General features: G+C 44.7%; 48 protein-coding genes and 1 rRNA gene (1 of these 49 running past the window's edge). 39 read left to right on the plus strand and 10 right to left on the minus strand.

Features of this window, described 5'->3' with window-relative positions; translation table 11 throughout:
• Window positions 1-589: the 3' portion of a protease modulator HflC gene (hflC, locus tag CWO08_RS08655; protein WP_102478974.1), read on the plus strand. Its footprint begins 389 nt before the window's first position; 589 of the gene's 978 nt are visible here — the last part of the coding sequence; its start codon lies off the left edge, out of view; its stop codon occupies window positions 587-589.
• A 158-nt stretch (window positions 590-747) separates the two neighbouring features.
• Here hflC and CWO08_RS08660 read toward each other — a convergent pair whose 3' ends face one another.
• A complete protein-coding gene (locus CWO08_RS08660; RefSeq protein ID WP_010434105.1) occupies window positions 748-936 on the minus strand; it encodes a DUF2065 domain-containing protein in 189 nt (62 codons plus the stop codon).
• A 172-nt stretch (window positions 937-1108) separates the two neighbouring features.
• Here CWO08_RS08660 and CWO08_RS08665 point away from each other — a divergent pair, with 172 nt between their 5' ends.
• On the plus strand, window positions 1109-2425 hold the full coding sequence (locus tag CWO08_RS08665; protein WP_010434108.1) for an adenylosuccinate synthase: 1317 nt from the start codon (window positions 1109-1111) through the stop codon (window positions 2423-2425).
• A 298-nt stretch (window positions 2426-2723) separates the two neighbouring features.
• The gene (locus tag CWO08_RS08670) at window positions 2724-3359 is read left to right on the plus strand and encodes a tetratricopeptide repeat protein (protein ID WP_048661600.1); all 636 of its coding nucleotides are present in this window, start codon (window positions 2724-2726) and stop codon (window positions 3357-3359) included.
• A 128-nt stretch (window positions 3360-3487) separates the two neighbouring features.
• On the opposite strand, the gene CWO08_RS08675 is transcribed toward CWO08_RS08670, so the two are convergent.
• Complete coding sequence (locus CWO08_RS08675) at window positions 3488-4897, minus strand: amidohydrolase (protein ID WP_102478973.1); 1410 nt, start codon at window positions 4895-4897, stop codon at window positions 3488-3490.
• 247 nt (window positions 4898-5144) lie between these two features.
• On the opposite strand from CWO08_RS08675, the gene rnr reads away from it, so the two are divergent.
• From rnr to rplI, 5 genes are all read left to right on the plus strand, one after another.
• On the plus strand, window positions 5145-7646 hold the full coding sequence (gene rnr / locus CWO08_RS08680) for a ribonuclease R (RefSeq protein WP_050647227.1): 2502 nt from the start codon (window positions 5145-5147) through the stop codon (window positions 7644-7646).
• 188 nt (window positions 7647-7834) lie between these two features.
• Window positions 7835-8575: a 23S rRNA (guanosine(2251)-2'-O)-methyltransferase RlmB gene (gene rlmB, locus CWO08_RS08685; RefSeq protein WP_017063180.1), complete on the plus strand. Its 741-nt coding sequence runs from the start codon at window positions 7835-7837 to the stop codon at window positions 8573-8575.
• Between the two features lie 558 nt (window positions 8576-9133).
• Window positions 9134-9523: a 30S ribosomal protein S6 gene (gene rpsF / locus CWO08_RS08695; RefSeq protein WP_004741278.1), complete on the plus strand. Its 390-nt coding sequence runs from the start codon at window positions 9134-9136 to the stop codon at window positions 9521-9523.
• Between the two features lie 112 nt (window positions 9524-9635).
• Window positions 9636-9863: a 30S ribosomal protein S18 gene (rpsR, locus tag CWO08_RS08700; protein ID WP_000090472.1), complete on the plus strand. Its 228-nt coding sequence runs from the start codon at window positions 9636-9638 to the stop codon at window positions 9861-9863.
• Window positions 9864-9901: 38 nt separating this feature from the next.
• Complete coding sequence (rplI, locus tag CWO08_RS08705) at window positions 9902-10354, plus strand: 50S ribosomal protein L9 (protein ID WP_010434182.1); 453 nt, start codon at window positions 9902-9904, stop codon at window positions 10352-10354.
• Window positions 10355-10535: 181 nt separating this feature from the next.
• Here rplI and CWO08_RS08710 read toward each other — a convergent pair whose 3' ends face one another.
• Complete coding sequence (locus tag CWO08_RS08710; protein WP_108020281.1) at window positions 10536-11420, minus strand: DUF481 domain-containing protein; 885 nt, start codon at window positions 11418-11420, stop codon at window positions 10536-10538.
• Window positions 11421-11596: 176 nt separating this feature from the next.
• Here CWO08_RS08710 and CWO08_RS08715 point away from each other — a divergent pair, with 176 nt between their 5' ends.
• From CWO08_RS08715 to CWO08_RS08725, 3 genes are read left to right on the plus strand one after another with little or no spacing between them, the layout of a single operon-like run.
• On the plus strand, window positions 11597-12988 hold the full coding sequence (locus CWO08_RS08715) for a replicative DNA helicase (protein WP_016767560.1): 1392 nt from the start codon (window positions 11597-11599) through the stop codon (window positions 12986-12988).
• 6 nt (window positions 12989-12994) lie between these two features.
• The gene (alr, locus tag CWO08_RS08720; protein ID WP_108020282.1) at window positions 12995-14080 is read left to right on the plus strand and encodes an alanine racemase; all 1086 of its coding nucleotides are present in this window, start codon (window positions 12995-12997) and stop codon (window positions 14078-14080) included.
• 23 nt (window positions 14081-14103) lie between these two features.
• Entirely contained in the window at window positions 14104-15309 is a 1206-nt protein-coding gene (locus CWO08_RS08725) for a BamA/TamA family outer membrane protein (RefSeq protein ID WP_108020299.1), read from the plus strand.
• 117 nt (window positions 15310-15426) lie between these two features.
• Here CWO08_RS08725 and CWO08_RS08730 read toward each other — a convergent pair whose 3' ends face one another.
• Entirely contained in the window at window positions 15427-15846 is a 420-nt protein-coding gene (locus CWO08_RS08730; RefSeq protein ID WP_108020283.1) for a secondary thiamine-phosphate synthase enzyme YjbQ, read from the minus strand.
• Window positions 15847-16172: 326 nt separating this feature from the next.
• Between CWO08_RS08730 and pgi the strand changes: the two genes are divergently transcribed.
• The gene (gene pgi / locus CWO08_RS08735) at window positions 16173-17825 is read left to right on the plus strand and encodes a glucose-6-phosphate isomerase (RefSeq protein WP_102478972.1); all 1653 of its coding nucleotides are present in this window, start codon (window positions 16173-16175) and stop codon (window positions 17823-17825) included.
• Window positions 17826-17973: 148 nt separating this feature from the next.
• On the opposite strand, the gene CWO08_RS08740 is transcribed toward pgi, so the two are convergent.
• From CWO08_RS08740 to CWO08_RS08760, 4 genes are all read right to left on the minus strand, one after another.
• Window positions 17974-18435 carry a chemotaxis protein CheX gene (locus CWO08_RS08740; protein ID WP_017059940.1) on the minus strand — a complete coding sequence of 154 codons (462 nt, stop codon included), beginning with the start codon at window positions 18433-18435 and terminating at the stop codon, window positions 17974-17976.
• A 17-nt stretch (window positions 18436-18452) separates the two neighbouring features.
• Window positions 18453-18911, minus strand: a complete 459-nt coding sequence (zur, locus tag CWO08_RS08745; protein ID WP_017059941.1) for a zinc uptake transcriptional repressor Zur — start codon at window positions 18909-18911, stop codon at window positions 18453-18455.
• A 614-nt stretch (window positions 18912-19525) separates the two neighbouring features.
• Window positions 19526-20167 carry a hypothetical protein gene (locus CWO08_RS08755; protein ID WP_108020284.1) on the minus strand — a complete coding sequence of 214 codons (642 nt, stop codon included), beginning with the start codon at window positions 20165-20167 and terminating at the stop codon, window positions 19526-19528.
• A 40-nt stretch (window positions 20168-20207) separates the two neighbouring features.
• Window positions 20208-20813 (minus strand): S24 family peptidase, encoded by a 606-nt coding sequence (locus tag CWO08_RS08760; protein WP_048667338.1) that lies wholly within the window; start codon window positions 20811-20813, stop codon window positions 20208-20210.
• Window positions 20814-20946: 133 nt separating this feature from the next.
• Here CWO08_RS08760 and CWO08_RS08765 point away from each other — a divergent pair, with 133 nt between their 5' ends.
• The 19 genes from CWO08_RS08765 to CWO08_RS23960 all read left to right on the plus strand — a co-directional run bounded on the left by CWO08_RS08765 (window position 20947) and on the right by CWO08_RS23960 (window position 30399).
• Window positions 20947-21201, plus strand: coding sequence for a pyocin activator PrtN family protein (locus CWO08_RS08765; RefSeq protein WP_016783608.1), 255 nt, complete (start codon window positions 20947-20949; stop codon window positions 21199-21201).
• A gap of 10 nt (window positions 21202-21211) precedes the next feature.
• Window positions 21212-21406 carry a hypothetical protein gene (locus tag CWO08_RS08770; RefSeq protein ID WP_048662770.1) on the plus strand — a complete coding sequence of 65 codons (195 nt, stop codon included), beginning with the start codon at window positions 21212-21214 and terminating at the stop codon, window positions 21404-21406.
• 2 nt (window positions 21407-21408) lie between these two features.
• Window positions 21409-21603, plus strand: a complete 195-nt coding sequence (locus tag CWO08_RS24200; RefSeq protein ID WP_048662771.1) for a hypothetical protein — start codon at window positions 21409-21411, stop codon at window positions 21601-21603.
• Window positions 21603-23432 carry a replication endonuclease gene (locus CWO08_RS08780; protein ID WP_108020285.1) on the plus strand — a complete coding sequence of 610 codons (1830 nt, stop codon included), beginning with the start codon at window positions 21603-21605 and terminating at the stop codon, window positions 23430-23432. The genes CWO08_RS24200 and CWO08_RS08780 overlap by 1 nt, the downstream gene beginning before the upstream one ends.
• Window positions 23433-23496: 64 nt before the next feature.
• Window positions 23497-23814, plus strand: coding sequence for a hypothetical protein (locus CWO08_RS08785; RefSeq protein WP_054542928.1), 318 nt, complete (start codon window positions 23497-23499; stop codon window positions 23812-23814).
• Window positions 23807-24346, plus strand: a complete 540-nt coding sequence (locus tag CWO08_RS08790; protein ID WP_108020286.1) for a hypothetical protein — start codon at window positions 23807-23809, stop codon at window positions 24344-24346. Before CWO08_RS08785 ends, CWO08_RS08790 begins: the two co-directional genes overlap by 8 nt.
• Window positions 24333-24800, plus strand: coding sequence for a hypothetical protein (locus tag CWO08_RS08795; RefSeq protein ID WP_108020287.1), 468 nt, complete (start codon window positions 24333-24335; stop codon window positions 24798-24800). Before CWO08_RS08790 ends, CWO08_RS08795 begins: the two co-directional genes overlap by 14 nt.
• Window positions 24709-25524, plus strand: coding sequence for a hypothetical protein (locus CWO08_RS08800; protein ID WP_372227472.1), 816 nt, complete (start codon window positions 24709-24711; stop codon window positions 25522-25524). The genes CWO08_RS08795 and CWO08_RS08800 overlap by 92 nt, the downstream gene beginning before the upstream one ends.
• A 131-nt stretch (window positions 25525-25655) precedes the next feature.
• Window positions 25656-25784, plus strand: coding sequence for a hypothetical protein (locus CWO08_RS24205; protein ID WP_258185233.1), 129 nt, complete (start codon window positions 25656-25658; stop codon window positions 25782-25784).
• Between the two features lie 12 nt (window positions 25785-25796).
• Window positions 25797-26612 carry a major capsid protein P2 gene (locus tag CWO08_RS08805; protein ID WP_004735827.1) on the plus strand — a complete coding sequence of 272 codons (816 nt, stop codon included), beginning with the start codon at window positions 25797-25799 and terminating at the stop codon, window positions 26610-26612.
• Between the two features lie 9 nt (window positions 26613-26621).
• Window positions 26622-26894 carry a hypothetical protein gene (locus CWO08_RS08810; RefSeq protein ID WP_004735826.1) on the plus strand — a complete coding sequence of 91 codons (273 nt, stop codon included), beginning with the start codon at window positions 26622-26624 and terminating at the stop codon, window positions 26892-26894.
• A gap of 2 nt (window positions 26895-26896) precedes the next feature.
• A complete protein-coding gene (locus CWO08_RS23955; RefSeq protein ID WP_170960258.1) occupies window positions 26897-27043 on the plus strand; it encodes a hypothetical protein in 147 nt (48 codons plus the stop codon).
• A complete protein-coding gene (locus CWO08_RS08815) occupies window positions 27043-27249 on the plus strand; it encodes a hypothetical protein (RefSeq protein WP_004735824.1) in 207 nt (68 codons plus the stop codon). The genes CWO08_RS23955 and CWO08_RS08815 overlap by 1 nt, the downstream gene beginning before the upstream one ends.
• Complete coding sequence (locus tag CWO08_RS08820) at window positions 27230-28153, plus strand: hypothetical protein (RefSeq protein WP_108020288.1); 924 nt, start codon at window positions 27230-27232, stop codon at window positions 28151-28153. Before CWO08_RS08815 ends, CWO08_RS08820 begins: the two co-directional genes overlap by 20 nt.
• On the plus strand, window positions 28150-28800 hold the full coding sequence (locus tag CWO08_RS08825; protein ID WP_108020289.1) for a hypothetical protein: 651 nt from the start codon (window positions 28150-28152) through the stop codon (window positions 28798-28800). Before CWO08_RS08820 ends, CWO08_RS08825 begins: the two co-directional genes overlap by 4 nt.
• On the plus strand, window positions 28800-29483 hold the full coding sequence (locus CWO08_RS08830; protein WP_108020290.1) for a hypothetical protein: 684 nt from the start codon (window positions 28800-28802) through the stop codon (window positions 29481-29483). The genes CWO08_RS08825 and CWO08_RS08830 overlap by 1 nt, the downstream gene beginning before the upstream one ends.
• Before the next feature lie 73 nt (window positions 29484-29556).
• Window positions 29557-29985 carry a M15 family metallopeptidase gene (locus tag CWO08_RS08835; RefSeq protein ID WP_050621050.1) on the plus strand — a complete coding sequence of 143 codons (429 nt, stop codon included), beginning with the start codon at window positions 29557-29559 and terminating at the stop codon, window positions 29983-29985.
• A 36-nt stretch (window positions 29986-30021) separates the two neighbouring features.
• On the plus strand, window positions 30022-30240 hold the full coding sequence (locus tag CWO08_RS08840; RefSeq protein ID WP_059021649.1) for a hypothetical protein: 219 nt from the start codon (window positions 30022-30024) through the stop codon (window positions 30238-30240).
• Complete coding sequence (locus tag CWO08_RS23960) at window positions 30241-30399, plus strand: hypothetical protein (protein ID WP_181360043.1); 159 nt, start codon at window positions 30241-30243, stop codon at window positions 30397-30399.
• Between the two features lie 34 nt (window positions 30400-30433).
• Here the strand turns inward: CWO08_RS23960 and CWO08_RS08845 are convergent, their stop codons facing one another.
• Window positions 30434-31495, minus strand: a complete 1062-nt coding sequence (locus tag CWO08_RS08845; RefSeq protein WP_108020291.1) for a DUF4062 domain-containing protein — start codon at window positions 31493-31495, stop codon at window positions 30434-30436.
• A gap of 74 nt (window positions 31496-31569) precedes the next feature.
• A complete protein-coding gene (locus tag CWO08_RS08850; protein ID WP_108020292.1) occupies window positions 31570-32652 on the minus strand; it encodes a site-specific integrase in 1083 nt (360 codons plus the stop codon).
• 104 nt (window positions 32653-32756) lie between these two features.
• On the opposite strand from CWO08_RS08850, the gene dusA reads away from it, so the two are divergent.
• The 8 genes from dusA to CWO08_RS08895 form a co-directional block, all read left to right on the plus strand.
• The gene (gene dusA / locus CWO08_RS08855) at window positions 32757-33761 is read left to right on the plus strand and encodes a tRNA dihydrouridine(20/20a) synthase DusA (protein ID WP_019822275.1); all 1005 of its coding nucleotides are present in this window, start codon (window positions 32757-32759) and stop codon (window positions 33759-33761) included.
• 206 nt (window positions 33762-33967) lie between these two features.
• The gene (gene pspG, locus CWO08_RS08860; RefSeq protein ID WP_017059950.1) at window positions 33968-34189 is read left to right on the plus strand and encodes an envelope stress response protein PspG; all 222 of its coding nucleotides are present in this window, start codon (window positions 33968-33970) and stop codon (window positions 34187-34189) included.
• A 135-nt stretch (window positions 34190-34324) separates the two neighbouring features.
• A complete protein-coding gene (locus CWO08_RS08865; protein ID WP_108020293.1) occupies window positions 34325-34996 on the plus strand; it encodes a TIGR04219 family outer membrane beta-barrel protein in 672 nt (223 codons plus the stop codon).
• A gap of 192 nt (window positions 34997-35188) precedes the next feature.
• Complete coding sequence (locus tag CWO08_RS08870; RefSeq protein ID WP_004735813.1) at window positions 35189-35419, plus strand: hypothetical protein; 231 nt, start codon at window positions 35189-35191, stop codon at window positions 35417-35419.
• 123 nt (window positions 35420-35542) lie between these two features.
• A complete protein-coding gene (locus CWO08_RS08875; protein ID WP_108020294.1) occupies window positions 35543-37408 on the plus strand; it encodes an assimilatory sulfite reductase (NADPH) flavoprotein subunit in 1866 nt (621 codons plus the stop codon).
• Window positions 37408-39135 (plus strand): assimilatory sulfite reductase (NADPH) hemoprotein subunit, encoded by a 1728-nt coding sequence (gene cysI, locus CWO08_RS08880; protein ID WP_050621048.1) that lies wholly within the window; start codon window positions 37408-37410, stop codon window positions 39133-39135. Before CWO08_RS08875 ends, cysI begins: the two co-directional genes overlap by 1 nt.
• Entirely contained in the window at window positions 39128-39904 is a 777-nt protein-coding gene (locus tag CWO08_RS08885) for a phosphoadenylyl-sulfate reductase (RefSeq protein WP_108020295.1), read from the plus strand. Before cysI ends, CWO08_RS08885 begins: the two co-directional genes overlap by 8 nt.
• Window positions 39905-40567: 663 nt before the next feature.
• Window positions 40568-41825, plus strand: a 16S ribosomal RNA gene (locus CWO08_RS08895); the annotation flags it as partial.

Here is a 41825-nt window from a genome sequence, read left to right on the forward strand (position 1 = left end):
TGGTTCTCGTGAAATTAAGCAGATCGTGTCAGGTCCTCGTAATAAGGACATCCTGCCAGACTCTGCTGATAGCGAAGTCGTCACAACGGTAGCGGCTGCAGAAGCTCTAGAAGTTGATGGCGAACGCGATAAGATCATGGAAAACGTTTTGTCTGGAACGGCAGAAAGTGCGATGGCTGATTTAGGTGTTGAAGTTGTTGATTTCCGAATGAAGAAGATTAACCTTCCTGATGAAATCAGTGAATCTATCTACCGCCGTATGCGTGCAGAACGTGAGTCGGTTGCTCGTAGACACCGTTCACAAGGTCGTGAGAAAGCGGAAGTTATCCGTGCTCAAGCTGAGCTAGAAGTGGCAACAGTTCTTGCTGAAGCTGACCGTACAGCTCGAATCACTCGTGGTGATGCTGATGCAGAAGCTGCGAAGATCTACTCTGATGCGTTCAGCAAAGATCCTGAGTTCTACGGCTTCATGCGTTCATTGCAAGCTTATGAGACATCATTTAGCGATAAGAGCGACATTCTAGTACTGGATCCGAAGACTGACTTCTTCCAATACATGAATCAAGCAAGCGGCGCTCCAGCGAAATAAGCTGATGCGTTAGCGAATGCTTAGCTCAATAAGCAAAATGCGTTAAAACTTAAAAGGCTCCCATTATGGGAGCCTTTTTGTTTTCTATTGTTTTCAGGTCTACGATTGGGGGCGCGAGGGAAGGCGCTCAATAGCGTTCTACTTATAGAAACCTAAACCTAGCGGTAGGTCATGAAAGCGATAACCGCTCCTGCCACCACAAGACAGCCGCCAATGCGACGCAGTTGTGTGTCTGGTTGTTCGCTCAGTTGCGCGACCATGTTTCTCCAGCCATTGGGTGCAATTAAGGGGCCGAGCCCTTCAACAATAAGTACGAGCCCAATAGCGAGCCAAATTGATTGAGACATGGTTCTGCCTTTTGTCTGTAAAAAAGCAATGATATCAGTATCTTCATACATTCGCCCTCAGTTATCACTGGTTTATTTTTGTACAGCGTTAACGTTTATGGACAAAAAGTGACTGCAAGAAGTGTGATTCAGTGCTAGAATCCATTTTTAATTAGCAACAGAAATTGGAAAGATGGGAAATAACGTAGTCGTTCTAGGCACCCAATGGGGTGATGAAGGTAAAGGTAAAATCGTTGACCTTTTAACTGAAGATGCAAAATACGTGGTTCGCTACCAAGGCGGTCACAATGCAGGTCACACACTTGTAATTGACGGTGAAAAAACCGTTCTTCACTTAATTCCATCAGGTATCCTACGCAATAACGTTAAATGTGTTATTGGTAACGGTGTAGTATTATCGCCTGACGCACTTCTAAAAGAAATGAAGCCTCTTGAAGATCGCGGTATCCCAGTACGTGAGCGTCTTTTCATCTCTGAAGCTTGTCCTCTAATTCTTCCGTACCACATTGCAATCGACAACGCGCGTGAAATCGCTCGTGGCGCTAAAGCTATCGGTACAACGGGTCGTGGTATCGGTCCAGCTTACGAAGATAAAGTTGCTCGTCGCGGTCTACGCGTTGGCGACCTTTTCGATAAAGAAGCATTTGCTGAGAAGCTAAAAGAAGTTATGGAATTCCACAACTTCCAACTAGAGCACTTCTACAAAGCTGAAACAGTAAGCTACGAAGAAGTTCTTGAGCAAGCGATGAGCTACGCAGACATGTTAACTGCGATGGTTATCGACGTAACTGACGAACTAGACGCAGCACGTAAGCGCGGCGACAAGATCATGTTCGAAGGTGCTCAAGGTACGCTACTAGATATCGACCACGGTACTTACCCATACGTAACGTCTTCTAACACTACTGCTGGTGGTGTTGCTGCAGGTTCAGGTTTCGGTCCTCGTCACATCGGTTACATCCTTGGTATTACTAAGGCTTACTGTACTCGTGTTGGTTCAGGTCCATTCCCTACTGAGCTATACGATGGCCTTGAGAAGCAAGACCCAGTTGGTAAGCACCTAGGCGATGTTGGTCACGAGTTTGGCGCAACAACTGGTCGTCTACGTCGTACTGGTTGGTTCGATGCTGTTGCTATGCGTCGTGCAATCCAAATCAACTCTCTATCTGGTATGTGTCTAACTAAACTAGACGTTCTAGATGGCCTAGAAGAACTAAAAATCTGTACTGGTTACAAGATGAAAGATGGTTCTATCCTAGAAGTTTCTCCAATGGCTGCTGAGTCATTTGAAGAAGCGACGCCAATCTACGAAACAATGCCTGGTTGGTCTGAAAACACATTTGGTGCTAAATCTATCGACGCGCTTCCACAAGCTGCTCTAGATTACATCAAGCGTATCGAAGACCTAACTGGCGTTCCAATTGATATCGTATCAACTGGCCCAGATCGTAACGAAACTATCATCAAGGTTCACCCATACGGCGCGTAATGCCCGCTGAGTGATTACCACAGCACATAAAGTGCTTTGATAATTAAATCGTTTCTAAAAGCCGACTTTATTAAGTCGGCTTTTTTGTACCTGTAATTTGAAAACGAAGCCGTCTTTGGTGATCTTTTGAACGCCATCTGGCAAAATATTGCCCATTAGCGGCAAGTTTTGTCTAAAGCCATCAGGGTTATTGCCGATACAGATATCATGGAAAGTGAAGTTCACCCTGTTTTGTGCGTGTAGAAATCCTCTGCACCCCTCAATAGATAACTTTAGCGACAGATAATAGAGTGCAGGTATGAAGCTACGAATTGTAGCAGCTTCATTGATAATGGCGCTGAGCTCATCCTTGAGTCATGCTAATTTGGCTGATGTGGGAGAGCCCGTTCCAATATATACAGAAGCTGAACTGATTAATTTAATCGAAAATAATCAACATCTAGAGCGAGTGAAAGCTGATAAGTGCCAGTTAGTTGAAGATATCGTTGCTCGTGCAACGCGTATTAGCTTGCCTTCTTATGAGTTTTTATACGGCGATATGTTGGCTTGGGGTGTGTGTGTTCCACAAGATGTAGAGCTTGGCCTTTACTATATGGAAAACGCGGCACATCAAGGTTTACCCGCTGCATTAGAGCAGTTAGGTCGTTATTACTCTCGTGGTACTTTGGTACAACAAGACAAAGAGCGTGCGATTCCGTATCTACGTGAAGCGGCTTCGATGGGGAATCTAAGTGCGAGTATTCACTTAGCTGAACTCTTGTTACGTGACTACGGTAGTCCATTGGATTATGAAGATGCTTACCGTTGGTTGTATAACTCGGTAACGGCAGACCAAAGACAACACAGACGTATCACTGTGCTTCGTAGTGGTCTGGAACAGAGAATGCCAGACAATATTATTGCTCGAGCAAAACGTCGAGACGTGTTCTGGTAATACCGAGCAAAAAAACTGTAATGATCCCTGCACTCATTGTTACAGGAAATAAGATTTAAAAAGCCCCGCCTAATTGAATTAGTGCGGGGCTTTTTACGTTTAGATGGTCATGCTATTCGATAGCGAGCTTATTGAACAACCTCACCAGACTCAATGACCGTTTCACGAACAACCTTGGTGAAATCGAGTGCTTCTTGACGAATCTTGTCTTCGTCTACCGTTAGCATGTCGCGGTCTTGCATGATGATCTTGCCATCAACGATGGTGTGGCGAACGTTACCCGAGTTAGCAGAGTAAACTAATGCTGAGTATGGGTTGTACACTGGAACCATGTTTGGTGCCTTGGTATCGATCACTATGATGTCGGCGAGTTTGCCTGCTTCAAGAGAGCCAATCTTATCTTCCATGTGTAGCGCTTTTGCTGCGCCCATGGTCGCCATGTCGATCACTTTGATCGGCGGCATCGCAGCACGATCTTTATTAACTAGCTTGTGAACCTTAGCGACTTGGTTGAACTCATCAATCGTGCTCAGTGTGTTACCAGACATTGGGCCATCGGTACCTAAACCGATACGCACGTTCTCGTCATACATCTTAAGCGCAGGTGATACGCCTTTTGCTGACTTGATGTTAGCACTCATGTTGTGAGCTACGCCCATATCCGATTTCTTCACCAGTTCGATATCATGATCGTCTACTAGGATCATGTGTGCACCCACCAAGTTTTTGTTGAGTGCGCCAATGCTGTCCATGTATTGAACTGGAGATAAGCCACCTGAGCGTTCTGCAATTTTCTCTTCTTCACGGTGTGACTCTGCAAGGTGAATCATTACTGGAACATCTAACTCTAGAGAGAGCTTAGATATTTTCTGCAGGATCTCTGTGGTGTTGGTGTAAGGAGCATGCGGTGCAAACGCTGGTGTGATGCGTGGGTGATCTTTATATTCTTCAATGAAGTTCAACGCGTACTTAATACCTTCTTCGGCGTTAGCCGCATCGGCTACAGGGAACTTAATCACCGTTTCACCTAGGATGGCACGCATACCAATCTTATCGACGGTTTTTGCGACTTCATCTTCGAAGTAGTACATGTCGGCGTAAGTGGTCACACCGCCTTTTACCATTTCAACGTTACCTAGGTTCGCCCCAATACGTACCATGTCTCGCGATACTAGCTTTTTCTCTAGTGGGAAGATGTAGCGGTGCAGGCGATCTGGCACATCATCGGCCAACGAACGGAAAACCGTCATTGATACATGAGTATGAGTATTGATAAGACCCGGCATAACGATATCGCCATCAACGTCTAACACTTGCTTAGCTTGGTACTGCTTCTCTAGTGAAGCATCACCCACCGCAATGATTTTGTTGTCTTTGACGACAACAGTACCGCTTTCATAAACCGTTTTGTCTTGGTTCATGGTCAGAACCATGGCATCGGTAATCATCAGGTCAGCTTTTTCCATTGCCGAACTCGCAAATGGAAATAGAGCGAGGCTTGCCATTGCTGAAGCCAATAAAGTGCGTTTTAGTTTCATATCATACTCAGAACAGGAGTTGGTAAAGTGCGTGGATAATAGTGTATTTCATTCATGGCGCAAACGTTTGTTTTATCGTTTGCTTGAAATTTTGATGATAGTCCACGTCTATGAAGCGATGTTTCACAAAGTGAAAATACGTATCAATCTGAGGTTATTTGAGTGTTTTCCAAAGCATATCTGTAGCTTACCCCTAGCATCAGATATACTAGGGGTATATACCTTCCTTGCTTAAGCAGGCCCGCCTATGTCAAAAAACACACCAACGTCAGAAAACACGACAGCGACAACCACTGTTGATCCTTTTGCCGACCGAGAGTCGAAAAATTACGATAACCCAGTACCAAGCCGAGAGTTCATTATTTCGTTTCTAACAGACGCGAATATTCCGATGAACCGCAACGATCTATTCGAAGCTTTGGGTCTTGCTGGAGAGGAACAATATGAAGGGCTGCGTCGTCGTTTACGTGCAATGGAGCGTGATGGACAGCTTATCTTTACTCGTCGTCAGTGCTACGCATTGCCTGAGAAGATGGAACTGATCAAAGGCTATGTGATTGGTCATAAAGACGGTCATGGTTGGGTTCGCCCAGATGGCAGTGTGGGTAAAGACAATGATATCGTGCTGCCACATCACCAGATGAAAACCATCATGCATGGTGATTACGTATTGGTTCAGCCTACTGATAACAGTAAGCGTGGCCGTCGTGAAGGTCGCTTGGTTCGTGTGCTTGAAGAGCGTAAAACGCCACTTGTTGGTCGCTTCTTCCTAGAATACGGCCATTCTTACGTTGTTGCTGATGATTCGCGTATTAGTCACGACATCCAGATCCCAACTGAGCATAAAGGCGGTGCTCGAATGGGTAATGTGGTTGTGATTGAGATTACGGATCGCGGTGGTCGTTCTCGTAACATGATGGGTAAAGTAACCGAAGTTCTTGGTGAAAATATGGCGCCGGGTATGGAAACGCAGATTGCGATCCGTACTCATCAGATCCCACAAGAGTGGCCTGAAGCGGTAGATAAGCAAATCGAAAACCTCGGTGAGCATGTTCCTGAAGAAGCAAAAGAAGGACGTGTAGACCTGCGTAAACTGCCATTGGTTACCATTGATGGTGAAGATGCGCGTGACTTCGATGATGCGGTTTACTGTGAAGCGAAGAAAGGCGGCGGCTGGCGTCTATGGGTAGCGATTGCTGACGTAAGTTACTACGTTCGCCCAGATACCGCGCTAGACAAAGAAGCGATTAACCGTGGTAACTCGGTATACTTCCCGTCACAAGTTGTACCAATGCTGCCAGAAGTACTTTCAAATGGCTTATGTTCATTGAACCCACAAGTAGACCGTTTATGTATGGTGTGTGAGATGACTATCTCAGACAAAGGTAAGCTGTCGGGTTACAAGCACTATGAAGCAGTCATGAACTCTCATGCTCGTCTTACTTACAATAAAGTAGGCGCGATCTTAGATGGCAATGAAGAACTTCGTGAGCGTTACGAGCCAGAAGTACCGCATCTAGAAGAACTGCACAAGATGTACAAAGTTCTGAAGAAAACGCGTGATGAGCGTGGTGCGATTGAGTTTGAAACGGTAGAAACCAAATTTATCTTCAATGCGGATCGTAAGATCGACCGCATTGAACCGGTAATCCGTAACGATGCACACAAGATCATCGAAGAGTGTATGATTCTGGCGAACATCGCATCGGCATCTTACGTAGAGAAAGCGAAAGAGCCTGCTCTGTACCGTGTTCACGAAACTCCGGGCGAAGAGCGCCTAATGGGCTTCAAGAGCTTCTTAAGTGAATTAGGTTTAACACTGGAAGGTGGTCTGTCGCCATCACCTGTAGACTATGCACAATTGATGCAACAGATTAACGAACGTGAAGACCGTGAATTAATCCAAACCATGCTACTTCGTTCAATGAAGCAAGCGGTCTACAACGCGGATAACGCGGGTCACTTTGGCTTAGCCCTTAAACGCTATGCTCACTTTACCTCGCCGATTCGTCGTTACCCTGACTTGCTATTGCACCGTGCGATTAAGTACCTTATTGCGAAAGAAGGCGGTCGTAACAGCGAACGTTGGACGCCAACCGGTGGTTACCACTACACTTTCGATGATATGGACTTCTACGGCGAGCAGTGTTCAATGACTGAGCGTCGTGCTGATGACGCAACGCGTGAAGTAAACGACTGGTTGAAGTGTGAATACATGCAAGACCATGTCGGTGAAGTGATGGATGGTGTAATTGCCAACGTGACTGGCTTCGGCTTCTTTGTTCGTCTAACTGAACTGCACATCGATGGCTTGGTACATATCTCAGCGCTAGCGAACGATTACTACCAATTTGATGCTGTTGGTCAGCGTCTCGTGGGTGAAAGCTCTGGTAATATCTACCGCTTGGGTGATTCGGTTAAAGTGAAAGTTTCTGCGGTTAACTTAGAAACTCGCCAAATCGACTTTGACTTAGAAGACACTGATCGTCAGCCGCGTGGTAAAGGCAAAACAGCCAAGAAGCGTGCAGCCGAAGCGATGAAAAAGGCGAAAAGCAAGAAGCGCTCAGCAGTGAAGAGTAATAAGCCAGGTGTATCAGCGAAGCCTATGGTTGAGCCAACTAAGCGACCTGACGGAAGCAGCGAAGGCCCGGCTAAGAAGAAAAAGCCAGCGAATAAAACCGGTGCTGCTAAAGCTCGCGCTAAGAAAAAGCGTGCTGCAAGCCGTAAGCCAAAGGCTGATAAGTCTTAAGACTGATAAATCTTAAGATTAATAAGGCGCTCTGCTAATCAGGTTTAGCGCCTAACTGATTTAATACGAAATGACTTTAATGCGAGAGTATCAGGCGCAAGACGCATACTCTCGAAATAAACAATACAGAGATGAATGCGTCGGGTTTGATGTCATTCTTCTCTGAGCAATAAGAGTAAGTTGAGACAATGAGTAACGAATTTATTTACGGTATTCACGCGGTGAAAGCCGTACTAGAAAAAGATCCTGCACGTTTTATCGAAGCGTATGTACTGAAAGGTCGTCAAGACGAGCGTCTTCTTCCATTACTGAACCAACTGCAACAGTTTGGTGTGTCGATTCAACAGATGGGTCGTAAGCCGCTGGATGAAAAAGCACAAGGTGCGAATCACCAAGGCCTTATTGCTAAGGTGAAGCCTGCTAAGCAGCTTAATGAAACTCACCTAGACGATATTCTAGCGCAGCATGAACAGCCTTTGCTGTTGGTTCTAGACGGCGTAACAGATCCTCACAACCTAGGCGCTTGTCTACGTAACGCGGATGCCGCAGGTGTCGCTGCGGTTATCGTACCGAAAGATCGCTCTTCACCGTTAACAGCAACGGTAAGCAAGGTAGCGTGTGGTGCGGCTGAAACAGTTCCTCTCGTGCGTGTAACCAACCTAGCTCGCACAATGCGTGCACTGCAAGAGCAGGGCGTATGGTTTGTGGGTACGGCAGGTGAAGCAACGCATGATATCTACCAAGCGAAACTAACAGGCCCTCTTGCGGTAGTTATGGGTGCAGAAGGTGACGGTATGCGTCGTCTAACGCGTGAAACCTGTGATGATCTGATTAAGATCCCAATGGCAGGTAGCGTGTCGAGCTTAAACGTTTCTGTAGCATCCGGTATCTGTTTATTTGAAGCGGTACGTCAGCGCTTAGCTCAATAGCGTTAAGCTGAGTCAAAAGGAAAAACGACTTTAAGTCTATGAATTTATTAACGCCTACCACTTGCTGGTGGGCGTTTGTTTTTAGGCTGCTACGAAAGAACGGGTTGGTTTGTCAGATGGCAAGGGGTTGTTGCTCTTTCGTGGTTGAATTTTGTTCGAGATAAAATCGTTTTAGGCGCGGCGAAGAGTATGTAGCCTAGTCATTCTAAGCAAATATTCTTCAACAAAGCATAAAACGATTTTAGCCGAACCCTTCGGGCAGCCTTTGTGGTTCATTTCTACTGCGTTATCGGCTTTTTATGTAGGCTAGCTACACGTCAAAGCCTCTGTCTTGTATAAATTTCCCACAAAGAGCTGCAAAAGCCAGCTCGAAAGATTAACAGCCCCTAAATGGCGAAAGAAAAACTGTTTCATTATTCGCCAAATATCACTTGCCAATACAGGGTTCTTTCTATAATATTTGCCGTCCTTAAAACTCGGTCATTTATCTTTAGTTCCTTGCTTCCTCTGGACGACCGGGCCACTCGTGGAAGCTAATAATCCGTAAGGAGCAACCAAATGCGTCATTACGAAATCGTATTCATGGTTCACCCTGATCAAAGCGAGCAAGTTGCTGGCATGATCGAGCGTTACACTGGTTCTATCACTGAAGCTGGCGGTACTATCCACCGTCTAGAAGACTGGGGTCGTCGTCAAATGGCTTACCCAATCAACAAGCTTCACAAAGCTCACTACGTTCTTATGAACGTTGAAGCTGGTCAAGAAGTGATTGACGAGCTAGAAACTGCTTTCCGTTTCAACGATGCAGTTCTACGTAACATGATCATGCGCACTAAAGGCGCTGTGACTGAGCAATCTATTATGCTTAAGCAAAAAGAAGAGCGTGCAGAGCGTGCTCCTCGTCGCGAAGAGCGTACAGAAGCTAAACCAGAAGCAGCTGCTGAGTAATTCTTTTTTGGCTTAACGCCTTAAAAAATTCTCAACTTGTTTTAGGTCGTTGATAGTTATTTCGATAATTGTGAAAGACCGCTTTACTAAATTTAAGATCAGGAGATAGCCCATGGCTCGTTTCTTCCGTCGTCGTAAATTCTGCCGTTTCACTGCAGAAGGCGTACAAGAGATTGACTACAAAGACGTAGCAACTCTTAAAAACTACATCACTGAAGCTGGTAAAATCGTACCTAGCCGTATCACTGGTACAAGCGCTAAGTACCAGCGTCAACTAGCTCGCGCTATCAAGCGTTCTCGTTACCTAGCTCTACTACCGTACACTGACAAGCATCAGTAATCGGTAATAGTTAATAATAGTTTAAGAGGACTAAGATAATGCAAGTTATTCTACTTGATAAGATCGGTAACCTAGGTGGCCTTGGCGACCAAGTAAACGTTAAATCTGGTTACGCTCGTAACTTCCTTATCCCACAGGGTAAAGCAGTTATGGCAACTAAAGACAACGTTGCTATGTTCGAAACTCGTCGTGCTGAACTAGAAGCTAAAGTTGCTGAGCAACTAGCTGCTGCTGAAGCTCGTGCAGAGAGCGTTAACACTCTAGAAGGCGTTACAATCGCTTCTAAAGCTGGTGACGAAGGTAAACTATTCGGTTCTATCGGTACTCGTGACATCGCTGACGCTATTACAGCGGCAGGTGTTGCAGTAGCTAAGAGCGAAGTACGCCTACCTGAAGGCGCTCTACGTAACATCGGCGAATTCGAAGTAAGCATCCAACTTCACTCTGAAGTTTTTGCTACTGCGAAAATCGCTATCGTTGCAGCTGAGTAATTTCAGTACCAAGACGAATTCTTTCTTTTGAAAGTTTTAAACACCAGCTTCGGCTGGTGTTTTTTTATGTCTGGAATATAGGAAAGTACAAGGAAGGGTTGTGGTAAGTAAAAAGCTTACAGTGGTCCATAAGCTGTTATTGCTGAACTGGTCGTTCTCAAGGTTAGAAGTGATCTTAAGATTAGAATTGGAATAGCAAGTTGATTGATAGAACAGAGTCTTCTTTGCTTAACCCTTCAGGCACTTTATCGTGGTACTGGCGAGAGTGAGCGATCTTCAGCGCTATATTGTCAGTAATATCATTGATGGCTTCGAGTTCGGTATCAAACTTTAGGTTACTGTGGCCAGACACTAATGTCACATCCGCTTTTAGCTGCAGATTCTTCAATACCTGCCAAGACGTATTCACGTTGCCACGAAAAATCGCTTCTTCAACAATCTCTGGGAAGATGATGTCATCATCGTCTAGCTCATCGAGATTTGGCTCTTGGTAACGAAAACCCGGACCGACTTCGACTTCCAATACAAACTCTTCAGTATTTGAAAACTGGTAACCCAGACCACTCGAAATAGTGTAGTCCTTAAAGTAAGCACTGTATCGTGAATCGACACCTTTGAAACTGCCGTAAAGGTAGGTTTTAGGGCTTAACTTGTAGTCACTTTGAGCCGAGTAAGTCGATTGCCTTTTATCTTCTTCGCCATCTTTGTAGAGGTTGTAGTATTTCCATTCACCACTGGTTCTATGACGGCCAGCCGTGTACTCACCGTTAAGGCGTGCGTTAAGCGATCGTGAATCAGAATTACCAGTATGCGACTGATATCCAAATTCGACTTCCGTTTTTAGCGGGCTCGGCAGCTCTGTATCACTTGTATCACTCGGTGCGATATCCATATCTTTTTCTTCAGGTGCTGGTGCAACGACGATCGGCTCAGCAGTAGGTTCTGGAACTACTATAGAGTCGAGGATTGCATCAACAGAGGCTTTAGCATCATCAGCTAAGGCCAACGGAGCGCTCAGGAGACCAGTGCTTAGAAGACCAGTGCTCAGAGCCAATAATTTGGACACGCATACCTCTAGTTATACAGTGAGTGAATGGCAGGATCGTAATGCTACCCTTGGTTAATTCCGTCAGCAATAGGTAAATTCTTCCTGAAGAATAAAACAAACTCATAGGATCGGATTACAAACGGATGTTCTTGGGTATAATGAACGATCATTATTAGTTATTGAGTGTAGTCATAGTGGATACCAAAAGTCAGAAATCAGCCAACGATCAGGTGGACGCCATCAAGGTCCCGCCACATTCATTAGAAGCTGAGCAATCTGTTATTGGCGGTTTGTTATTGGATAACGAACGCTGGGATACGGTTGCCGAAAAGGTTGTGGCCAAAGACTTTTATAGCCGTCCTCACCGTCTGATCTTTGAAGCGGTAAAGGATATCCTTGAAGAAAGTTCTCCTCTGGATCTTATTACACTCTCTGAACATTTAGAGCTGCGTGAGCAACTTGAAGAAGTGGGTGGCTTTGCTTACCTTGCCGACCTAGCGAAAAACACTCCAAGTGCGGCAAACATCAATGCGTATGCGGATATCGTGGCGCAACGTGCACTCGTTCGTAGCCTGATCGGGGTGGCGAATGAGATTGCGGATTCTGGTTATGACCCACAAGGTCGTACATCGGAAGAGCTGGTTGATCTTGCTGAAAGTAAAGTCTTCGCGATAGCCGAAGGCCGTGCAAGTGAAAACGAAGGTCCGCAAAACGTTGATAGTATTCTAGAAAAGACGCTAGAGCGTATCGAGATCCTATACAAAACGCCACAAGATGGTGTGACAGGTGTCGATACCGGTTTCAACGACCTCAATAAAAAGACTGCTGGCCTACAAGGTTCTGATTTAATCATTGTCGCCGCTCGTCCATCGATGGGTAAAACCACGTTTGCGATGAACTTGTGTGAAAACGCAGCGATGAAGCAAGACAAACCAGTTTTAATTTTCTCGCTAGAGATGCCAGCCGAACAGCTGATGATGCGTATGCTTGCGTCGCTTTCTCGCGTAGACCAAACCAAAATTCGTACCGGTCAACTGGACGATGAAGATTGGGCTCGTATCTCATCGAGTATGGGTATTCTGATGGATAAGAAGAATATGTATATCGATGACAGCTCGGGTCTGACGCCAACCGAAGTACGTTCTCGAGCTCGACGTATCGCTCGTGAGCATGATGGTATCTCTATGATCATGATAGATTACCTTCAATTAATGCGTGTACCTTCGTTATCAGATAACCGTACACTTGAAATCGCCGAGATTTCTCGCTCATTGAAAGCGCTGGCAAAAGAGCTCAACGTTCCGGTTGTCGCACTTTCTCAGCTTAACCGTTCCCTAGAGCAACGTGCTGATAAGCGCCCGGTAAACTCGGATTTGCGTGAATCAGGTTCGATCGAGCAAGATGCCGATTTGATCATGTTTATCTATCGTGATGAGGTTTATAACCCAGACAGCTCACTAAAGGGCATTGCTGAGATCATCCTTGGTAAGCAGCGTAACGGTCCTATCGGTTCGGTTCGTTTGACATTCCAAGGTCAACACTCCCGATTTGATAACTATGCAGGTCCTGCATTTGATGATGAGTAATCGCTAATGACTTACATGAAAGCGGCGACGGCGAGCATTGATTTAAACGCGCTCGAACATAACCTGAACCAGATAAAGTCGAAGGCTCCTCAGTGCAAGGTAATGTCGGTTGTGAAAGCCAATGGCTATGGACACGGCTTACTGCATATTGCTAAGCACTCGAAAAACTCAGATGCGTTTGGTGTGGCGCGTATTGAAGAAGCTCTGCAGCTGCGTGCAGGTGGTATTGTTCAACCTGTTCTATTGCTTGAGGGTTTTTACTCGTCAGGTGATTTACCGATCTTGGTGACTAATAACATCCAAACTGTAGTGCATTGTGAAGAACAGCTTAGTGCTCTAGAAAATTCAGTTCTTGAATCACCCGTTGTGGTGTGGCTGAAAGTTGATAGCGGCATGCATCGCTTGGGAGTTCGTTCTGAACAATATCAAGATTTCGTTGAGCGCCTGCATCAATGTCCTAACGTGGCTAAGCCTTTGCGTTACATGAGCCATTTTGGCTGTGCAGATGAGTTAGACAAAGCAACCACAGAGCAACAGACTGAATTATTCCTATCTCTGACAGAAGGCTGTGAGGGTGAGCGCTCCCTTGCGAACTCTGCAGGTTTACTTGCTTGGCCAGATAGCCACTTAGATTGGGTTCGTCCTGGCATCATTTCTTACGGCGTATCACCTTTCGTTGACAAATCAGCTCAAGAGCTTGGTTTCTTGCCTGTGATGACTCTGACCTCTCACCTGATTGCGGTTCGTGATTTGAAAGCCGGTGAAAGCGTGGGTTATGGCGGTAACTGGACCAGTGAACGTGATACTAAAGTTGGTGTAATCGCAATTGGTTATGGCGATGGTTACCCTCGCACCGCGCCGAACGGCACGCCAGTGTTCGTCAACGGTAGAAAGGTGCCTATCGCAGGCCGAGTATCGATGGATATGCTAACGGTTGACCTGGGCCCTGATGCGATGGATCAAGTGGGTGATGAAGCGACGCTATGGGGTGAAGACTTACCTTCAGAAGAAGTGGCAGAACATATTGGCACTATCGCTTACGAGTTGGTCACTAAACTGACTTCGCGTGTTGCGATGGAGTATGTGAAGTAATCATGGATCTTATAAAGTAAATGATGTTCAAGCGAACGACTCGACACTTAGTGATGTCAGTGATGGCGCTACTTGGTGTCAGCTTTTCTTCCTCTGCTTTGAGTGAAGAAAAAGATTCAGCCTTTGTCCCTTTCTACTTCAGCACCGAAACCATGGGTAACACCTTTGGGGTTGCGGGTGTCGCAAAGGGTGTTTGGCAACCTCAAGCCGCTCTGTTTGGTATGGCACTTTATTCAGATAAAGATAGCTACGTCGGTTTCTTATCAGCCTTTAATTTTGCATTGTCTGAGAACGTACTGTTCAGCACTCAGATGTATCAAGCTCGCTTCAACGACAACCCGTATTACATTGGCTCTCAAGGCGATAATGATTCATCCATTGATGACAAAACCATTGCCGATGGTTTAGAAGAAAACTATCAGTTTGAGTTTAAGTACCTGCTGCCTTGGGGCAATGTTGCAGAATATGGCTTGTTAGGGGCATTTCAACCGATCAAAGACGTGAGCTTTGCTTCGCCCGTTGAGTCGGGTGTCAGCTCGATTGTCTTTACACCTTTTTATACTTCCCGAGAGTTAGAAGGCTTAAACAATTCTGAAGAGGCGACGGGCTTTAGTTTGGCGTTTGATTGGGATAACCGTGATAGCACACGTAACCCAACCAAGGGCTCTCATACTAACTTAGAATTCACTACCGGAGCTGAAAGCTGGTCTAATGATGACTTGTGGCTCAAGTGGACCTTCCAAAATAGTCAGTACTTTGCTTTAGGTCCTTTAGGGGACTTATTCGATCAACAAGTTTTAGCATTCGATTTCTATACGGCTGACACGCCTACATGGGATAACTGCTCTGGGCAAGATTGTGCTCGTCCACCGGAGACCGAGCAAGCTCGATTAGGTGGCTTGTATCGATTACGAGGTTATACCGGAGGCCGTTATCACGGTCGCTCTGCAGTGCATTACTCTGCAGAGTATCGAGTGCTTCCTGACTGGCAACCTTTGGGCGATATCCCACTGATTAACTACTACGACTTGCCTTGGTGGCAATGGGTAGCGTTTGCTGAAGTAGGGCGTGTTGCCGATGAGTACGACATTAAAACACTGCATACAGACATGAAGTGGAGCTTAGGTGGCGCGGTTCGTTTCCAAGTGGAAGGCATTGTTGTTCGTGCTGAATTAGTGCGAGGTGGTGATGAAGGGACCTTTAGGGTCATGATAAATCAGCCCTTCTAAAGCTTTCGGCCTATGGTAGGTCAAATGCTATTGTTATAAGAGTGGTCGTGGAAACACACCACTCTTTTTTATTAACAAGATATTGTTTTTATTAAGGAGATCTTGTTTTCAAGCAGTCTACTCACCTTGCATCGTAGCAATCACAGTTCGGCTTCCACCACAATCCCGGTGCTCTCCTAAGTAAATGCCCTGCCATGTTCCTAAAGCTAAACGACCATTGCTAATTGGTATTGTCACACTGGTGCCAAGTGTCGATGCTTTAATGTGGGCAGGCATGTCATCATCACCTTCATAGGTGTGTCTGTAGTAGGGCGCTCGCTCTGGGATAAACTTATTAAAGTGCGATTCCATATCGGAGCGAACGGTAGGATCTGCGTTCTCATTTAACGTGAGACTGGCAGAGGTATGTTGAATAAAGAGATGTAATAAACCAACAGAGAGAGAGTTGATATCGTGTATCTGTTGTTCAATTTCATCAGTAATGAGATGGAATCCACGCTTTCGTGCATTTAGGTGTATAGTCTTCTGAATCCACATACGCCATCCTTTATAATGTATTTGGAAAAAAAGTGGTTTAACGCTATCTTTTGAACTTGAATTTATCAGGTATCGCTCACATTTAATTATGTTAGAGCTAGAGTCTGTACCGATTCTTCTGTCAGGAAATCTAATCCTGATTTATCTCAAGGTACAGCTCTTCATATGCGGCATAATACGTCGTGAAAAAAAATTACAAAGAATCTTTCAGTGGTGGCGCGGTTTGGTCATCACAGAAAAATATAAACTTTCGCCTAATCGGGGGTTCTATTCATCACCTAGGTGACGTTTAGAATAAAACCTACAGTAACATCGGGATAGATACCATGTTGAAAAATATCAACCCAACGCATACACAAGCGTGGAAAGCTCTAACGGCACATTTTGAGTCTGCTCAAGATATGGATATGAAAGAGCTGTTTGCTCAAGATGCAAAGCGTTTCGAGAGCTTTTCTACTCGTTTCGGTTCTGACATCTTAGTCGATTACTCTAAGAACCTTATCGATGCTGAAACTATGCAGCACCTATTTGCTCTTGCAAACGAGACTGAAGTTAAGTCTGCAATTGAAGCGATGTTTGGCGGTGATGCAATCAACAAGACTGAAGGTCGTTCAGTACTTCACACAGCTTTACGTAACCGTAGCGACAACCCAGTAATGGTTGATGGCAAAGACGTAATGCCAGCAGTGAACGCAGTACTAGCAAAAATGGAACTGTTCACGCACCGCATCGTTTCTGGTGAGTGGAAAGGTTACACAGGTAAAGAGATCACTGATGTAGTTAACATCGGTATCGGCGGTTCGGACCTTGGTCCATACATGGTGACTGAAGCTCTAACGCCATATAAAACTCGTCTAAACATGCACTTCGTTTCTAACGTAGATGGCACTCACATCGTTGAGACACTTAAGCCTCTGAACCCAGAAACAACGCTATTCTTAGTGGCATCTAAAACATTCACTACTCAAGAAACAATGACTAACGCGCACTCTGCACGTGATTGGTTCTTGGCTGAAGCGGGTGACAACGCACACGTAGCTAAACACTTCGCAGCACTATCAACTAATGCAACTGCAGTTGCTGAGTTTGGTATCGATACTGACAACATGTTCGAATTCTGGGACTGGGTTGGTGGCCGCTACTCACTATGGTCTGCGATCGGTCTTTCTATTTCTCTTTCTGTTGGCTTCGATAACTTCGTTGAGCTACTAGAAGGTGCTCACGAGATGGATAACCACTTTGCTTCAACTGAGTTTGAAAGCAACATTCCAGTCATCCTTGCGCTTATCGGTATTTGGTACAACAACTTCCACGGCGCTGAGTCAGAAGCAATTCTACCTTACGATCAATACATGCACCGTTTTGCTGCTTACTTCCAGCAAGGTAACATGGAATCAAACGGTAAGTTTGTAGACCGTGAAGGTAACCCGGTAGAGTACCAAACTGGTCCTATCATCTGGGGTGAACCTGGTACAAACGGCCAGCACGCTTTCTACCAACTGATTCACCAAGGCACTAAGCTGATCCCATCAGACTTCATCGCGCCTGCTATCAGCCACAACCCAGCATCTGATCACCACCAGAAGCTAATGTCTAACTTCTTTGCTCAAACTGAAGCTCTAGCTTTCGGTAAGACAAAAGAGGCTGTAGAAGCTGAATTCCTAGCTGCGGGCAAAACAGCTGAAGAAGTTGCTGAGCTAGTACCTTTCAAAGTGTTTGAAGGTAACCGCCCAACGAACTCAATTCTTGTTAAGCAAATCAACCCTCGCTCTTTAGGTAACCTAATCGCGATGTACGAGCACAAGATCTTTGTTCAAGGTGTTATCTGGAACATCTTCAGCTTCGACCAATGGGGTGTAGAACTTGGTAAGCAACTAGCAAACCAAATTCTTCCAGAGCTTGCTGATGATGCTCAAGTAACATCTCACGACAGCTCAACGAACGGTCTAATCAACGCATTTAAAGCGCTTAAAGCTTAATTGAGTCGATAGCATCCAAAAAACGCCAACCTTCGGGTTGGCGTTTTTGTATCTGTAGAGCAAGCAATGGTTAAATCGCAGGTAATAAAAAAGGCTGGCATTATGCCAACCTTCTTTGATACTCAGTACTGCTAGAAATAAACAGCTGTTATTCGAAACAGATCTCGATGAAAGCATTACCCCATTGAGATGAAAAAGGCATGATGATGATTGCCCCATCACACTTGTGACGAATCGTATGACCTTTACCGGAAACCACGATTGGCGTTGCCATATCGAAGTCAAAACCGCTTTCCGCAAGAATACGTTTTGCACCGCCAGTCACCATGTTAGTGATTTCACCCACCATATCGGTCACTTCTTCGTTGAGGCCGTTTGGTCGTTCACCGAGCATGTTTTCCATGATTTCGAGAGCGAGACCTTCATCAAAGGTGATCGACATAGAGCCACGAGATTGTGTACCCACCATACCAATTAGGCCGGATACATCGCCACGAGCGATTTCATCTTTCTTAACTCTTGGTTTTTGTGGCTTCAATTCTAGAGAAGCCATCGTTTTTAGTACGTTCATCAAAGAAGCTAAAAACGGGTTTACAAATTCAGCGCGCATAATGTTCTTCTATAATCTTATTCTTTCATCTCGGAGGAGCAAGATTGGCAAATGCCATGCGATTCAATGACATGATTAGTCAATTGAAAGCCATGCTTCTCAGCGTTACTGGCGAGTAGGGTGACAAGCGCATCGTCTTGCAGTTCGATCACAGTGCCACATTTATCGCAGATCAGTAGTTGGGAGAAATGTTTGTTGGCATTGCAAGAACAGCAGCATATGAAGCTATTGGTTGACTCAACTCTGTGAATGAAACCTTGCTCCAACAAGAAATCCAAAGCGCGATATACTGTAGGTGGCTTGGCTTGCGGCTCACTGACTTTCAATTGCTCTAATAATTCATAAGCACTAGAGGCTTTCTTATTAGAGAGGATGAGCTCAAACACTCGCTTTCTTTGAGGCGTTAATCTAACGCCACGAGATGCGCATATCCCTTCAACTTGCTCTATTAATGTGTGGTCCAAATTCTTCACCATTCAATCGGACATCCTTAAACAAACCCTATTTTCAGGTTATTTCGGCTAAGGAGCCATTGATTTCTATTAAAGTCAGGTACAGAGCGTATTGTGACCCACGACTTTGAATAAGACAAGGTAACTCAAAATGACAGTGTGACTCAAGGCATAACTGATTAGTGAGGCTGAATTAGAGATCTGGTGAATAGGTTTATAAAAAAGTGTGAGGCAAAGTTCATATAGCACAAACAGGGCATAGCATTTACAATAGCCGACCTTGCTTTTGCTGGGTATTCCAGCATATTTTTTTGACTCGCTACTAGGGTACTTTGCCATGACACATTCATGTAGGTTGTCTGTCGCTCCAATGCTCGATTGGATTGATTAAGCAGCCTTAGCAAGGGCTGAGATAGTTTGAGGGGTACTATAGGAGTACCGCTCTCAATAAATACTTCTACGCGTTACATTCTTTGGCCTGACCAAACAACCTCACCGATGATCTCGATGTCGGCACCTTTAATCTCTTCTTTTCCAAGTTACCATGTTGGATTGGACTCACTTTTAAGCAAAGACTAAGCCTTCCTGTGAGTCATATGTACAAAATCCGTACCACTTTATTAGTAAAACCAAGAGTCTTATTTCAATCCAACTGTAAATAAACCGAAAGTGAACAGACCTAGAACAAAAATAATAGTGAGTATGTCCATTAATTGTATTTTGTCTTTTAAATCTGCGTATTTATCTTTCTTTTGTATGTACTCCAAGAGTATGGGGAACATTAAGAAGCTCACTAGCCAAATAAATAAAGCGATTTCAAACTCACGAACAAATGTTGCCATTGCGGCTATGTAGAAGCAGGCAAAGCAAACTAGGTATCCGGAGATATTGTTTAGAGTAATGGTAATGCAATGATGTGCTAACTCTCTGCGTTTGACATCATCGATAAAGTTAAGAGCCAATAGCAATATGTTGAGAATTATAAAAACAATACTTAATGTTAGCACTGAGTAAACACCGATGTTCTCTTCTAGTATATCGAATATTTTTATTGAGGCTCCGAGCCCGTTCGCTAAACCTATTCCGGCCATCATAGATATACAAAGGACCCCAAATGTTGTTGCGTGACCTTGAATGTTGCTTTTTAAATTAGCTTTCAAGAAAGCCAATAGATTTTTTGGGGAGGGACTATCTAATTGGGTATTTGGGGCAGTTTGCTTTGGGGAAGAATCATTGGTTCCCTTTGATAGTTCGTTTACATTTTCCATTTTTTCTTTCATGTTAAGTTGCTCTTCCTTCTATTATTTTGAGTAGTTGCGATTACATTCTCTGCCCTGACCAAACCACCTCACCGATGATCTCGAAGTCGTTGCCTTTAATCTCTTCTTTTCCAAGTTCCCATGCTTCATAAGCACTATTGTCACTGACTACCTTGATACCGTTTGGCAAGAATTGAAGTCTTTTCACCATCAGTCGATTGTCATATCTAAATACGTAAATCCCATCAGTAGAAAAACCATCAACGCGGTTCACCATTACAACACTTTGATTCTTAAGAGTTGGGATCATGCTGTCACCGCGAACGGGCATCAGGAAGATATTGTTTGGGTTAAAGCCAAGCTCTTGCCTTATGAATTTCTCACTGAAAACCATTGCGCTAGATTCTTCTTCTTTTTCAACAAGCGTGCCTTGTCCAGCACTCACCTCAATATCGAAAAACTTAAGCTCAAGATAACCAGTAGGCAAACTGACGGCCTTTTGTGATAGCTGTCTAGCTTTGAGGAATATTTTTTCAGGGATGTTTTGACGCTCTCTCCACGTATAAATCGTCTTTGGAGATATCTCTAAAACCTTTGCTAGCTCTGCATTCGTAGAGGTATTCGTAACCTCCTTTAATTTCCTCAAACTTAACTCAAACTCGCTCATTATCGCCTCAATTCTTCAAAAATGTGTTGAAATCAAAAAGTAATGCCTCATAATTAACTCAAATCGACTTTGAGGAACTCTGAGGAATTGTGAATTGGTTACAGTTACCTCAAGTGTACTACATGGAGGAATTATGAACACAAGATTTGCTTTACTTGCGCGATTTGAAAACCCGACTGTTGAGCTTAAACAGATCAGCCAAGAGTTTTTTGGCATCACTCCAAAGACGGCAGAACAAAAAGCCAAAGGCTGCGACTTCCCCGTTCCTACTTTTAAGTTGCGTGATTCAGAACGTAGCCCCTCGTTGGTCAAGATTGAAGACTTGGCTGCATACATTGATAAGCGTCATGCGGAAGCCAAGCAAGATTGGCTATCAGTAAACGGATAGAGGATTGAGCATGAATAATGTAACGACACCGATTCATAGCATTAACGTTGATTTTTCTCATTCGAGTGAAGCTAAAGAGCTTTTCATGATCGTGAAAGGTCGTTTGTCTTGGTTAAGCCCATCTTCACCAGAGTTTGAATTTCTGCACCCAATCTATGAGCAACTAGTCGAAGCTACAGAGCTGTTGGAAAGCTTGGAGGAATAGACATGCAGGTATCTGACCCGATCCACCTACCTTGTCCCGATATGCTCGGCATGGTTGACCCAAAACCGGAACTACGTGAACGCTCTATTCATTTGATAGAGCAGTTACGTGAAAAACATGGTTTATCGAAGCGTTCAAAGCGCAAAGCTAGACCGATGAATTACGTTTGCACAAATCATTCGTGTACGGGGCTGTAATGAACGAACAAGCGATGATAGCCGCACTTGCTAACATGGAAGCTAAAAGTGACGCAGGGGAACTCACTCGTTACTCTGCGTTCACTAAACGCTTCTTTCCTCGCTTGCCTAAAATCGTGCGTAACGATGTGAAGCGCAAAATAGCCAAGCGTAAACAACGCCAAAACCCTACCAAAGAAAATCTGATACTAGCGGCAGAAGATGCCGTTAAGTTTGGGCTGAAAAGAGCGCATTTCATTGAAGACAAATTCCCGTTTGTTGATAGTCGCGCTAAGAGTCGAACTCAACCGTTAAGCCACGATATTTTGATGCGTGATGATGCCGTTAGTGAACTAGCAAAAACGTTCGCTGATAAGTGCGCGTTACTGCTTACCGAAGAAAGCCAACCCGAAGTATTCAAAAGCTTTTTAGATGCGATAGAGCATGTTTACCAATTGCAGGAAGCTGAATTAAAAACGATTCATGTTAACGCGCCACAAGTGAACCTTAAAAAACGCGATAAGAAACCGGAAGAGTTAGAACAAGACCTACAGGTAGCCGTACTCAAGATGCAATCTGAATCTTGGATTGAGGGACGCTTGTTACACCTCCGAGCACAATACATTGAGTATTCACAAATCACGCTTGAGCGAGTTGGTGAGGGAAAACATCAGTCACCGGTGATCAGTGCGTTGTCATTTGCCAACTGGAAACAGAAACAGCGTGACGCTAAAGCGTTCCTTGAAACTATGGCAGTGATGAATAACGAGACGGGCGATTCTTTCAATCTTGAGGATGTGGTCAAGCGAACGACTGCGAATCCAGAAAACCGTCGTATTGAAATGATGGTGCGTTCTCGTGGCTTTGAAGAGTTGGCTCAAGACTTAGGTTATACCGCGCTCTTTATTACTTGGACGTTGCCGAGTAAATACCACCGCGTCTCTAAAAAGTGGAATGGTGCGAGTATCAAAGACGGCCACCAAGTTCTCATGCAGCAATGGGCGTTAGGCCGAGCACTGCTAGCGAAAGAAGATATTCATTATTTTGGTTTTCGAGTGGCTGAACCACACAAAGACGCGACCAGTCATGCTCACTACTTTCTGTTTTGTTCGCCTGACGACAAAGATTTCATTATCGAAACCTTAAAGTTGTGCGCGATCTCTGAGGATAAGCACGAACTAGGTTCTGATATTTCACCTCGTTTTGATGTGAAAGAGGCTGATCCAAAAAAGGGCGGGGCGACTGCCTACATTGCTAAATACGTCTCGAAGAACATTAACGGTAAGCACATGCCAGAAAGCGAGGGTGAAGAATCTGCCTATCGTGCTCGTGCTTGGGCTTCCACTCATCGAATCCGCCAGTTTCAGCAATTTGGTGGTAAGCCAGTTTCACTCTGGCGAAATCTACGCAGGGCAAAACCGGAACAGACCATGATAGACCCAAAGCTCGAAGAGCTGCGCCAAGCGGCAGATTCTTCGAAGTGGTCGCTGTTCTGCCAATTGGCTGATAGTGCAAAAGTTGCCTACCAATCAAAACAAAACCAATACGGTGAAACAACCAAAAAGGTGATCGGCTTTTCTTGGCTCGGTCGTCTTATCGAAACGTCTAGCGAGTGCTATTCGCTCGTTAAGAAAAAAGACGTGAAGCGTCTTCAAGAGGCGCGGAGCGTCTCACCTTGGAGCACTGAAAATAACTGTAACTCTCCCTTAGTTGAACATCTTCAACGCGTGACCGGATGGAGCGTAGAGGGAGTCCAATGCTTAATCTCACCGCTGATGCGGGGAGCCAAGGTTCAAATTGATAAATACACGAGTATCAGTTTTAGAAACAACCGTCTGATTGTGTATTAAACCATTGCCAACGATGTGAATCAGGGGCTAAACACTAAACAACGTCGTGAGACAGAGGATTGAAATGAAAATACTATCGCTTGATGAGTGTCAGCGAGATTTAGCTGCGTTGGACGCGGCTGACAGACTCACCGCCAACATGAAAGTAGAAATTGACCGCTTCAAAGAAATGGATACCAGCAAGCTCATGAAAAAAGCCATGGGAATGCTGATGAGTGGCAATTTGTCACTCGAAGCTTTAGGGCTTCCCGTCAATCTATTTGAGCAATTAGAGCAACTCGAAAAACTCAATGGAGTGGCGCGCAATAAGTACCGCGCTGTCGTTGTGGCCAACCAAGAACAACTTGGTGATGTGGAAAGCGTCGAGGTGAAACATGGCTAAATATGAAAACCCTGTTCGTGGGTATATTGCTTGTCCTGTTTGCCAGTCTGCCGCCACCACTCACCAAGTGGGTGAGGGGCAATTGATCGCGTCTGGTGAGCCACCAAAAAACAGCCGTAACATTGGACTGATGTATTACCGTTGCCCTGAGTGCGGTAACAGTTCGAATAGCAAAAAGGTTACGGAGTTCATCAAAGCTAATTCCGTTGCTGAGTTAACCGAACTTAAACCGAATCCAACCGAGAAAGGTTCGGTTATTGAGTCGGATTTGATAACCGAGCCTAACCTTATCGATGTAATTGAGTTAACCGAATCGGTGCAAGTGGATGAAGCCAGTAAAGACGAGGTTTCCAACCGAAAGATAACCGATACGGTCGATGATGAAAAAACAGAGAAGACCCCAAGCAAATTCCCCTTTAAACGAGTAATCACGGGGTTAGCATCGGTTATCTTTATTGTTTGGGCGGTGTCTCAACTGCTACCAAAAGCCTCAGCCGAACAACCGCAAGGGGGGGAGCATGGAGCAAGTTAACGAAACCTTACCAGGTGAACAAATTGAACTGGATGATTGGGGGGATTTTGGCTCCGTTATTCATCAGCTTGAAGAACAAGCAAAAACCGAGAGCGATTTAGTTGGCTTAACCGAGCCAACCGAGACGGTAACCGAAGATAAAACGGAAGCTATGGCGGGCTTGCTGAATATTTTGTTTGCCTTAAGCGAGCAAGCGACCTCCATCATTTCGGGAGTTGAATTTGAGTTTGACGGTAAAGGTAAGCAAGCGGTGATGGATGCGGCTGAGCCTGTCTTTGCAAAACACGGTAGTACGCTTATGGGCGTGTTTGGGGATTACATCGAAGAGGCCACCTTATTGCTTGCGGTTCTTGGTTTGATTTATGCCTCTAAAAAGCAATTGCTCATGTTGCAACAATCAAAGGAGGTGGACGGTGAAAAAGCCGAAGCCCCTAGCCCTACCGAACCCCGTTAACTCGAACCCGTCACATGATGCCGAGCACACCATTTATGTGGCGGGAACAGGAGGAGGTAAAACCTCAGCCGTTAAGCATTTGGGGCTAGTCCCTAAAACGGCTCAAGCGGTCTTTTTTGACCCCTACACCAACTACGCAGGGAGTAAATTTCAAGGCCAAATGTGCCACGGCACTTCATCACGCTTAACCTTTGTCAAAACGCTCATTATGGCGCGTCGTCGCGGTGGCTCGTTTAAGCTGGCCTACATTCCAGCAAATGGGGCAACGGCCGACGAATTAGAGTTCTTTGCGTCGGTGGTGTGGTCGGTGGGTAACGGTCGGGCTAGCCAGCTCTATACCGTTATCGAAGAATTGGCGTCATGTGTAGAAACCTCGGGCAAGCTTCGAGGTCGTGCGGGTGAGCTTTTGCGCGGAGGTCGTCAATACGGTCTGGTGGTGCATACGGTGTTTCAACGAGGGCAAGAAGTACCAAAAACCGTGACTGAACAATCAAGTGTTTGGTGGGTAGGCGCGGTTAACTCAATGAGTGATGCTCACTGGATAGCGGATAAACGCGGGTTGGATGTGAATATCGTGGCGGGGCTAAAGTCTGCCAAGGTCAATAAAGAACGCATTGGTAAACCGATAGCCGAATACTTATTGATTGGTGATGGTATCGGCAACATCGAGCACAAAGCGTTTAACTGTCAGTCAGGCTCTAAGCTCAATTTAAACTACCGTTAATCGACCTTTTTAACCTATAGGTTACCCGTTCAACCTATAGGTTACTTTCCCTTCCTTTTTTTACCTCACTCCTATTTGATAAACGCTCAATTTGATTATTCACAATCCAACGTCGAGAGACAGGGGAACTCATGAAAGCTCAACATAAAAACATGTTGATTGCTGTAGCACTGACCTTACTGGTGATTGCCATCATCAATAACGTATCAACGCTAGAAGCAATCAAAGAACTCATTAACGGCAAGCGTGGCTGGTTTTAAGGAGATATAAACATGTCAGTAAAACCAATCAAACTTAATTCCATGGTCGGTGCTGCTTGGGGACAAAAAGGTACGTTACCTATCCCTGTTGGTCCTACTTATCAAGAGTTGGTATTAGAGACCAATGCCGAAGCAGCCGATATTGAGCGTTTGTCTATCACGCTTAATGCAGAAGAAATCTATGTCTTAACGGGCAGTGAGATTTTGATGCTTGAGCGTTACAAACAACGCGTTCATACAACTGGCCACTATGTGATCCCGTTTAGTGATATTTCCGCACGCACTAAAAATGGTGTTCGCTACACGGGGCTGGTGACAGAAGCGGGTGACAATATTCACTTAGATGTTCAGTTCAAAGCGAAAGCCAGTGGCGACCCGCTATCGATTCAAGTCCATGCGTGGGTGACGAATGCACAACCTGCACGAATCATCGTGCCAATGGTCAAGCGTGAAACCATGCCAGCGAACGCGGCAGGGGTGAACGAATTCACAAGCCTAGTATCAAGCCCGTTGATTAGTTTACGTCGTGCGCACTTCATGCACACGGGTATCACTAAACTCGAAGTTGAGCGCGACTTTGTTAAAGAGTACGAAGCCAACAAGTTTATCAATGAAGCGAACGCCAAGCGTAACGAGCGTACACCTCAAGCGGGTTACTTTCACTTCGATCCTATTGTGCGTGGTTTTTCTATCGATGAGCTATTTCCAACACAGCACAGCTCTAACTTGAAGTTCTCAGTAACAACGAGTGACGTAGCAGGCTCAATCCCTATTTTGGTTGAATCGGTGAAAGTGGTTCGCCCTGAAATGCTCGCGGGTCGAAGCTAAGGAGCCGATATGAGCTTTTTTGATGACCTCTTAGAGTTTGGGGGCGGTGCGCTTGATAGCGTGGGTGAAAATGCCGATTGGCTGTTTGGTGATGATGACAATTCATCTAACCCAAACACTACCCAGCAACCTAACGCACCCGTTGTTGATAATAACGGCAACGCTGTTACAACCCCTCAAGGCTCACTTGTGGCGAAAGATAACACCCTGCTTTATATCGGTGGTGGTATTGCTGCGCTGTTAGTGCTGGTTCTGCTTGTTGTCATGCTGAAAGGTAAATAGTTATGCCATTACTTTTCATTGGTTTAGGTGGTCTTGGTCTTGGTTCTGCGCTTGGGTTTGGTGTGAGTCAGGGCATCAATAAGGCTCTGACTGCTACCGCGTTGATTGCCTTGTTATACCTTGCCTACAAATCGGGAGTGTTTCGCTAATGCTAGGTTCATTAACGTCTTTAACGGGTGGCGGTGGCTTGACGGGCGGGTCTTCGGGTCCAGCAAAATCAGGTAACACATCTAACACCACAAATAACAGTGGCTTTACTGCTGGCGCAATGAATTTTGGCAGCAACAACGGCATACCGTGGTGGGGAATAGCGCTTGTTGCTCTGATTGCGCTGTATGTTCTCACTCGAAAGTAACTTAATTCCTGAAACTTGGGGCAATGCCAAGCCGAGGCTATGTAAAGCCCTTGGTGATTACCTCAAACAAGCAGAAATTGAAGTTCAAGAGGGGCGAGAGTCCCTTTATCGAGTGGAAGATACCTACATGTTACTGCGCGGTGAGCAATCACAATCAGGCTCTAAGGAGTTGGTGGTGGTTGCGTTAGCGGGTGATATGGCAGCGGGTACGCTCAGTGCCATTAATCACGGTAAAGCGAATGGGTTTGACTCCATTCGCGCCCACTTTAGCAAACGCGGAGCCCATCGCTATATTCAGCGTAAATTACGATTGCCTGTTCGAGAGATTGAAACTCACAAGAATGAGCATGTATTACAGATAAGGTTTGATGATATGGGCGGGAAAAGTAGCTCAAAGAGTGATGCGAAAACCGTCACTACAACCACAAACAAAAGCAATAGCCAAGGTCTCGGTGGCGATAACAATGGCTTTGCGCTGTCAGGGATAGAAAACTCTGACATTAATTTAAGCATGACTGACCATGGCGCAATGGCGGTTGCAGGTCGAACGGCAGAAGAAGCGTTTAAATTCGGCACTGACGCATTAGATTTTTCAGCGGATACCGTTGATGCTTCTTTGGGCTTTGGTGAGAAAGCGTTAGACGGAGCGTTCAGTTTTGGTGAGAGCGCATTGGATGCAAATGCAAATCTTAGCGAGCATGCGATAGATTCCATTAAATCCATGGCAGGCCAACAAACGGAAACGACCAAAGCAGCACTTGCAATAGCAGGGGCAGCAAAAGCGCGAGAGCAAACGGGTGAGAACGAAAGCAATAACGAGTTACTGAAAAATGTGTCTCTTATGGTCGGGATTCTCGTCTCGGTATTAACGATGGCTTATATGTTCGCGGGGCGTAAACAATGAAGCAACTGCATACCTTAAATACTGGCGAAGCCATTAAATTTAACGCAGGTCAGGCTGGTAAGTATCTCATCATGCGTGAGGCCAGTAATACCGTCATGTTGCGCGGTGATGCTCTGCGACCTGTAGAGATTGAACGTGGTGACACGGTTGATATCACTCGTTTTGACGAGCTTGAACTTTTTAATCACAAAGCGGATGCCGTGACGATTGAATATCAAATCGCAGATGTTCCAATTATCACCAAAGCGCAAAAAATTGATATCAGTAATTCGGTAGCGATTAGCGAGATTTTAACGCCAATTACCGTTGATAAAGTTCTATCTCCGATAAAGGTGGGTGAAGTCCAAACCGAGGTAAAAACACGCATTCAAAATGACGTCCTCAAGGTGGAAAAGCTTGCTGATTTGTACACCTTGCAAAAGGTCGGCAGTGGGTTATTGGACTTAACAAGCGATGAGCAAATTATTGATGGGAAAGCTGGGCGTAAAGGGCTCTTTATTCAGGCTTCTACCGACAATGTCAGTCCCGTGTTGGTGCAAGGCTTAATTGATCTTGCAGCTGGCGGTCATACATTAATTCAAACGGATGCCATCGTGACACTGCAAGGTGCCATAGGCGATAGCGTCAAAGTAGGGGAGTTTATCTAATGTTCCAACTTTCAAACCCACCCCAAGCCTCTTCGAGTTCGGGCTCAGTTGGGGAAGTCGGGGCTAATGTCTTGGCCTGTATTCCTCTAAGTGCTCAAGATGGCGGGAGTGCGTCCGGTTTCGTGACCATCTTAAATAACCTTTATGACGATCCTGAGCGTAGTCATAACGCGGCTCTGTATCATCGAAATGAAAGCATTAATGGTGAGTGGGGTCGAAGAATGCAATTAAAGTCAGCAGTCGATTTGATAACGAAAGCGGAGCCTTATGATTCTGTATCGTTAATGATGTCGGTCACGCTCAAAGGGAAGATAAATCTTGATGCGTCAACGGCTGCGAAGGTGAGCGCGTTAGATACTCCTATTTCTTGCGTAATCGGAATTAAGACTCAAGCCGCCCCATCATATAGAGGCGCGTATTGCAGTGTGACAGCTGCGTACTCTTCGAGTGATTCGTCATTGGTCTTTGGTGGCTCGTCTGATGTTGTTCTTAATGTTCAAGTGGGCGATGTAGCCAGTATTGCTGAATCAGAACTTCAAATTTCTTTCGATGTGGAAGATATAACTAATGATGTGATGGTTTACTTGGAAGAGGCACCTACAACGTTAGAAAACTTGTTTGGGCTTATTCATGTCAAAAAGGCGTGGATTGCTGAGGAAGCTGTTTATCCGGTGCCTGATTAACAAGGGTTTGGTGGTAATGAATATTAAGTATTTGCTAGTACTGCTTTTCCTGATCCTGTTTGGGGGATACCTAATGAAAAAAGACAAGATAATCAAAATAGTGAGTGGCTTTGCTTTATCAGCTAGAAGTGAGATGCGCATGGTGGGCGTACGCGGTGATTTAAAGCGAGTCGTTCGCCGCGCTATTGAGCTAACCCCGTTTGATTTTGGCATTACGTCAGGTAAGCGCACCGCAGAAGAACAAAACGCTCTATTCAAACAAGGTGCAAGCCAGTTAGACGGATACAGCAAAAAAAGCCGTCACCAATCAGGCTGCGCGGTTGATTTTGTCGTGTATGACGAAAACGGCAAAGTGACGTGGGGCTTTAGTTATTACGAACAAGTGAGTTGGGCATTCAAACAGGCAGCGGATGAGTTGGGTATTCCGATTGTATGGGGTGGTGATTGGGTCAGCTTTAAAGATGGTCCTCATATCGAACTCGATAGAGCCCATTACTCATAGTTACACCATCAAGTATTTAAGGAAGAGCAAATTACTATGAAAAGTTTACTAGAAAAAATCGGAATCGACCTTGACCAACCATCCACTAAAAAGGGTTTAGCGTTACTGGGCGCGGGAGCTGCTTTGGTAGCTGGTCACCCTGAACTTATCACCGCGAGTGTATCGGCAGACGGTGTTCAATTCGGTGGCATTATTGGCGCAAGTGCTCCAATAGTATTTGGCCTATGGGAAACCCTACGCAATGAGTTTAAGTAAATGGCAGAGTATCAAACAATAATTGTTGCGGTTGTCAGTGCTTTATCTAGCGGGGTAGGTGTAGGTATTACACTTAAAACTGATGTTAAGTGGTTACGCCTAATGATGGAAAAGATGGATGATCGTTTGACTCGACTTGAAAGCAAAAGCCCTCAGTAAAAGGGCTTTCTTTTTATATCAATGTCTTAAATGTTTAAAACTTAAAATCATCATCAATTGTTGCTTGTGGCTTTATTGGTTTCCGTGGCCTTTTGGGTGGTATTGGCCTTCTCGGAGGCGGAGGCGGCGGAGTTGGCCTTTTCGATATTGGTGGCGGTGAAGGTGGGATTTTCGGCGGGGAAAGTTCCGTTAAAGTGATATATTCATCTTTCCAATTTTCAGGGGTGAAGATCTTGAGGTTTTGTTGTTCGTCAAAAACTTCCTCTGAGACTATTAGGTTTAAACCGTGTTTTATGTAGTCGATCGCTCCATCACCAAAGAGGTCGCTATTATGATAACCATATGTATCAAGTAGCTCTCTAAGCTCTTTTTTGTTTTGGAAAAAAACCCTATGCCCTAAAGATATCTTTCTACGTAACTCTTCAAAAGCTGGGTGATTATTCAAAAGAATATTCTCTATAGTTGTATTACCTTTTTCTTTTTCTTCGGTAAGGTAAGTCACTAGTGATTTCAAAGTTGACGACGTACTATTAATCTCGTCGATGATACTGAGTTCACGTTTTCTGATCTCTTCACTGAGAAGTCTTTGGAACAAACCTGCCCATTGCTCTTTTAAGTGTCTAGTTATGTCTACTACAGAATTAAATGATTGGACTTGATTGTTGTTCGGTAGATTAAACAGATCATCAATAAACTTGAAAACTTTTGGGTCGTCTACCGAGGCATAATTAATTGAGTCATTGTCTTTATTCGCTTGGTAGGTTCTATATTCAGTCATCACCTGATGATCTATGAAAACATATAACTGCTTTCCTTTCTTTATTGCACTTTGAAGCTCGGCATTAGACACAGAGTAGCCTTGACTCTCATATGAATCAGAACCATATCGCCCCCCAACAATACCGATAACAATATCGCAGAGTTCTATTTCTTTGTAACAATAGCTCTCTAGCTTTTCATCAGAGCCATAAGGGATATGTCCTTTTTCATTTAAGACTGGATCATATCCTTGGTCTTCAATGAAGCGTTGAAGATCGGCACGAACATATTTTAAGTCGTAGTATGTTGAGCTGACGAAAACTCGTGGCCTTGCCATAGTTAGTAGTCCTTCAGGTAATATATCTGTAGATGCATATTAATTTGGTCGATACTATAATGTAATCAATGTATTCACAACGAACTGTTATCTGATTTATGATGAAGTAGGCTAGGATTTAACTGAGTATAGACCTGCCACAAAATATTTAGGTTTCGATGGCCAGTCACTTGAGCCACCTCTTCAATTGAATAGCCTTTTTCGAACAAGCGACTTGCTCCCTCTCTTCGCAAATCGTGATACCTCAAGTCTTCGATACCCAGCTCGTTCCTAACTCGCTGAAACCCTGCGCTAACACTTCGTGAGTTGTACGGGAAAATAAGCTCACCTTTGTTTGGTTGCTTTAGTGCGATCTCAAATGACTCACCAAGCAACGGCACAATCATGTGATTACCTTCTTTCTTCCTTGGGTCTTTTCTATCTCTAACAAGTATCGTCTTATGATCTTGGTTGAGGTCTTCCCAACGCAGTTTGCAGACTTCACCAATTCGCATACAAGTGAGAATGCTGAATTCAAGAATGTCAGTGAATGGGATTCGAGTTGTGCCGTTTGGCCGGAAAGATTCACGTTGTTCTAATCCAAGCTTTAAGAGTTTCAGTTCTTCAGAAGTTGGGCGACGTGTTCGTTTCTGACTCTTACCGACTAACCCCATATCAATAAGAACGGGTACGGCTTCATCAAATATTTGGTGATTGGTATCGATGTTGAAGACAGGCTTAGACTTTTTCATTACAGAACGTAGGTAAGCAATATCATGATAAATCGTTGCGGGTTTGGCTTCTGCGCCTCTTCTATTTTTACAGTGCTCGATTAAGTCGCTAGTTCGTAGCTGATTACTCTCAACTTGGGCGATGTCGCAATCCCTAAGCATTTTAATAACGTAGCGTTTTGTGCGGCCTGTATTGTCCCAGAGATCACGCTCAGCCATGAACAAATCGAGGAGTACCGAAAGGGGGACTGTTTTTGGCTGATTGAGTACCCCTTGAGCTTCTAGTTCCGCTACCCTTTTTTTACCGAAAGCTTTAGCGAGTGCTTTCTTTTTTAGAGTTTTGCTTTCCCTGTGTATAATGCGCGAATTCTTTTTAACGATGATTGTTACCTTGAACCTTGGTTCACCGCTTTTTAGCTTTCTGGTCTCGATGGTATAACTTGCCATTGTCCAACTCCTAAAGGGGTACTTGAGGGGTACTACAGGAAGTAATTCCGTTTAATTCTAGGTAATTCACTGTATGTTTGTACAGTATTAATTGAGACTGAATCATGACAAACACTAATAAAACCAGTAAATACGCTAGTAACCGACTTTCTGTTGCACCCATGCTCGATTGGACTGACCGCCACTGTCGTTACTTTCACCGTTTGCTTTCTCAGCAGACTCTTCTGTACACGGAAATGGTAACAACGGGCGCGATCTTACATGGTAAGGGCGACTTTCTAGAATATAACGAGCAAGAACATCCTCTTGCTCTTCAACTCGGCGGTTCTAATCCGGTTGATCTGGCTGCTTGTGCCAAACTGGCTGGTGAGCGCGGTTATGATGAAGTGAACCTTAACGTAGGTTGCCCTTCAGACCGAGTTCAAAACGGTCGCTTTGGTGCGTGTTTAATGGCTGAGCCAGAGCTGGTGGCAGATTGTGTGTCAGCGATGAAAGAAGTCACTGATATTCCAATTACCGTGAAAACGCGTATCGGTATCGATGACCAAGACTCTTATGAGTTTCTAACTAAGTTTGTTTCGACGGTTTCTGAAAAAGGTGGCTGTGAGCAATTTACTATCCATGCGCGTAAAGCGTGGTTGAGTGGCCTGAGTCCGAAAGAGAACCGTGAGATCCCACCTCTAGATTATGATCGTGCATATCAAATCAAGAAAGACTTCTCTGATCTTGTGATTGCCGTGAATGGTGGCATTACTACTCTTGAACAAACTAAAGAGCACTTACAACACCTTGATGGCGTGATGATTGGTCGTGAGGCTTACCATAGCCCATTTATCTTGGCTGAAGTCGATCAGCAGATCTTTGGTTTAGACACGCCAATCAAGAAGCGCTCACAAGTGGTTGAAGAAATGTACCCGTACATCGAACGTGAACTTTCAAATGGCGCAAGCTTAGGACATATCTCTCGTCATATGCTTGGTTTGTTCCAAAGCATGCCTGGTGCAAGACAATGGCGTCGCTACATCAGTGAAAACGCACATAAGAAAGGTGCAGGTATCGAAGTGATGCAAACAGCATTGGCTAAGATCCCTAAAGAGCTAAATGTTTAACCTCCCTCTAAGTTAAAAACTTAAGGTTAAATTCGCCATTAGAGGCTAAATTTACCACTACAAGTTTCCGAAAAGCCACGCATGAAGATGTGTGGCTTTTTATTTATCTGATAAATAAGGGTTTTCTTGGATTTGCATACTTGGTATGGAAGCTGCAATGTTAGAAAGTAGGAAAGATAGATCATTAACTCATTAGGGAGACCATTATGTTTGAATTAATCTTTGTTCTTATTTTCGTTGCAACTCTGCTTGTCACAGGTATCACGTTTATGACGGTATTGGCCGCAACCGGAGTAGCGTTATTAGTCATGTTGGTCTTAGGTATGATGGGCGTTGTGTTTAAGTTACTGCCTTGGTTGATCGTGATTGCAATCGGTGTGTGGTTTTTCAAAAACTTTGTACACAGTTCTAACCAGAGACGTTACTAAGGTCATAGTGCCGTCAAATCTTTACTCGTCAGCGGTTTATCGTTTTAGAATTTAAGATGTGTGGTAGAATTTTCCCCAATAATCTATGAATGTGCATACAATTAGCACTACGATATGGAATTGGAGCTATCTCAAATGAATAAAATGCCATTAATTGCTTTAGTGGGAATGCTATCTTTAAGTTCAGCAGTGTCTGCTGCTGAAGAGTTTTCTTACACGGCTAAAGTCGGTGCTGATATGTGGTGGGGAAGTACAAAGTTAAACGAAGTTAGACAAGATGACGATTCTAACTCACCTTCGTTGTATTTCGCATTTGAGCATAATGCCCCAATGCTCCCAAATGCTAGCTTCCGTTATACCTCTGTTGATGCGGACTCGTTGGCTTTTGATAAGTACGACTACACGTTTTACTACACACTGTTAGAGCACAAGTTGATGAACTTCGATGCTGGTGTGACGTTTACTCAATACTCAAACTCTAATTACATTGAACCAAAAGCGACGGGTGCGAAAACATCGACGTTTGATGAGTTCACGTGGAGCTTCTACGGTAACGCAGAGATCAATGTGCCGGACACCAACTTCGATATCATTGGTACGATGGAGTTCGGTGATAGCAGTGGTATTAAGAGCACTGACTTGATGGCGGGTGTTCAGTACCGAATCCCTGTATCAGAATCTGAAATTGCTCTGCGTGGTGGTTACCGTGTTATCGACCTAGATTCGGATGAGTTCTTTAGCTCGGAACTAGGTAAGAGCTTTGTCATGGTCGATGGTTGGTTTGCTGGTGCTGAAGTGCGCTTCTAGGCCATATAAAGCAAATTTAGAACGAATTTTAAGAACGCCACTTTATTAAGTGGCGTTTTTTTATATCTATTGATTATATCTTTCTGGAATTAGTTAGCACATTCATCACTTTCGACCATCCTTAATACAAAGAGCTAATTAGCGTCTATTCTTAGAAGGTCTATGTAGTGAGGTCAAAGCAAGGGATGGAATATGACACTCAATGAATTACGAAATTTATATAGAGAAAACCTGTTAGTTGAAGCCATCATAGAGCCCTCAATTCAAGAAGGGTCTTGGGTTGTGGAGTTTCGCCATATGGGAGGTGGCTTTGTTCTGCTTACTGATGTTCATGGTGAAGAGTGTCATTACGCGGATTTAGACCTAGCATCTAAGTCGGCAATGGCGGTTGGCTTTCAGCAAGTACGCATTGAAAACCAGTAAGACAATTTACGTTTCAATCGGTTTTTACTTCCAAAAAGTTATAAAACATACTTTTCTATTCTTTCTTGTTATTAAAAGGAGTGGTTAATCTATCGTCACGCAATGATTAGGGATGTCGTGACCATGTCTTTAAATAAGAAAGAGTCTTCACAAAATAATAATGCACAGTCTGGGACTAATGAGTTGCCTGGGCTAGCAGCACCACTTAATGACCAACAATTGGGTCATCTTCAGCAAACTGTTTCTGAACTGTCTTCACAGCAACTGGCATGGGTCAGTGGTTACCTTTGGGGAGTGAGCCAAGCTCAGCCTGTCGGTGCTGCTGCGCCAATTGCTCAAGCGGCCGCTGCAGTAGCGGCTAAGCCAGAGGGCAAGCTAAGCATTATCTTTGCTTCTCAAACCGGTAATGCTAAAGGCGTCGCTGAATCGTTAGAGGCAGAAGCGAAAGCCTTAGGAATCGCGGTCGAGCTTTTCGATGCGAGTGATTATAAAGGTAAGAACTTAGCCAAAGAGACACACGTCATTTTCGTCGCTTCAACCAATGGTGAGGGCGAAGCCCCTGATAACGCCATTGAGTTACATGAATTCCTACAATCGAAGAAAGCGCCAAAATTATCAAACTTACAATACGGTGTGATTGGTTTAGGTGACTCAAGCTATGAGTTCTTCTGCCAAACGGCTAAAGACTTCGATAACTTCCTCTCTAAGCTTGGTGCTAAATCGTTTGTCGATCGCCTTGATTGTGATGTTGATTACGAAGAGTCAGCAACGGAATGGCGCGCTAAAGCATTAGAGCAAGTAAAAGAGACGCTATCGACAGGCACTGAAGCCGATGTGGTTCAATTACCTGTAGGTCAAGCGGCTGCTGGTCATTCGCAATACACCAAACAAAACCCATACACAGCGACACTATTAACCAGCCAAAAGATCACGGGTCGTGACTCGGGTAAAGATGTTCGTCATATCGAGATCGATCTTGATGAGTCAGGTATTACCTACCAACCCGGCGATGCGCTAGGCGTATGGTATGAAAACAGTTCAGAACTCGCGAATCAGATCCTTTCTAAGGTTGGGTTATCAGGCATCGAAAGTGTCGATGTCGATGGTGACAATCTATCTATCCATAGTGCGCTAGTGAGTAAATTTGAGATTACCACTTCAAACCCTCAGCTTGTGACCAAGTTTGCTGAGTTATCTGGCAGCAAGAAGTTAATCAAGTTGGTGGAAGATAAAGACAAGCTTCGTGAATACGCGGGCAATACTCAGATCGTTGACGTACTAGCAGAGAAGAAAACCAAGCTATCGGCTGATGAGTTAATTGGCCTGTTACGTAAGCTGACTCCGCGCCTCTATTCTATTGCATCAAGCCAAGCGGAAGTGGATGAAGAAGTTCACTTAACGGTTGGTCTGGTTGAATACCAAAAAGGTGAAGAGTCTCGTTTAGGTGGAGCATCAAGCTTCTTGGCTCAGCGCCTTGAAGAAGGTGGCGAAGTGAAGGTGTTTGTAGAGAACAACAATAACTTCAAGCTACCACAAGACGACAATACACCAATCATCATGGTCGGCCCGGGTACAGGTATCGCTCCTTTCCGCAGTTTCGTTCAAGAGCGTGAAAACAATGATGCTGAAGGCAAAAGCTGGTTGTTCTTCGGTGACCGTACCTTTACTCAAGATTTCTTATACCAAGTTGAATGGCAGAAGTACCTTAAGTCTGGCGCGCTAACTAAGCTAGATGTTGCCTTTAGCCGTGACCAAAAAGAAAAGGTTTATGTTCAGGATCGTTTAATCGAACAAGCAGAGCAGGTTTGGCAATGGCTCCAAGAGGGCGCGTACCTTTATGTTTGTGGCGATGCGACTCGAATGGCGAAAGATGTCCATGAAGCGTTAGTTACTATTGCGGAAAAACATGGCAATCAGAGCCGCGAACAAGCTGAACAATATATTAATGATTTACGTAAAGCGAAACGTTACCAAAGGGATGTCTACTAATGAGCAAGCAAGTAATAGAGCAAGAAGTGCTAGGTCAAGTACTTGGACCTTTGGCTGACAATGAACGTCTTAAGCGTGAAAGTAATAACCTACGCGGTACGATTGAACAAGATCTCCAAGATCGAATAACTGGTGGCTTTACTGCTGATAACTTTCAGTTGATTCGTTTCCACGGTATGTATCAACAAGACGACCGTGATATTCGCAACGAACGTACCAAGCAAAAGCTCGAACCGTTACATAACGTAATGCTTCGTGCTCGTATGCCTGGTGGCATCATTACCCCTAAGCAGTGGTTGGCGATTGATAAGTTCGCAGACGAAAGTACCTCTTACGGTTCAATTCGTCTAACAACTCGTCAAACGTTTCAGTTCCACGGTGTCTTGAAGCCGAACATTAAGTTGATGCACCAAACGCTAAATAACATTGGCATTGATTCAATTGCGACAGCGGGTGATGTAAACCGAAATGTTCTGTGTACGACAAACCCGGTTGAGTCTGAGCTTCACCAAGAAGCTTATGAGTGGGCGAAAAAGATCAGTGAACATCTATTACCGAAGACTCGTGCTTATGCAGAAATCTGGTTAGATGGTGAAAAACTAGAAACAACGGATGAAGAACCTATCCTTGGTAGCAACTACCTACCGCGTAAGTTCAAGACGACGGTTGTCATTCCTCCGCAAAATGATGTGGACGTCCATGCTAACGATCTTAACTTTGTTGCTATTGCTGAAGACGGAAAGTTGGTGGGCTTTAACGTGTTAGTCGGTGGCGGTCTTGCTATGACACATGGTGATACCTCTACTTATGCACGTAAAGCTGACGACTTTGGTTTTGTGCCATTAGATAAAACGTTAGATGTAGCAGCGGCGGTGGTAACGACTCAGCGTGACTGGGGTAACCGTTCAAACCGTAAGAATGCAAAAACCAAATACACGCTAGACCGTGTTGGTATTGATGTATTCAAAGCAGAAGTAGAAAAGCGTGCAGGCGTAGAATTTTCTGAAAGCCGACCTTATGAGTTTACTGGCCGTGGTGATCGCATTGGTTGGGCGGAAGGCATTGATGGTAAGCACCACTTGGCGTTATTCATCGAGAATGGTCGTTTACTTGATTTTCCGGGTAAAGCTCTGAAAACAGGTGTTGCTGAAATAGCGAAGATCCACAAAGGTGACTTCCGCATGACTGCAAACCAAAACCTAATTGTTGCGGGTGTGTCGACGAGTCAAAAGGCCAAGATTGAAAAACTGGCGCGTCAATATGGCTTGATGGACGATGCTGTTTCAGAGCAACGTAAAAACTCAATGGCGTGTGTGGCTTTCCCAACATGTCCTTTAGCAATGGCAGAAGCTGAGCGTTTTCTTCCTGAGTTTGTAACGGATGTTGAAGACATTCTGAAAAAACATGGATTACCAGAAGAAGATAACATCATCCTTCGAATCACAGGTTGTCCAAACGGTTGTGGTCGTGCAATGTTGGCTGAACTTGGTTTAGTGGGTAAGGCTCCGGGGCGTTACAACATGCACCTAGGTGGCAACAAGGCCGGAACTCGTATCCCTAAGATGTATAAAGAGAACATCACATCAGCTCAGATCTTAGAAGAGATTGATGCGCTGGTGGGACGTTGGGCTACAGAACGCAACGACAATGAAGGGTTCGGTGATTTTACAATCCGAGCTGGCATCATCGAAGAGGTGATCATTTCCAAGAGGGATCTGCATGCATAATTCTGTCGCTTCAAAATTGAAGTTAGCAGAGCTACTCGCATTGACTAAGACGGAGCAAATACTTCGTCTTGGGCAAATTAATGCTGAGTTAGAACAGCTAACAGCATTAGAAAGAGTTAAATGGGCATTAGAAAACTTGGAAGGATCACATGTTGTGTCTTCAAGTTTCGGCATTCAAGCCGCGTTAATGCTGCACTTAGTGACTCAAGCAAAACCAGATATTCCGGTTATTCTGACGGACACAGGGTATCTATTTCCTGAAACATATCGCTTTATCGATGAGTTAAGTAAGAAGTTGACTCTAAACCTTCAAGTCTTTCGTGCCCAACAGAGCCCTAATTGGCAAGAAGCGCAATATGGAAAACTTTGGGAGCAAGGTATAGAAGGGATAGAGAAGTACAACAAGCTTAATAAAGTTGAACCGATGAGAAGAGCGCTAGATGAGCTCGAGACTGGGACATGGTTTTCCGGTTTAAGAAGAGAGCAATCTCAATCGCGTGCAAACTTGCCAATCTTATCTATTCAAAATGGTGTGTTTAAATTTTTGCCGGTAATCGATTGGACGAATAAAGATGTTCACTATTACCTAGAAGAGCATGGTCTCGGTTATCACCCGCTTCGAGAGCAGGGTTACCTTTCTGTTGGAGATACACATACAACTAAGAAGTGGGAACCGGGTATGACTGAAGAAGAAACTCGTTTTAATGGGCTGAAACGCGAATGTGGTCTCCATGAAGATGATGGAGAGCAATATGGTTCTGGGATTTAGACTCATTGCTATTTAAAAAGCTGCCATAAGGCAGCTTTTTTTAGTTTCTAGGGGATAAAATTAAAGCGATTGTGGATAAGTCTGTGGTTATTGTGTAGTTACTTTGTAGTTAAAGTTGCATAAATAAGGCTTTGAGTGTTTATTCGTCATGTAATCGTTATTTTTGCATTTTTCTTTAATAAACACTTGCCAATGTGATGAACATCTCTATAATGCCGCCTCACTGACACGGCAGACGCCACAAGGCTTCAGCGCAGAATGTTAGTTAGGCAACTAGCTTTAAGCGATTATTCGCTCCTACTTTTAGAAAGTAGAAATTAATTTTCAAAAGTGTTTGACACTGAGAATTAAATCGCTAGAATGGCCGCCTCTTCCGAAGTGATGTAAGTCACAACGAAGAGAAGCTCTTTAACAATTTAAACCTATCAATCTGTGTGGGCACTCGTTGATGAATATCAAAACGTTTTATCGTTAGATAAAACAGATTCTTCGGAATCAACTTTGGTTTCAATGAACTGAGTGACCAATACAAATAACTACTTTCTCTTGTAGAAAGAAGGTATTTGGCACAGTCAATTCATTATCTTTCTGTTGGAAAGATAATAGCTTTAGAATTACTTTTTGTAGTTTTGAAGTCAGTATTCATTGAGCCGACAAAATCTTAAATTGAAGAGTTTGATCATGGCTCAGATTGAACGCTGGCGGCAGGCCTAACACATGCAAGTCGAGCGGAAACGACACTAACAATCCTTCGGGTGCGTTAATGGGCGTCGAGCGGCGGACGGGTGAGTAATGCCTAGGAAATTGCCTTGATGTGGGGGATAACCATTGGAAACGATGGCTAATACCGCATAATGCCTACGGGCCAAAGAGGGGGACCTTCGGGCCTCTCGCGTCAAGATATGCCTAGGTGGGATTAGCTAGTTGGTGAGGTAATGGCTCACCAAGGCGACGATCCCTAGCTGGTCTGAGAGGATGATCAGCCACACTGGAACTGAGACACGGTCCAGACTCCTACGGGAGGCAGCAGTGGGGAATATTGCACAATGGGCGAAAGCCTGATGCAGCCATGCCGCGTGTATGAAGAAGGCCTTCGGGTTGTAAAGTACTTTCAGTTGTGAGGAAGGGGGTAGCGTTAATAGCGCTATCTCTTGACGTTAGCAACAGAAGAAGCACCGGCTAACTCCGTGCCAGCAGCCGCGGTAATACGGAGGGTGCGAGCGTTAATCGGAATTACTGGGCGTAAAGCGCATGCAGGTGGTTCATTAAGTCAGATGTGAAAGCCCGGGGCTCAACCTCGGAACTGCATTTGAAACTGGTGAACTAGAGTACTGTAGAGGGGGGTAGAATTTCAGGTGTAGCGGTGAAATGCGTAGAGATCTGAAGGAATACCAGTGGCGAAGGCGGCCCCCTGGACAGATACTGACACTCAGATGCGAAAGCGTGGGGAGCAAACAGGATTAGATACCCTGGTAGTCCACGCCGTAAACGATGTCTACTTGGAGGTTGTGGCCTTGAGCCGTGGCTTTCGGAGCTAACGCGTTAAGTAGACCGCCTGGGGAGTACGGTCGCAAGATTAAAACTCAAATGAATTGACGGGGGCCCGCACAAGCGGTGGAGCATGTGGTTTAATTCGATGCAACGCGAAGAACCTTACCTACTCTTGACATCCAGAGAAGCCAGCGGAGACGCAGGTGTGCCTTCGGGAGCTCTGAGACAGGTGCTGCATGGCTGTCGTCAGCTCGTGTTGTGAAATGTTGGGTTAAGTCCCGCAACGAGCGCAACCCTTATCCTTGTTTGCCAGCGAGTAATGTCGGGAACTCCAGGGAGACTGCCGGTGATAAACCGGAGGAAGGTGGGGACGACGTCAAGTCATCATGGCCCTTACGAGTAGGGCTACACACGTGCTACAATGGCGCAT

Origin of the sequence: Vibrio sp. 10N.286.48.B8 (genome assembly GCF_003050085.1) — a bacterium.
In the GTDB taxonomy this organism is placed as follows: Bacteria; Pseudomonadota; Gammaproteobacteria; order Enterobacterales; family Vibrionaceae; genus Vibrio; species Vibrio crassostreae.

Bases quoted from the DNA above. Each gene is read 5' to 3' on its own strand.
- CWO08_RS08660 (WP_010434105.1), bottom strand. From the start codon at position 936: ATGTCTCAATCAATTTGGCTCGCTATTGGGCTCGTACTTATTGTTGAA.
- CWO08_RS08665 (WP_010434108.1), top strand. From the start codon at position 1,109: ATGGGAAATAACGTAGTCGTTCTAGGCACCCAATGGGGTGATGAAGGT.
- CWO08_RS08670 (WP_048661600.1), top strand. From the start codon at position 2,724: ATGAAGCTACGAATTGTAGCAGCTTCATTGATAATGGCGCTGAGCTCA.
- CWO08_RS08675 (WP_102478973.1), bottom strand. From the start codon at position 4,897: ATGAAACTAAAACGCACTTTATTGGCTTCAGCAATGGCAAGCCTCGCT.
- rnr (WP_050647227.1), top strand. From the start codon at position 5,145: ATGTCAAAAAACACACCAACGTCAGAAAACACGACAGCGACAACCACT.
- rlmB (WP_017063180.1), top strand. From the start codon at position 7,835: ATGAGTAACGAATTTATTTACGGTATTCACGCGGTGAAAGCCGTACTA.
- rpsF (WP_004741278.1), top strand. From the start codon at position 9,134: ATGCGTCATTACGAAATCGTATTCATGGTTCACCCTGATCAAAGCGAG.
- rpsR (WP_000090472.1), top strand. From the start codon at position 9,636: ATGGCTCGTTTCTTCCGTCGTCGTAAATTCTGCCGTTTCACTGCAGAA.
- rplI (WP_010434182.1), top strand. From the start codon at position 9,902: ATGCAAGTTATTCTACTTGATAAGATCGGTAACCTAGGTGGCCTTGGC.
- alr (WP_108020282.1), top strand. From the start codon at position 12,995: ATGACTTACATGAAAGCGGCGACGGCGAGCATTGATTTAAACGCGCTC.
- CWO08_RS08725 (WP_108020299.1), top strand. From the start codon at position 14,104: ATGTTCAAGCGAACGACTCGACACTTAGTGATGTCAGTGATGGCGCTA.
- CWO08_RS08730 (WP_108020283.1), bottom strand. From the start codon at position 15,846: ATGTGGATTCAGAAGACTATACACCTAAATGCACGAAAGCGTGGATTC.
- pgi (WP_102478972.1), top strand. From the start codon at position 16,173: ATGTTGAAAAATATCAACCCAACGCATACACAAGCGTGGAAAGCTCTA.
- CWO08_RS08740 (WP_017059940.1), bottom strand. From the start codon at position 18,435: ATGCGCGCTGAATTTGTAAACCCGTTTTTAGCTTCTTTGATGAACGTA.
- zur (WP_017059941.1), bottom strand. From the start codon at position 18,911: ATGGTGAAGAATTTGGACCACACATTAATAGAGCAAGTTGAAGGGATA.
- CWO08_RS08755 (WP_108020284.1), bottom strand. From the start codon at position 20,167: ATGAAAGAAAAAATGGAAAATGTAAACGAACTATCAAAGGGAACCAAT.
- CWO08_RS08760 (WP_048667338.1), bottom strand. From the start codon at position 20,813: ATGAGCGAGTTTGAGTTAAGTTTGAGGAAATTAAAGGAGGTTACGAAT.
- CWO08_RS08765 (WP_016783608.1), top strand. From the start codon at position 20,947: ATGAACACAAGATTTGCTTTACTTGCGCGATTTGAAAACCCGACTGTT.
- CWO08_RS08770 (WP_048662770.1), top strand. From the start codon at position 21,212: ATGAATAATGTAACGACACCGATTCATAGCATTAACGTTGATTTTTCT.
- CWO08_RS24200 (WP_048662771.1), top strand. From the start codon at position 21,409: ATGCAGGTATCTGACCCGATCCACCTACCTTGTCCCGATATGCTCGGC.
- CWO08_RS08780 (WP_108020285.1), top strand. From the start codon at position 21,603: ATGAACGAACAAGCGATGATAGCCGCACTTGCTAACATGGAAGCTAAA.
- CWO08_RS08785 (WP_054542928.1), top strand. From the start codon at position 23,497: ATGAAAATACTATCGCTTGATGAGTGTCAGCGAGATTTAGCTGCGTTG.
- CWO08_RS08790 (WP_108020286.1), top strand. From the start codon at position 23,807: ATGGCTAAATATGAAAACCCTGTTCGTGGGTATATTGCTTGTCCTGTT.
- CWO08_RS08795 (WP_108020287.1), top strand. From the start codon at position 24,333: ATGGAGCAAGTTAACGAAACCTTACCAGGTGAACAAATTGAACTGGAT.
- CWO08_RS08800 (WP_372227472.1), top strand. From the start codon at position 24,709: ATGCCTCTAAAAAGCAATTGCTCATGTTGCAACAATCAAAGGAGGTGG.
- CWO08_RS24205 (WP_258185233.1), top strand. From the start codon at position 25,656: ATGAAAGCTCAACATAAAAACATGTTGATTGCTGTAGCACTGACCTTA.
- CWO08_RS08805 (WP_004735827.1), top strand. From the start codon at position 25,797: ATGTCAGTAAAACCAATCAAACTTAATTCCATGGTCGGTGCTGCTTGG.
- CWO08_RS08810 (WP_004735826.1), top strand. From the start codon at position 26,622: ATGAGCTTTTTTGATGACCTCTTAGAGTTTGGGGGCGGTGCGCTTGAT.
- CWO08_RS23955 (WP_170960258.1), top strand. From the start codon at position 26,897: ATGCCATTACTTTTCATTGGTTTAGGTGGTCTTGGTCTTGGTTCTGCG.
- CWO08_RS08815 (WP_004735824.1), top strand. From the start codon at position 27,043: ATGCTAGGTTCATTAACGTCTTTAACGGGTGGCGGTGGCTTGACGGGC.
- CWO08_RS08820 (WP_108020288.1), top strand. From the start codon at position 27,230: ATGTTCTCACTCGAAAGTAACTTAATTCCTGAAACTTGGGGCAATGCC.
- CWO08_RS08825 (WP_108020289.1), top strand. From the start codon at position 28,150: ATGAAGCAACTGCATACCTTAAATACTGGCGAAGCCATTAAATTTAAC.
- CWO08_RS08830 (WP_108020290.1), top strand. From the start codon at position 28,800: ATGTTCCAACTTTCAAACCCACCCCAAGCCTCTTCGAGTTCGGGCTCA.
- CWO08_RS08835 (WP_050621050.1), top strand. From the start codon at position 29,557: ATGAAAAAAGACAAGATAATCAAAATAGTGAGTGGCTTTGCTTTATCA.
- CWO08_RS08840 (WP_059021649.1), top strand. From the start codon at position 30,022: ATGAAAAGTTTACTAGAAAAAATCGGAATCGACCTTGACCAACCATCC.
- CWO08_RS23960 (WP_181360043.1), top strand. From the start codon at position 30,241: ATGGCAGAGTATCAAACAATAATTGTTGCGGTTGTCAGTGCTTTATCT.
- CWO08_RS08845 (WP_108020291.1), bottom strand. From the start codon at position 31,495: ATGGCAAGGCCACGAGTTTTCGTCAGCTCAACATACTACGACTTAAAA.
- CWO08_RS08850 (WP_108020292.1), bottom strand. From the start codon at position 32,652: ATGGCAAGTTATACCATCGAGACCAGAAAGCTAAAAAGCGGTGAACCA.
- dusA (WP_019822275.1), top strand. From the start codon at position 32,757: ATGACAAACACTAATAAAACCAGTAAATACGCTAGTAACCGACTTTCT.
- pspG (WP_017059950.1), top strand. From the start codon at position 33,968: ATGTTTGAATTAATCTTTGTTCTTATTTTCGTTGCAACTCTGCTTGTC.
- CWO08_RS08865 (WP_108020293.1), top strand. From the start codon at position 34,325: ATGAATAAAATGCCATTAATTGCTTTAGTGGGAATGCTATCTTTAAGT.
- CWO08_RS08870 (WP_004735813.1), top strand. From the start codon at position 35,189: ATGACACTCAATGAATTACGAAATTTATATAGAGAAAACCTGTTAGTT.
- CWO08_RS08875 (WP_108020294.1), top strand. From the start codon at position 35,543: ATGTCTTTAAATAAGAAAGAGTCTTCACAAAATAATAATGCACAGTCT.
- cysI (WP_050621048.1), top strand. From the start codon at position 37,408: ATGAGCAAGCAAGTAATAGAGCAAGAAGTGCTAGGTCAAGTACTTGGA.
- CWO08_RS08885 (WP_108020295.1), top strand. From the start codon at position 39,128: ATGCATAATTCTGTCGCTTCAAAATTGAAGTTAGCAGAGCTACTCGCA.